This window comes from Butyricicoccus intestinisimiae (genome assembly GCF_018918345.1).
GTDB classification, from domain to species: Bacteria; Bacillota; Clostridia; order Oscillospirales; family Butyricicoccaceae; genus Butyricicoccus_A; species Butyricicoccus_A intestinisimiae.
The window spans coordinates 1-56,810 of the sequence record NZ_JAHLQI010000005.1 but is presented as its reverse complement, the minus strand read 5'-3'; the positions used below and the strand labels follow the sequence as shown (position 1 = coordinate 56,810).

Genomic DNA, 56,810 nt, shown 5'->3' with positions numbered 1-56,810 from the left:
GATGCTTGACGTGATTGATTTCCTGATATGTCTCATGACCCTTGCCCATCAGCACGATGGTGTCACCGGTCTGTGCGATGTCCAGCGCGTGCCAAATGGCTTCCGGACGATTGACAATCACATCATACGGGGTCTTGGTGTCCTTCATTCCCTCCAGAATATCCTCGATGATTGCCTCCGGCTTCTCCGTGCGCGGGTTATCCGAGGTGACGATACAATAATCGGACAGCTTTGCCGCAATGGCGCCCATCTTCGGCCGCTTGGTGCGGTCACGGTCGCCGCCGCAGCCAAACAGACCAATCACGCGACCCTTGGTGAATACGCGCGCTGCTTCCAGAACATTTTCTACGCCGTCCGGAGAATGGGCATAGTCAATGAGTACAGTATAATCGGTATTTGTCGGAACCACTTCCACACGACCCTTGACGCCGTGCGCTTTGTGCAGCGCATCTGCCGCATCGGCAACCGACACGCCGAGTGCCTTCGCACAGGACAGTGCACACAGCGCATTGTATACAGTGAACTGTCCCGGAATCCCCAGCTTCACCTCGGTTTTGCCCTCTGCGCTCTCGCACACAAAGCCGATGCTGTCTGCATGCAGCTGAATATCTGCGGCGCGCAGGTCACAGGCTTCATGCTCGCCATAAGACAGGAACGGACAAGCCTTCTGCTCCAGCATGAACTTACCTGCCGCATCGTCCAGATTGGTCACACCGGTCTTGCTCTGATGGAACAGCAGTGCCTTGGCATCCCGATAGGCTTCCATGGTCTTGTGGAAATCCAGATGATCCTGCGTCAGATTGGTGAACGCACCGACGGTAAATTCGATGCCGTATACGCGATCCAGCACCAGCGAATGCGAGGATACCTCCATGATGACATGCGTACAGCCCGCATCACGCATCTGTGCGAACAGCTTGTGCAGTTCAAAAGATTCCGGCGTGGTGCGCTCGGTCGGCAGAATCTCATCGCCAATCATGTTTTGGTTGGTGCCGATGAGGCCGACGGTGTGACCCTGCGCCTCAAGAATGGTCTTGAGCAAATACGTCGTTGTGGTCTTGCCGTTGGTGCCGGTGATGCCCACCATGGTCATGCTGTCCGCCGGATGGTCAAAATAATTGGCTGCCATCTGTGCCAGCGCGCGGCGAGACGAATCTACGCGGATGTACGGCACCGAAATGCCGCCCTCTGGCACATGTTCCAGCACAATTGCGCTTGCGCCCAGCTCAATCGCCTTGCCGATGTACTTGTGACCATCGGTTTCATAGCCGGTGATTGCCACAAAGACATCTCCGTTCTGTACCTGACGGGAATCATATTTCAGCTCGCCAATTTCCATTCCGGTGTCTGCGGTCTGTTCCGCAATGTCGACGCCCTTGAGAATCTTTTCCAGTTTCATGTCTGTCTCCTTATTATTCCTGACTCGTTACGTTGTTGCCAAAGGCTACCGTGACAACGGAGCCTCTTGCCGCTTCACTGCCTGCCGCCGGGCTTTGCTGCACCGCAGCGGATGCACCGGATGTTCTCCAGCTGGCAATGCCGTTTTGCTTCATATACAGTCCAGCCTGCGCCAGCTCGGCACGCGCAGTTTCCACGCTCATGCCGCTGACATCCGGAACCTTTACTTTATCTGTCGGCTTCTTTTCGCCGCAATACAGCACAATTTTATTGTCCGGCTGCACAGAGATGCCTGCCACCGGAAGCTGATCTGTGACCTTTTTGCCGTCACCCTTTACCGTGTAATCCACGCCCAAGTCGTCCAGCGCCTTCTTGGCATCATCTACAGACTGTCCCGTCAGAGTCGGCACGGTAATCTCCTGCCGGTCTGCTTCTTCATCCGAATAAACAGCCTCTACGCCGAGATACGGCAAAATATCTTCAAAGATACGCGCAACAACCGGAGCTGCCACAGCGCCGCCGCCCTTGTTGTCGGTCTGCGGTTCATCGACCATGACGAGCACCGCATACTGCGGGTCATCCATCGGTGCCAGACCGATAAACGAAGCAATACGCAGCTTTTTATTGCTCTTCGGCTGTTTCTCAGACGTTGCCGTCTTGCCGCCAACGCGGTAGCCCGCAACATACGCGTTCTGACCGGTGCCCTGCGAAACAACGTTTTCCAGATAGTTATTCATTTTGTCGCTGATCTGCTTGGAAATCACCTGCCGCTTGACCTGTGTATCCATCGTCTGCTGAATATTGCCGTCAGCATCGACAATTTCGCGAACCACATGCGGCGTGACCAGCTTTCCGTCGTTGGCAACGGCGGAAACCATACACAGCTCCTGCAGTGGCGTAACCTGAAAGTTCTGACCGAACGACGCCGTCGCCAAGTCCACTTCTCCCATGTTGTCAAAGAAAATGCCGGTCGCTTCACCCGGCAGGTCAATGCCAGCCTTATCCATGAAGCCGTATGCTTCAAAATACTTGCGGAACATATCGGTTCCGATCAGCGCACCGATGTCCATCATTGCCACGTTGCAGGAATTTGCCAGCGTATCCTTGAGCACCTGTGTGCCGTGACCGCCGTCCTTCCAGCATCGAATGGTTTTATCTTTGACTCTCTTGGAGCCGCCGCAGGTAAAGGTGCTGTCATCATTGACCAACCCTTCCTCCAGCGCGGTGGACACGGTAAATACCTTAAATGTCGAGCCCGGCTCATAGGTATCGTTGAGTGCTTTGTTTCGCCAAAGATTCAGCAAAATCTCACTGTACTTTTTATCGTAGTCATCGCCGCTGAGATTGTTCAGCTCATTGAGCAGCGAGGTGTATTCCTCCGGAATCACGCGCGGATTGTTTAAATCAAAATCCGGCTTGGTGGACATCGCCAAGATCTCGCCGGTCTTGATGTCCATGACAATGCCGCAGACGCCCTTTTTCGCGCTGGTCTGCGCCAGCACTTCTTCCAGATGTTTTTCCAGATAGTGCTGTACGCCCTCATCCAGCGTCGTCACAACGCCGTTGCCGTCTTTGGCAGCGACATATTTTTCATAGTCATACGGCATATCCGAGCCAAGCGCATTGGTCGCTTTGACCACGCGGCCGGCCACGCCCTTGAGCACATCATTATATTGCAGCTCCAAGCCGTACAGACCCTGTCCGTCATCGTTTGTAAATCCGATGACCTGCGAGGCAAAATTGCCGTATTTATAATAGCGCTTGGAATCCTCCGTCGTGTTGACGCCGGAGAGCTTTTCATCGCTGAGTTTTTGTACCAATTCATCCGCAATATCCGCATCGACATGCCGTGCGATGCGCACATAGGACTGATCTCTCTGTATCTTTTTTAAGGTTTCATCATAATCCAAATCTAGATACTTGGCAAGCAGCTTGGCAATGCGCTGCTGATACTTCAGGCACGCCGCTTCTTTCTCCTCATCGGTTGCCGGAATGGCTTTGCCCTTTTCGTCTCGTTTGATCTCAACCGACGCCAAGCCCTTTGTGCGAATATTCGTCGGAGAGACGCTGATTTCCTGCGTCGTCGCACTGACAGCAAGCTCCGTCATATTGCGGTCATAAATCGAACCGCGCATCGGCGTGATAATCAGGTCTTTGGTCTGATTTTCCGCCGCTTTGCTTTGATAAAAATTGGTGTTGATGACCTGCAAATACAGCAGGCGACCCGCCACGATGACAAAGCTCAGCACCGCAAAGATAAGAATCAAAACGCCAAGGCGAAAACGAATACCTTTATTTGTCTTGTTGGAATGTTTTCCAGCCATTCGTCCAATCTCCAATCAATCGTTCTGCGAAATACCCGCCTTTTAAGAATACCTTTGATTATATCACAACTGTGTATCAATTGCATCGTCAATATGACAAAAAACAGGGAGTCAGAAGGTTATTCACGCTTCTCACTCCCACCGTTTTATTATGTATATGATACATCAGCGTAAAAATGATAAAATCGCACTAAAGCTCTTTACAAAACTGGATGCCAGTTTTTCTACCCCGCTCGAGCCCTCGTTTACCTGTACCTGATCGTTTTTCTGCAGCTCAAGATATTCCTCCTGACTGCGGTCGAGCTTGACCAGCCCCAATACATTTTCCGCATAATTTTCTACTTGCGAAAGATCCACAGAGTTTTCCTTTTTCGCCTTGAGCGAAGTGCACTCGCTCTCCAGCTGTGCGAGCTGTGCCTGTTTATCCTCTACTTTCTTTGTCAGGTCCGTCACCTGTATGTATCCGACCACCGTGCCCACTGCGCCTGCCATGACAATGGCAATCATTGCCGCAATGGCCAGCTTTCGGATACGCTCGCGGCTGCGCCGGATGCGTGCACGCTCTTTTTTGCGCGCCATCTTGCGCTGTTCCGCGGAATCTATCGGAATTGGCGTCTGATTCCGCCGCGTTTCTTTTGTCATACGAGTTCGCTCTCCCTTTTACTTTCTTGGCATTTTTTCACATACTCTCAATTTTGCGCTTCTCGCGCGGGGGTTTCGAGCGATTTCCTCCATAGACGGCAGCAGCGGCTTGCGCGCTACCAGTTTTACCTTTGCCTGTTTGCCGCACACGCACACCGGAAAGTCCTTCGGACAGGTGCAACCCTGCGCTGCGCTGCGAAAGGCATTTTTTACAATGCGGTCTTCCAAGGAATGGAAGGTAATAACAGCCAATCTGCCACCCGGCGCCAGCAGGTCAATGGAACGCTCCATCGCTTCCTGCACCGCTTTGAGCTCATCATTGACGGCAATGCGGATTGCCTGAAAGCTGCGCTTGGCCGGATGCTGCTTTTCGCGGCGCGCCGCCGGCGGCATTGCCTCTCGGATGATATCCGCCAGCTCCAGCGTCGTTTCAATCGGCTTTTGTTCCCGCGCGCGCTGGATAGCCGCCGCAATCTGCGGCGCATACCGTTCCTCGCCGTATTCCCAAAGAATGCGGCGAATCTCATTGCGATCCCATTCGTTGACAACCTCGTATGCAGACAACGGCTGCTGCTGATCCATGCGCATGTCCAGCTTGGCGTCATGCATATACGAAAAGCCGCGCTCTGCAATGTCCAGCTGCGGAGAAGATACACCCAGATCAAACAGGATGCCATCTACCTGCTCCACGCCGCACGAAGCAACCGCCGTGTCAATGTTCCGGAAGTCACTTTTTACCAGCGTCACACGGTCGCGCACCTCTGCCAAGCGTTTTTCCGCGTTGGCGAGTGCCATATCATCGCGGTCAATGGAAATCAGGCGGCCGCCCTCGGTCAAACGCTGTGCAATGTGCAGCGAGTGTCCCGCTCCGCCCAGCGTCGCGTCTACGTACACGCCGTCCGGACGAATGTTCAAGCTGTCGAGACACTCGGACAGCAAAATTGAAATATGCTGAAATTCCATTTTTTCGTCAGTCCTCCGTCTCAAAATCCCAGTTCTTCCATCGCCTGCGCGATGCTTTCACAGTCCATATCATCGGTATAGGCGTTCCAACGCTGTGCATCCCAAAGTTCTGCCCGCTCTCCGACGCCGATGACAACAACATCGCGCTCCAAATTCGCATAGCTGCGAAGCGTGGTCGGAATAACGATGCGCCCCTGCCTGTCCACGGTCACATCCGCCGCCGAAGATAGGAAGAAGCGCTGCAGGCCTCGAGATTTTGACATAGGCAGCTGCCGGATTTTTTGCTCCAGCTCGTCCCATGCCTTCTGCGGATACAGAAACAAACATTCGTCAAGACCTTTTGTCACGACAAAACTGTCTCCGAGCTGCTCGCGCAGTTTAGCGGGGATAAACAAGCGACCCTTTGCGTCCAAGGTATGCTGATATTCACCCTTCACGCCGACGCCCTCCCGCTCCGCAGTTGTGGTTTTGCGTGGGCTTTTCTCCCACTCTCTCCCACTATGATTTTATTATACTTTCTGTAATCTTAAATTGCAAGGTTCTTCCGCATTTTTTTATAGGAATAGTGAGAGTTTTTTCTGTGATTTTGAACAGATTCTGAACTTTCGAACAAATGTTCGCTTTTCATTGGAAACTTCTTCACATAGAAGAAGAAAAAAGCAGAAAACGGGGCGTACCTGCCGTTTTCTGCTTCTCGTTTTCTATGCGATTTTTGCTGTTACTTCGGGCTTACCTGCTCGAACTGTGCGCGGCACTTGCGGATCTCCTCCAGCGACTGTACAGCACACGCTTCTGTCGCGTTGAGCTTCTCCGTGCAGTACTTGTTGACTGCCGCACGAACCTGCGCTGCCTGTTTCTCCGCGTTGGAAACAATCTCATTTGCCTGACGCTGTGCTTCTGCGATCATGGCGCTTTCGTTTACCGTCTTGCGGACGTAATCCTCCGCCTTGCGGCGCAGTTCCTCCGCTTCCCTTTTGCTGGATTCTACCATTTCATTGCGCTTTTCTACGAGTGCGCGCGCCATTTCCAAATCCTTCGGCATATTGGTGCGAATCTCGTCCAGAATATCCAGCGCCTTTTCCTGGTCGATCATACATTTGTCTGCGCTCAGCGGGACGCTGCGCGCTTCCTGAATCATATCATAGAGCGAATTGATGAGTTCTTCCAAAACAGCTACCATGCGAGTCCCTCCTGCTTGTCTTGATTGGCATTGTTATCCGTTGTTCTGATATGTGCGATCGAGTTTTTTCAAAATATCCTCCCGAACTTCTTCCGAAACAAACTCGCTGATGTCGCCGCCGTGGCGGGCAATATCACGCACAATGGTAGAGCTGAGAAACAGATACTTCTGATCGGTCATCAGAAACACTGTGTCAAGCTCTGTATTCAGCTTTTTATTGGCAAGCGCCATCTGAAATTCATATTCAAAGTCGGACACCGCGCGCAGTCCCTTGACGATTGCGCAGGCGTTTTTCTCGCGCACATAGTCCGCGAGCAGTCCGCTGAAGCATTCCACCTCTACATTCGGCAAATTCGCTGTCATGCGCTTGAGGAAATCTACTTTTTCCTCCATGGTGAAGGCGGAAGTTTTTTCTCCGTTAATCATCGCCGCAACAATCAGCTTATCAAATAATTTGGATGCGCGCTGAATAATGTCCAAGTGTCCGAGCGTGGCAGGGTCAAAGCTGCCAGGATATACTCCGATTCTCATACGTGTCCTTTCCGGCTGCTCTGTCAGAGTGCCTTAGCTGTTTTCTTCCTTCCGGCACATCGCCGTCAAGAAGATCGTGCCGTATTGATAAGTTTTCTGCACAGCAAAGGATTCTGGGCACTTGACGCTATCTTCCACGGAACTTTCACATATTATTATACCATCCGGCGACAAGATGTCAAACGATTCTACAGCTTTCAGCGCAGAATTTAACAGTTCTCCTCCGTATGGCGGATCCAGAAACAGCACGTCAAACTGCTGTCCCGCCAGACGCTGCAGCGCCTGCTGATAGGTCATGTGCAAAACCTCGGCGCGATCCTCCACGCGGGCGGCGGCGATATTTTTTTTGATGACGCCGATCGCCTTAGGCGCCTGATCGACAAACACGGCACGCGCCGCGCCGCGGCTCAGCGCCTCAATGCCCATCTGACCGGTTCCTGCAAACAAATCCAGCATCGCCGCGTCATACAGCCGAAACTGCAAAATATTAAACACCGATTCTTTTACTTTATCCGTTGTCGGGCGGGTGTTTTTTCCCGGCACGGCATCCAGCATTCTGCCGCGCGCGCTTCCGCTGATGACTCTCATGTCTGCTCCTCCTGTTTGCTGTGAAAATAGTCGTAGACCGCCTGCGCAGCTGTGTGCGGAACAGCAGCCTCTAATTCTTCTATCGTCGCCTCGCGCACGCACTTCAAACTCTTAAACGTCTGCAGCAGCGCCGTACGGCGTTTTTCTCCAATACCCGGAATCTGATCCAATTGCGAGCGCACCGCCTGCGACTGCCGCAGCGTGCGCTGATACGTGATGGCAAACCGGTGCACTTCCTCCTGCATTCTGCCGACCAGCGCAAAAACCGCCGGCGTCGTTGCAATGCTGAATTCCCGTCCGTCCGGCGCGACCAGACCGCGCGTCCGGTGGTGATCATCTTTGACCATGCCAAACACCGGCGTCTCGCACCCAAATCGCTCCAGCACGCCCTTGGCAATACGCACATGGCCAAGACCGCCGTCAATCATAAACACGCTGGGCAGCGGGGAAAACTTCTCATCTCCGTCCTTCCAGCGCTGCAGCCGCCGCGTCAGCATTTCTTCCATCGCCTTGTAGTCATCCTGCCCGTCTGCCACCGATTCAATACGGAATCGGCGGTATCGGCTGCGCTTGGGCTGTCCGTTTTCAAAGACAATCATGGAGCCGACGGTATTGGTTCCGGCAAGATTGGAAATATCATACGCTTCAAATGTCGTGGGCGTCTGCGGCAGTCCCATCATGCTGCCGAACAATTCCAGAGATTTTTGTCTGCGCTGTCCCGTGGTCTCCGAGCGAACGATTTCCTCCCGCGCATTTTTCCGCGCCAAATCCATCAGCTCGCGCCGTCTGCCGCGCTGTGGCACGGACAGTGTGACTTTCTTTCCCGCAATCGAGCGCAGAAATTCGCTGACCGCATCCAGCTCCTCAATCGGATGTGAAATCAGCACCAATCCCGGCACAACACCTCGCATCGCGTAATACTGCTTGAGATAATCACCCAGCAGCTCCGCGCCGTCCTGCTCCGCAGTACCATCCAGCATGGTGTATTCTTTGTCGTACAAATTTCCTGCAATATAATGCAGCACAACCAGACACCCCTTTGTCTCGCCCTGCACAAATGCCAAAATGTCCATATCCGAAAAGCCGCTCGCCACAACCATCTGATGCTGTCCGGCGCGCTGAATCGCCCGCATGCGGTCGCGCAGCTGTGCCGCCTGTTCAAAGCGCTCCTGCTCCGCCGCCTGCAGCATATCGCGCTCCAGCTGTGCCGCAAGCGCTTCGTAGTCCCCTTCCAAAACGCGAATCGCCTGCGCCACGCGCTGTGCATACTCCTGCTGTGACACCTTTCCGGCGCACGGCGCGCAGCACAAGCCCATCTGTGCATTCAAGCACGGCCGCCGCTTGCCGATATCGCGCGGCAAACTGCGGTGACAGTCGCGCAGACCCAGCGCACGATTTACGGTGTCAATCGCCTGCATGGCGGCGCCGCGTCCGGCATACGGTCCCAGATAGCGTGCCGCATCCGCCTTGGGTTTTCCCACGACTTGAAACGTCGGATACGGTTCGTCCGTTGAGATGCGAAGAAACGGATATCCCTTGTCATCCTTGAGAAGAATGTTGTACTTCGGCTGGTATTTTTTTATCATCTGATTTTCCAAAACCAGCGCTTCAAACTCGGAAGAACATACGATAATGTCAAAATTATAGATATTTTCCACCATTTTTCGCGTTTTCGGCGTATGTTTTGCCTCGTTTTGAAAGTACTGCGAGACGCGGTTTTTGAGTACCTTTGCCTTGCCGACATAGATAACCTGATCCTGCTTGTTTTTCATGATATACACGCCCGGTTCTTTCGGGAGCGTCAAAACCTTTTGATGCAGTTCTTCGCGGGTCATCGTCACATCTCCTTCCGAAAAGATAACGAAAAAAAGACACCGCAAACCAGCGGTGTCCTCTGTTCATTCGTGGGGTTGAAATCAGTCGCTGAAGTTCGAATCGCTGAAATTGGACTGAATCAGATCGGTCAGTGCGTTGACAGCCTCAACCTCGTCAACACCGTCTGCGATCAGCGTGATCGTTGTGCCCTTGGTGATACCCAGGGACAGAATGCCCAGCAGAGACTTTGCATTGACTCTGCGCTCTTCCTTTTCAACCAGAATTGTGCTCTTAAAACCATTTGCACACTGAATGAAGAATGTAGCCGGACGTGCGTACAGTCCAACCTGGTTCGTTACCTGAACTTCCTGTGAAAACATTTCAACATCGCTCCTATAAACAAAATTAAACTAAACCTATACAACACAATACATGAATATGCAGATTCATTTTCCTGAATCATATATTATTGTTTATAGCATACCTGTTTTTTCCGATTTCGTCAATATGTTTTTGTAACAAAAGAGAGTCTTTTCGCTCAAAAATTTGTAAAGGATTTTCAAATGCCGCAAATTGCAACAGGATAGATTCCAACATATTGGCGTTTTTGATGCCATAATTTTTGTATCTTGTCAGGTTTTACTTCAGTTCCAGAATCGTTACGCCCATGTCGCCTTCGCCGTATCGGCCGTTGCGAATGGACTTCACATGCTTGTCGTGCCGCAGGTGATCCTGAATGGCTGCACGCAGTGCACCAGTGCCCTTGCCGTGAATAATTGTCACAACATCCAGCCGCGCCATCAGGCAGTCGGAGATATATCTGTCGACCTCCATGAGCGCCTCCTCGACCATCATGCCGCGGACATCCAGCTCGCTTTTTGCCGCAGAACGGCGAACCTCCGGCGATGCGCCTGCTGTCCGGTACGCCTTGCGCGTCTTGGGCTGCTGCTTCTTTTTCGGCTGTTCGATGCGCAGCTCGTTGATGGGCACATTGACCTTCAAAATACCCGCCTGTACATACACCATGCCGTCCTTGTCTTCCGGCTTGAGAACCGTGCCCTGCACGCCGACATTGAGCAGATAAACGGTATCTCCCGCCTTGAGCGGGCGGATGCTGTCCGCTTCCACGGTCTTTTTCTCGCGATGTCCCGCCTTTTTCTCCGCCTGTCCCAGCGTGCTGCGCAGCGCGGCACGTGCAGCCGCCAGATTCTGATCCGCCGCATTGGTGTTCGCCTGCTTTTTCATCTCATCCAGCTGCGCAAGAACCGTATCCGATGCGATGCGGGCATCGCGCAAAATACGCGCCGCCTGTTCGCGTGCCTTTTCCAAAATGGCGTCGGTCTCGTCCTCGGCGCGTCCCTTCATCGTGACCGCCTTGTCCTTTTCCGACTGCGCCGTGCGGCGCAGTCTGTCCGCGTCCTCGCGCTGCTTTTGCAGCTGATGCCGTTCCTTTTCCAGTCTGCCCAAAACATCCTCAAAGCGGACATTTTCCTCGGAAATCTGCTTCTTTGCCTGCTCAATAATGGCTGGCTGCAAGCCCAATCGCTTGGAAATCGCAAACGCGTTGGACTTGCCCGGCACGCCGGTCAGCAGACGATACGTCGGCTGAAGGGTTCGTACATCAAACTCACACGAGGCATTTTCCACGCCTTCTGTCGTCAGCGCAAACACCTTGAGTTCGGAATAATGCGTTGTCGCCGCAACCAGCGAGCCCATTTTTCTTCCGTACTCGATAATTGCCACAGCCAGCGCTGCGCCTTCCTCCGGATCCGTGCCGGCGCCCAGCTCATCGAACAAGATTAAGTCGTCCGGCCCGCACTTTTCCATAATAGACACGGTGTTTTTCATGTGTGCAGAGAACGTAGACAGCGACTGTTCGATGCTCTGTTCATCGCCGATATCCGCATAAATATTCTGGAACAGGCATACTTCGCTCTCCTCATTTGCCGGAATGTGCAGACCGGAAGCCGCCATCAGGCTGAGCAGACCCAGTGTTTTCAGGCTGACCGTCTTGCCGCCCGTGTTCGGTCCGGTGATAACCAGCGTATCATAGTCACAGCCCAGCGCAATGTCAATGGCAACCGCCTTTTTCTGGTCGAGCAGCGGATGCCGCGCCTGAATCAGCTGTACCTGTGTTTTTTCGCTCAGCTTCGGGGAACAAGCATTGAGCTGGAACGAGTAATTCGCCTTGGCAAAGATAAAGTCCAGCTTGCACAGCACATCATAGTCCGCCGCAATCGCTTCGGAAAATCCCTCGACATCCGCGGTCAATTCGGCAAGAATGCGTTCAATCTCCGCCTTTTCCTTGCCCTGCAAAATTTTAATCTGGTTGTTTGCATTGACAACCTGCGTCGGCTCGATAAACAGCGTCGCACCGGAGGACGAAATATCATGTACCATGCCCGGCACATCGCCCTTGTGCTCGCTCTTGACCGGAATAACATATCTGCCGTCGCGCTGTGTGATAATGGTCTCCTGCAGGTACTTGGAATACGTTGCAGAAGATACATAATGGTTCAATGTCTCGCGCACGTGCACATTCTGCTGTCGAATCTGGCGGCGAATGTTTGCCAGCTCGGACGATGCCGCGTCGGCAATCTCCTCTTCGCTGATAATGGCGCGGTTGATTTTTTCCTCCAGATAGCGATTGCTGTTGATGCGCGCGAACATCGTATCCAACGACGTATGCACGCCGTTGTCCTGCTGCTCGTTGCCGTACTTGCGCACCTGATTGGCGGCGTGCAGCAGCGATGCAATGTCCAGCAATTCGCGCGTGGACAGAATGCCGCCCATCTTGGAGCGGCTGAGCGCCGCAGACACCTCACGAATGCCGCCGAACGCCGGTGTGCCGCCGGTCATGAGCAGACGCTTCGCGTCATCGGTCTGCGTCAGCAGCTCCTGTACATCCTCGATGTCGTGCAGCGGGCGCAGATTTCTTGCCGCCTGCTTTGCCTTTCGGCTGACGCATTTTTCTGCCAGCTGATCGAGAATCGTATAATATTCCAGTATTTTCAGACTTTTTTCAGAAAGTTTACTCATTTTTCTTGTCAAAACTCCTAAAAATATTCTATTTCTATGTAATTATTGTTGATTGATGTGATACGCCCGCACCGTCGCGCCGACCGTTGTTGCACCGAGCACAGCCAGAAAAATGACTACACTTGCTATCGCATATCGTGCGTCCTGCCGATAGCTCATAATTGTCATGTACAGCGTATACGCACCGATTTCCATTTGCAATACATGCAGCATGGTTATGATGGTTTGATAGACTTGCTCTTCGTTTTTCTTATTCATCTCAAACGGTACATTGAGCATATCCACCGGCACGAAATGTGCTACTAGGCTGACGATGCCGGACGCAATCGTGATGATAATCGGGAGAATGAGCAGCGAACCGGGAGAGCCATAGCCATCCGGTGTGCCGTCCAGTGCATAATGCGTTGCGATGGTCTTTGGCAAATGCCGCATGCCGTATATCGCAATGCCATAGCTTGCCAGCAGCAACAGCCACGCAAGCATTTCTAATACCGTATGCCGCTTGGTTCTCATAGCAGCCCCTCCTCACGTCATGTCAAACAGGGAATGATAAAAGCCTAAGGTCTCTTGGCACTGTACATCCATGTGATACAGCAGATATTTTTCGCAGATTTTGCCGAGCTGTTTGGCGGTCTGCTCACTGACAGCGAACGAAAACTCTTTTTTATCCGGACAATACGCGATATACCGCAGCGCGTGCAGCACACTCTGCGACACGGAAAAATACGTTCCGCCGACACGCTTGCGGCAGCTGTCGCAAATCAGAGCGCCATTCTCGAGCAAAAACGACCAATTGCCGCATTCCGTCTCGCCGCATGCGCCGCAGCCGTTCAGTTCCGGCTGAAAGCCGAGCAGGCAAGCCAGCCGCAGTTCAAACGCCGCTTTGACCGCCTGCGGCTGTCTGTGCTGCCGATCCAGCGCATACAGCGCGCGCAGCACAAGCCGCAAAATCTGTTTTGCCGTCTGCTCCTCCACCGCCGCAATGTTCGCCAAATCAGCAAAATAGCAGCACAGCGCATAGTATTCAATGTTGCCCGTGATACCGCTCCAAAACGCCGTATCTATCACGGCATCGTTGAGCTGATATTGTCTGCCGGCAAACAGCGTAAACTCGCTGTACTGAAACAGCGACGTCGCCGTGACCAGCCGTCCGCGTTTGCGCCGGATGCCGCGGCACAGCACTTCAATTTTGCCCAATTCCTCGGTCAAAAGCGTAATATACCGGTCGTGGTCTCCAAAATCCGTCTGCCGGATTACCAGCCCTTTGACCGCAACATGCTGCTGTGCCATGGATTACTCGTTTTCGTAACCGAAGTTGCGCATCTGATACTGGTTGTTGCGCCAACCCTCCTTGACCTTAACCCACAGCTGCAGATACACGCGGGTGTCAAGCAGTTCCTCGATGTCCTTGCGCGCCTCTGCGCCGATTTTGCGCAGCATCGCGCCCTGCTTGCCGATGATAATGCCCTTATGGCTGTTTTTCTCACAGTAAATCGTCGCAGCAATGTTCATCAGACCGTCATCGCGCTCACGCATCTGCTCCACGGCGACGGCGGTGCCGTGCGGCACTTCGCGCTCCAAGTTGCGCAGCATTTTTTCGCGGATAATCTCCGCGACGAGCTGCCGTTCCGGCTGATCGCACAGCATATCGTCCGGAAACAGCTGCGGACCTTCGATGGCAAATTTTTCAAATTCTTCAAACAGGATGTCGCAGTTTTCGCCGGTCTTTGCGGACAGCGGAACCACGGCGTCCCATGTATGTGCCTCAGAATATGCGGCGATGACAGCCAGCAAATCCTCATTTTTTACGGTGTCAATCTTATTGATGACGAGCACGGACGGCATCCGATACTGCTTCATGCGCTCCATCAGTTCCTGTTCTGCTGGACCGATGTGCGGCACCGGATCGACAACCATCGCAGCAATATCCACATCTGTTACGGTATCATTGACGACTTTTACCATGTAATCGCCCAGACGGGAACGCGGCTTGTGCAGACCCGGCGTGTCCTGAAAGACAAACTGACAGTCTCCCTTGGTCACAACACCGGTGATGCGCGTGCGCGTCGTCTGCGGCTTATTGGACACAATGGCAATCTTTGTGCCGACCAGCCGATTGAGCAGTGTCGATTTGCCGACATTCGGCTTGCCTACAATGGAAATGATGGCACTCTTTTTTACACTCATGCTTATTCTCCTTGTTTCTCCACTTACTTTTCAAACTGATCGGTATCGCGGCGCAGACCCAGCGATTCCAACACAGCTTCTTCCTGCTTGCGCTGGAGCTGACGTTCTTCCTCGCTGCGCTCATGGTCGTAGCCGAGCAGATGCATCATGGAGTGCACAGTCAAAAATCCGCACTCGCGCTCGACAGAATGTCCGTATTCCTTCGCCTGCTCAACCGCGCGGTCATAATTGAGAATCATATCGCCCAAAAACAGCGAATTGTCTCCCGGATCGCGCTCCATGTCTACATCCTCCGGCCACTCGCCGTTGTAAAATTCCAGCATCGGGAACGACAGCACATCGGTCACGGCGTCCTTGCCGCGGTTCTCCCGATTGAGCGTGCGAATCGTCTCATTGTCCACAATCGTGACATCTACAAAGCTGTGTTCCGGCGCGTTTTCCATCTCCAGCGCCTTTTGCGCACAGCGGGTAATCAGCTCGGAAACCTGTTCCAATTGGTCAATCTCCGCCTCCGGCGTAATGCGAATGCGATGCATGTTTTCCGCCTCACTTTCTATTCTGTGTCCGACGCTTTGCCGCACTTTCCTTGGCGCGCAGCTGCTTTTGCTGTTCATACTTCTCATACGCGCGGACAATGCGCTGTACCAGCTCATGACGCACGACGTCCTTATCTGTCAGCTGGCACTGAGCGATGTCCTCGACATTTTTGAGCACGCGGACAGCCTCCTTCAGACCGCTCACGCGGTCTCCCGGCAGGTCAATCTGCGTAATATCGCCCGTGACAACCGCCTTGGAGCCAAAGCCGATACGCGTCAGGAACATTTTCATCTGCTCCGGTGTCGTGTTCTGCGCTTCGTCCAAAATAATAAACGAATCATCCAGCGTGCGGCCGCGCATGTATGCGAGCGGCGCGACTTCAATGCTGCCGCGTTCGAGCAGCTTATTGAACGTCTCCGCGCCCATCATGTCAAACAGACCGTCATACAGCGGGCGCAGGTACGGATCTACCTTGCTCTGCAAGTCACCCGGCAAAAAACCGAGCTTTTCGCCCGCCTCAACTGCCGGACGGGTCAAAATAATGCGGCTGATCTGCTTGTCGCGGAACGCCGCCACGGCAGCAGCAACCGCCAGATACGTTTTGCCGGTACCCGCCGGACCAATGCCAATCGTGACGGTATGCGTGCGCATCGCGTCCATATATCGCTTTTGTCCGAGTGTCTTGGCTTTAATCGGCTTGCCCTTTGCCGTGATGCACACGACATCCTTGCCGATTTCAGAAATCTGGTTTTGTCTGCCGTCCTTGACCAGACCCAGCACATACTGCACGGTCTGCGTGCCGATGCTCTCGCCGCGCTCTGCGAGCTGCATCAGGGACTGGATGGTTTTCATCGCCAGTTCTACGTGATCCGGATCAGATCCGGTAACCTTGAGTTCGGTTTCTCTGCTGAGCACCGTGACATCCAGTGCTTTTTCCAGCACCTTCATATTTTCGTCAAACGCGCCAAAAATTCCCATGATTAAATCAATGGAATCAATATGCATGGTCGTTTCTGCCATATTTATTCTTCGCTCTCCTTGTTTTCCTCGGATTCCGGAAGCTCCGTTGTGCCGCTTTCCACACGTTCGGCAATCTGTTCATAACACCACACGACAGACCGCAGGACAGCGGCATGCGCTTCCGTATTCATATCTGCCTGCATGGATGTCAGGCAGCCTTCCTGCAGCTGCGCTTGTATCGACCGTTTTGTTCCGTATTCCAGCCGGCTTTGCATCGTTTCCGACCGGAGCAGCACAGGTTCTGTCTGATACGGAATGACCGTCTCGCAGCACAGGGAAACCGGCAGCACCAGATGTTCATTGATGCGCACCGTTTTCATCGTTATTATTCTATCACAAATCCCCTCTGTTAGACTACTGCTCCTATATAAATTTATCCGTGTTTTTCCGAAACACAGTGCATACCGATGCCGTTTCCTGCCTGTTTCGGTTTTTCGCACCGCTTCGAGCGGCAGTTTTCGCGTCACATAGTAGCGTACATCCGCCCATACCTGCGCATTGGCGTCTGTGAGACGGTCTGCGTCCAATTCTCCCTGCTTCCGCACCAGTGCATCTACAAGCACCTGCCCGCGCACGACGGCATCTCCCTGTTTGCACAGCTGTGTGCCGCGCCCGACAGAAATTTTTCGAATGACGCCGTCTTTGCGCGCAATGACATCGTGTATCCCCTGTTTGGTCTGGTTTTCTGGCGGAGATTTTGCGGCGGCAGCCTGCACCGTCAGCACATTTCCCTCAATATTGACGGAAAAATATTTGAGTTCATCCAATTGCATCATCATGTGCCGCTTGACGTCTTTCGCATCTATGGTACGGCTCTTTGTGCCCACGCCGATATGCAACGTCTCCAGCTCCTGCAAAATGGCCTGCCCGTTCACCCCTTGCTCCAGCCTGAGATCTATCATCCAAATGCGCGAGGACAGTTCCCAGCACAGCAGGCCCATGAGGACAAAGCCCAGCCACAGTCCATGCCGATGCCGGAGACGGTTCCAGACAAACGGAAATCCGCGCCGCCGGACAATGTGCACGCGGCAGCGCGACCGTTTGCGCACGCATGCCAGCCGATAAAAATCGCGCAAAGTCAGCTCCGCCCGCAGTTCATCCATCTGTGTCCGACGAATGCGATACAGCATAATGCGCTGCTGGGCGCAGAGATTGAGAAAGCGTTCCAGCTCTGCGCCGCGCACGCGGATGGTCAGCATCCCGCCTGCCAGTCGAATCCAGTCGGCAACCATGTGCGCTCACGCTCCCTCTGTCAAAAATCCCACTTGTGCAATCAGACCGGTGATGGATAGCTCTTGCTCATCCAACGTGCCCAATTCCAATTCGCTGCCGGTAATCTGCACAAGCAGCCTGCCGCATCGAATGCGCATCTCCTCTCTGCTGTACAGCGCGATGACGCACCGGCCGGTTATCACAATGCTGCGGTTTCCGTCCAGCTCGATGCACGGCGCACCGCCCAGCTCCGGAAAGCTTGCTCTCAAACCGTCCCCTCCTTCTCTGAAAATTTGTATGCGCGGGCGGTATGATTGTTGCCATGTCCCGATAAAATGAACCGAGAAAGGGGCTGATTTTTGTGCGCCATCGACTGTATCGCGCCGGTTGTCTGATTTTTTTGCTGCTGCTGTGTCAGCACGCATCCGCCTGCGCCGCTGCGGTCTCTGCGGCGCTGCAATTGTGTCTGACCTCCGTTATTCCGGCGCTGTTTCCATTTTTCGCCGCCAGCACGCTCGCCGTCTCATGCGGCATGGCGCAGACGATTGGTGCGCTGTGTGCAGTCCCGTTTCGCACGCTGTTTCACCTGCCCGCCTGCGGCGCGGCGGTTCTGTTTGTGAGTTTTCTGGGCGGCTATCCCGCCGGTGCACGCATGGCAGCGCAGCTATACCGCAACGGACAGTGCACGCGCGAACAGGCTGCCGATTTGGCGGCCGTTTGCAACAACACCGGTCCCGCCTTCCTCATCGGCATGTGCGGCAACGGCGTATTTCACTCGCTGTACGCCGGTATCTTTTTATATTGCGTGCATATCATTTCCGCTGTGCTGACGGCACTTGTTCTGCGTCCCAAAGACATGCCCGCACCGGCAAAGCCGGATGATTTCCCGCAGACGCTGCGCGCCGCGCCGCTGTTTGTGCAGGCGGTGCTGTCCGCCGGATGCGCGAGCCTGCATGTATCCGCCTTTGTGCTGGTTTTTTCCGTCATACTATCGCTTGCCAGACAGACCGGCTTGTTTTCTCTAGTCTTATCCGTCAGCGCACCGCTGTGCAGTGCGTTCGGACTGTCCGACGGCACCGGCGTGCTCATCGGTCTGTTGGAACTGACACAAGGGCTTGCCCATCTGACGCCGCACGCCGGCACGCTGGCGGCGCGGCTCACCACAGTCTCTTTTTTGTGTGCATTCGGCGGAGTATCCGTGCTGTTTCAGACTGCCGCCGTGACAGACGGCTTGGCGTTTCGCGCCTGTCTGCGCGGGAAGCTCGTACACGCGCTGCTCGCTGCGCTTGTCTGCGCAGCCGCCCTCCACGTTGTGCCGACAAGCTGGCTGGAAAGTTTGTAAATTTCGGCAATATTTTTGTTTCTCTGCGTCTGGAAACTGTGTATAAAATACGCTATAATATTGTGATAGTGTCTTATGACAGAAAAGGAGACTTTCTATGTTTAATCCGTTCCGAAGGAACTGCTTATATAACGAATCCATCGAGCCGCATTGTGCATACTGTGCGCACTGCAAGCCGGACAATGAATATCAAGGTGTCTGCGAATATCGCGGCATCGTGGCAATGGCAGGCAGCTGCCGCCGTTTCACCTATGACGCGCTGCGCCGCCGTCCGCCGAAGCCCGCCCGCATCCGCGGCCGCTTCAGCGATGCAGATTTCTTCTTTGAAGAAAAAGAGCCGGAAACACCACAGGCTTCCGCTGCGGACAAGCCGAAACAGCCGGAGGAAAAAATCTCGCTGCCGGTTCCGGAAGATCTGAGCCAGTTCGCCGATTTATGGGAAGACGATGACGAAACGCCAAAGGCATCCGCCCAGTCGGAAGCGGCTTCCGAATCGGAAACCGAACAGACAAAATCCGAGCCGGAACAAACCAAGGAGGAATCCCCAGATGAAGGTTAAAAAACAACTCGCTGCCTTCCTGTTGTCGCTCTCTCTGCTCACCGGCATGGCAGCGCCGGTGTTCGCCGTTGATTCCGCTTCCTCGGACACTGATACCACAACGTCCTCCGAGCAATCAGCCCAGACCGCGCAGACAAAAACCGAGCAGTCTGACGATGCCGGCTCGGAGAAAACGCAGACAAGCACAACGGACACGGCAACAACCGAGGAGCAGGACCCGAAAAATCCATCCATCACGATTGATGCAAAGGCTTCGATTCTCGTCAACGCAGAGACCGGCGAAATCATCGAGGCGCACAACGAGAAGGAAAAGGAATATCCGGCTTCTACAACCAAGATGATGACCGCCCTGCTCGCACTGGAAAATTGCAAGCTGAGCGATGTTGTCACGATTCAGCAGGATGACATCGCTGCGGCCGGTGCCGGTGCCAGCAACGCCGGACTCAAAGCAGGCGAACAGGTCACCGTGGAAAATCTGCTGTACTGCCTGATGCTGCCTTCCGCTTTTGAGGCAGCCAATGCACTCGCCCGCACCGCCGGCGGGTCTGTAGACAACTTCGTCAAGATGATGAACGACCGCGCCAGCGAATTGGGCTGTGTGAACACGCATTTCGTCAATCCGACCGGTATGCATGACACCAATCACTATTCCTGCGCGTATGATATGTATCTGATTGCCCGCGAGGCAATGAAAAATTCCACCTTCCAAACGGTTGTCAATACGGCGCAAAAAAAGCTGCCTGCGACGAACAAAAACTCCGAGCGCATCATTTATACGACCAACGAGCTGATTCGCAGCAGCTATTCCTCGGTTTACTATGACAATTGCTATGGCATCAAGACCGGTCACACGACACCGGCGGGCTACTGTCTGGTATCCTACGCCAAGCAGGGCGGCTATTCGTACTATTCCGTTGTGCTCGGTGCAAAGGCGGGTACGGAGTATGCGGGCAGCTTCACCGAGACCAAGCGGCTGTTTGAGTGGGCATTTGACAATTTCCGCATGCGAACTGCCACAGAAGGCGGCGCCGCAGTGACGGAATGCCCGGTTCGGCTGGGCAAGGGTGTCGATCATGTCACGCTCGTCACAGCCAAGGATATCTCTGTTCTGCTGCCAAAGGGCGCAGATGTTTCGGATTTAGAAACCCAATTGGACGTATCCGAGAGCTACGATGCACCGATTGCACAGGGACAGAAGCTCGGCACCGTTACCTATTCGTATAACGGAACGGCATGCGCAACCGCCGATCTGATTGCACTCAGTGAAGTCCAGCGCTCCCCGATTTTATTCGCACTGGATCAGGTATCGAAATTCTTCCACTGGCTGCCGATTCGCGTTCTCGTTTCGATTGTTGTCCTTTTGTTCGTGCTGTATCTGGTATTCTCCTTTATTGCCGGACGAAATCGCCGCATCAAAAAACAGCAGCGCCGCAAAGCGCAGCGCAAAAGACGCAAGTAATTTTATAAAAAGAACCTCTGTTTCGTGAAAAACAGAGGTTCTTTTGTCGTTTACGCTTCCGATTCCAGCCATTCGACATAGCGCATCATCATAACAGCTGCCTGTGCGCGCGTTGCATTGTCTGCCGGCCGAACCACTTTGTCCTCTCCGGAACGCTCGCCGGACAAAATGCCATTCTGATACGCCCAGAGCACGGCATCGTTCGCCCACGCGGCAACGGTGCCGCCGTCCGCAAATGCTTCGCGCACGGAACCGCTGACTTCCGGCTTTCCCGCACAGGAATACAGCATCACAGCAAATTCCTGCCGCGTAATCGCCCGATTCGGCCGGAACGTGCCGTCTGTATAGCCGCTGACGATGGATTGTTCCGCCGCCCAAGTAACTGCCCGATAATACCATGCGTTTTTCTTGACATCGGTAAACCGATCGCTTTCTTCGACTTCAGGATTTTCCGCTTGATTATACAAAATCTGTGCGACTTGTGCACGGGTCAGCGTGCCGTCGGGCTGAAACTGCGTCTCAGACACGCCGCTCATCAGCGCATGGTCATACACATACTGCACAAAATCACGATACCAGCTCGTTGCCGGAACGTCCGTGAAAATATCCTCTACGCGGCGCGTATCCGAAATAATTTGGTCAATATATGTTTTGCCGCCAAACGTACAGGAAGCCGTTCGCGTGCCATTTTCATTCACTGTGACGGTGCAGGCTTCCTGCTGTATATCATCGCCAAGCGTGCAAAAAAAACGTGCAATGCAAGAGAGTAGATCCGAGCTCCATTCAAATTCCGGCCGTTCATAGGTGTGCGTATGGGTTTTCTGCGTTTCCGCATAATCCTCGTCCCCCATCGGATAATTGCGGTAAAACGCATTGGTTTTATACTCCGAATCACGCACATGACCGGTAAAGTTTTCATTGCATTTCAAAAAATAAATCGGCTTTTCATTTCCCGCATCCCATGTTGCGTCCAGATTGTAATATTTCCCGCCCAGCTTGACAATGTTCCAGCTGTGATTTTCTCCATTTCCTGTGCCGGAAATGAAACGGCAGTCAATATTTTCCTCCAACAGCAACCGGTACAGCAAAACCGAATAGCCCTGACAAACGCAGGTGCCGTTTATGGCTGCCGCATACGCCGTATACTTGAGCTTGTACGAGTCATCCGCATCGTGTTCGCTGTCGTATGTCACATGGCTGCACACGTAGGAATAGATGGCTGAAATTTTCTCATAATCGCTCTTTCCGTCGAGTTTCAGCGACTGCAAGATTTTCTTCACCTTTGCATCCAGCACAGCTTCCTGCTTTTCCGTCGTGTACCACGTCATCGTGTATTTGATCGTCATATAATACGTGTTGCCTTCCACGTTTCCCGACTGTGTGGCCTCCCATCCGGCATACTGCCATTTGAGATAATCGCCCTCTGTCGGCTTTCCCGTGTGTGCAACCGCCTTTTTGAAAAAGTTCTCGGCATCCTGTTTGTCATAGGTATTCGACTGATAATGCAGCGTAATGGTGCTCTTTCGCTGCACCAAATCCTCACGCAGCTGGTCACACAGTTCGGTTTCCGAGGTCACATACTGGGTCGAACCCTCCGATGCATCTTCCTCCCGCGTTGTTTTCAGCTGCGCCGCTGTCATCTCATTGCGATACAGCGGATTGATATACGTGCTGGTAGAATAAATCCGTTCTGTGCGCTGCTCCGGCAAACGAACTGCCAGCGCGCTGCCGGACGGAACCAGCATGGAAACCGCCAGCAAAGCGGCTATCAATCGTTTTTTCATCGTATCTGCTCCTTTCCAACTGGGGTCTTAGGGGGCATTTACTCTGGAGATAAAACCTACTCTTCTGTTGTTAGTATACCATTCCTCGCAGACTTTGTAAACGATGCCAAAAATGTATCTTGTGTGTACATCGGATGAAGATAAAAAAATCGGCACAGACCGCGGTCTGTGCCGATGACATATTCTATTGCTATTAGTTTTTCGGATAATTGGTCGCATGCAGCAGCGTGATGCCAGAGCTGTTGCGGCTCGCCCATGCGCCGTACTTGACGTAACGCACGCTGACGGTGTTTGCCGCCGTCCAGTTTGCATCATATACGGTAAAGCCGTCTGCATCGCTGGATACGAAAATCATCGTGTGCATCTTCGGTTTGTTCATCTGAAGCACGTCACCCGGCTTTGCCTTGCTGATCACGCCCTTGATGCTGCTTGCGGCATACGAAGTGGAGGATGCCTTGATAGAATACATCTTGCCATCGCTCGCGGACTTCGGGCTGCCGTCATAATTCCAGCGTGCCTTCTGATCATACATGCGGTAGAAAACCTCTCTGCCGAATCCCATACACTGGCTTGCGCCCGCAAAGGAGTAGCTGCTGCCCAAGTTCTTTCCGTTCGGATGTACCGTCATAATAGAAGCCAGCTTTGCGGAAGCCGATGCGGTATCCTCCGAATTGTTGGACAGCTTCCACTGCTGGGATGCGCTGCCGGTATATGCCTGCAGCGACACGCCGGAGCCGGATGCGGTCAGCGTCATCGAGGGATTGTTCGCCAAGCGGAAAGAATATGCGTCGTTTGCCTCTCCGACTGCCACAAAATCCTGACAAATCGTGCCGTTCTGTGTCCACAGCAGAGCCGCTGCACCGCTCGTCGGGTTAGTGTCCATAACGAGGTCTTTGTTTGCCGTGCTGGCGATGCGGAAGCTGCCGTCGCTGTTCTTCACAAAGGTGAACTGCTGATCTGCGCCGTCTTTATCCGCTGCCAGAGAAATCATCGCCTGCTTGTTGGCGGATGCTGTCATGACGCTGTTGTTTGCCGCACTGTGCAGCTCATAGCTGCCGTCCGGCACATTGGTGCAGGTAATCGGAGACGCATTGTTCTGTTCCTGCTGTGCCTGATAGGCGGTGCCAAACGTCAAAGACTCCTGACGCGCCTGCTCTGTCGTAATCTTGCCCTTTGCAATCAGCTTATCGGTCAGCGTGCTGTTGCCGCCCTTGACCTTGGTGTTGAGCGCCAGATACGAGATTTCCATAATCTCCTGTCGGCGGAACTGTCCGTTTTTCCAAGCATCTGCCTGTGCGCGGGTGCACAGACCAATTTCTATCGCCTTGTCCAAAGAGCGATCCCATGTAAAATCCTCGCCGCACTTGTAATCCAGTGCCTTGAGCGTAAATGTCATGTACTGTTCTGGCGTCACCGTATTAAAGGAACCAAACTTTGTCGCGCTGATGCCGCTGGTATAGCTGCGGAATACACCGTAGCCTGCACACCAATGGAACCAATCCGGAATATCCGTAAACGGATACGAGTAATCGACAGCGCGCGCTTCGTCCTGCTCACCCTGCATGCTGATAAACAGCGTCAGTGCCTCTGCACGTGTGCCAACCTTATCCAGCATCAAATCTCCCTTGTCATTGCCTGCAACCAGACCCAAGCGCTTGAGCACATACGGGCTCTGCGACAGATCCGCACCGTTGCCTGCAGCGGCTGCCTGTTCAACAGCCATCTGGTTTTCCTCAAATACGCTGGATGCAATCGAGCTATCACTAAACGCGAACGCCGGCACGCTCGCAGAAAGCATCAGAGCGCCGCACAGCACCGCGGAAAATATCTTTTTCTTTGGCAAGTGAAAATCCACTGGAATTTCCTCCTATCATTTACCAGAATTTCTGTCATTTAGTATAGCATAAATTTCAGCGTTTGCGTAACCAAATTGTAATCTTTGTAATCTTTCTGTTATCTGAACAAAATCGCACCCGCTTTCTTGTGGAATATCCACAAAAAATTCCCGATTTTCGCGCGGTTTTCTTTGTCTATACAAGCTAATTTTTTATGAAATTCTCCTTTTTCCGAACTTCTGTCGAAAGAGGGCTTTTCCCGCGCGGCAGAATCCAGTATAATAAAAGAGTTGCATTGTTTGTATCTTTCGTTTTTATATAAAGGAGGAAAAAATGAACAGCATTGATGTCACCGGTCTGACCTGCGACTACGGGCACGGACACGGCATTTTCGATTTGACCTTTTCCGTCAATGCAGGCGAAGTATTCGGCTTTCTCGGCCCAAACGCATCCGGAAAAACAACGACCATCCGTCATCTCATGGGCTTTGCACGCCCCGCTTCCGGCTCTTGCCAGATTGAGGGACGAGATTGTTTCACCTCTGCATCCGTGATTCAGCAGACGCTCGGCTATCTTCCCGGAGATATTGCGCTATTTCCGGAAATGAGCGGCAAGGCGTTTGTCAGCTTTCTCGCCCGCTATCGCGGCATGAAAAACCGCGGCAGAGTCAAGGAGCTGACCGACCGCTTTGAATTGGATCTCAAACAGCCGATTCGCCGCATGTCCAAGGGCGACCGCCAAAAGCTCGCGCTGGTCTGCGCATTTATGCACGACCCGAGCATTGTTATTTTAGATGAACCGACGGCAAGTCTGGATCTTCTCATGCAGCACGCATTTATCGACTTGATTTTGGAGGAAAAGAAAAAAGGAAAGACCATTCTCATGTCCTCCCATCGGTTCAGCGAAGTAGAAAAGACCTGTGACCGCATCGGCATTCTCAAAAAGGGTCATCTGGCAACCGTCTCCTCTCTCGAAGATCTGCGCAAAACCGAACGCCGCGTATATCTCGTCACACTGGACAACGAAGAAGCAGCACAGGCACTGTGCCGTGAAAACATTACCGTGCTGGAACGAGAGGGCCGCATCGTCAAGATTGCCGTGTACCGCGACTTGCGCAGTCTGCTCTCCATCCTCACCAATTATCCGGTATCCACGCTGGACAATGTCGGTCAGACACTGGAAGAAGTCTTTTTGCACTATTACGGAGGTGAAAACAAATGAATTTCCCCTTGTTTCGGTACAGCGTCAAGCGTTCCTGTCTGTTATGGCTGGTATGCACTGCACTGATGTGTCTCTATGCCTTTTCCGTTGTTCGCATGTACGATCCGGATGCCGGAAAGGCCATGATGCATTTCGTCCAGTCCCAGCCGCACGCGATGGAATTGCTCGGCATGACGCAGTTTGACAACACATTTACCGCATTTATTGTGAATTATCTGTATGGCATGCTGCTGCTCGCTCTGCCGATGCTGTTCACCATTCTGCTTTCTGTGCAGCTCATTGCGCACTATGTCTCCAACGGCACGATGTCGTATCTGCTGGCATCTCCCAATTCCCGCAAATGCATTGTAAGCACCCAGCGCAACGTGCTGATTGCATCGCTGCTCACCATGTTTGCAGTGGTCTGCCTCGCAACCATTGTTCTGTGTGAGTATTATTATCCGGGACAGCTCGCAGTCAAGCATTTTTTGCTGCTGACTGCCTGCGTTCTGGCGCTTCAGCTGACTTTTGCCGGTCTGTGCTTCTTGGTGTCCTGCCGCTGCAACAGCGTCGGAAAAGCACTGCTTCTCAACGCCGCTCTATGTATTCTGTTTTACATGCTGCGTTTGGCGGCAAATATTGGCGGTTCGCTGTCGTATCTGCGCTACATCACGCCGTATACCTTGCTCAACCCAACCGGCATTTTGCAGACCAATATGCAGGCCTGCTTACAGCCGCTTGCCCTTCTGGTGCTTGCCGTTGTTCTGTTTGCACTGGCAAGCCGCAGTTTTTCCAAAAAGACCATGCCGTTTTAACAGTGGCACAGCAAACGGGCTTCATCGCACGATGAAGCCCGTTGTTTTATGCCTTTTTCGCCAAAATAAAGACGGTTGCCAAAATAAATGCAAAGCCAATCAAATCCATACCGGCAAATGCCGTGTGCATGAACAGCGCCGTTGTCAGGGTGGCAGTCAGCGGCTCCACGCAGCCCAGCATATTGCCGCGCGCCGGTCCCACAATTGCCGTGCCCTGCAAAAACGCGGTAAACGCCAGCGCTGTGCCGATGAGCACGACAAAGATCGTCATGACAATTGACTGGGCAGAAAACGAAACCGGAATCGTCCAGATGCGCATGAGCAGTACACACGCAATGCCGCCCGACAGCATGCCCATGCCGACCGGCAAAATGCTGCCCCATTTGCGCATCAGGCGCTGCGGAATGATGATGTACGCCGCGGCTGCGACTGCGGAAATAAAGCCCCAAATTAAGCCGTCCCGCGAAATATACAAGCTGGTCACACTGCCGTGTGTGGCAACCAAAAACGTTCCAAACAGACAGGAACCCATCGCCAGCCACTCGCACCGCACCGGCAGCCGACGCATGGTAATGCACTCCACAAACAGCACAATGACAACGGATAGATACTGTAACACGGTTGCTGTGCCGGAATTGCTTTTGGTTATGGATGTGATATATGTAAACTGCGTGAACAGCAGGCCGCAAACGCCGAACACCACGCAGTACAACACTGCGCGTTTATCACGCAGCAGCTTTTGAAGCTGTTCTCGTTGCTGCACCGCCGCAAGCAGCAGCAAAACAACACCCGCACCGAGCAGCCGCAGCGCCGTCACCCACCGCGTATCCATTCCCTGTACGGAGCACAAATATTGACTGCACGTGCCTGACAAGCCCCAGCACACACCGCCCAGCAGCGTGATGAGCACCCCCTTCGTATACTTCGACATCGCAAACATCCTTCCGAACACTGTTTTGCTGTATTGTACCGAATTTTTCCGAACAGCACAAGCCTTTCCTCTTGTCCTCCGATATACGGCAAAAAAATAAGAGAGACAGCAAAAACTGTCTCTCCTGTATCCGATCAGAAAATTAGAGCGGCTTTACGTTTACTGCACGCAGCTTGCCCTTTCTCTCGTCCATTTCTTCCTCGAACTCAACCTTCTGGCCTTCCTCCAGCGTTCTGTAGCCATCGGTCTGGATTGCAGAGAAATGTACGAATACATCCTCGCCGCCTTCGTCGTTCGACAGGAATCCATAGCCCTTTTCTGCATTAAACCACTTTACTGTACCCTTTTTCATTACAGGTACCTCCATTCAAAAAATATGCTCTGCGGGTTCAGATAAAAAAAATCACATATGCCTGCAAATCATCCGTCCTAAATACGTCATGACTTACAACATATGCGAGATCAATGTACTGCTCCGGAAGCCTGTTCAGTATACCATTCTCATCTCCAAAAGTCAAGATATTCCATCTGAAAACCGTTCGACAAATACCAACCCGCTTCTTTTTTGACAAAAAAACAGCAGAGATACTCCCTGCCGTTTTTCTATCTATTCCGTTACAGCAGCATAGCAAACAGCGATGCTGTAAATGCGGTCAAAATGCCCGCAACGGCGACTGCCAGAGAGCTCATTGCGCCCTCAATCGGTCCCATTTCCAACGCACGTGCAGTACCAATCGCATGCGCTGCGGTACCAATCGCAAGCCCCTTTGCAATCGGCTCCTCAATACGAAATACCTTGCACACCGTCGAGGCAATGACATTGCCGATGATGCCGGTCAAAATGATAATTGCCACTGTAATGGTCACAATGCCGCCCAATTCTTCGGATACGCCCATGCCGATGGCCGTTGTGATAGACTTCGGCAGGAAGGTAACGTATTCCTCATGCGACAGATGAAACAGTGCGGCAATGACAAAAATGCCACCCATGCTGGCAACAACGCCGGAACACACACCGAGCAAAATGGCTGTGGCATGCTGCTTGAGCAGCTCCAGCTGACGATACAGCGGAATTGCCAAACACACGGTTGCCGGTGTCAGCAGATAACTGATGTATTTTGCACCCTCATAATAGGTGTCGTACTGTACATGGAATCCAAGAAGCAGGGCAATCACAACAATGACTGCGATGAGCAGCGGATTACAAATCGGAAGTTTCCATTTTCTTTTGCACCACTGACCAAAGAGATAGGCTGCAATTGTCAGAACCGCTCCAAAATAGGTACATTGCAAAAACAAATTATTCATGCTTTCCCTTCTTTCGACGAATCAAAACCTGTGTTACTCTGCCGGTCACAACAATGACCAATACCGTGACAACGACCAGCATAACGACCGACGGAAGCAGCAGCGCTTTCATCGTTCCCCAGCTGTCCATCAGTCCCACTGCCGCCGGAACAAACAAAATCGGCATAATTTCAATGAGAAAGTCACCGACGTCCTGTACATCTTCCAATCTCAAAAGTCCACTGACCAGTCCGACCAGCATGATGACCATGCCGTAAATGCTCGCCGGAATCGGCAGCGGAAGCAGTGCCTTGAGCACTTCACCTGCAAAGGTGATTGCGAGAATCAATCCGAATTGCCGTAATATTTTCATAAGATGCGCCTCCACAATATCTTATCCTACTACTATCATCAGAAAACGTCAATGTTTTTTATTGCACACATTCTCTGCAATATATACAAAAAAATCGGAGCAACTGCCTAAACAATTGCTCCGATCTGGTGCCGCTGACCGGGCTTGAACCGGTACGCTGTAAACCAGCGAGGGATTTTAAGTCCCTTGCGTCTGCCAATTCCGCCACAGCGGCAAATCAGCTTATATAGTATAACAAACTTTACCGGACATTGTCAAGCCCTTCACCATTTGCAAACGCGCAAAAATCGGCTGCCCAGCGCCGTCAGCACGATTTCTCCCGCATACAGGCGAACGCTGCGCTCTTTGTACTGCGGATGCTGCTGCACAATTTGCTGCCTTGTGCGCTCGACAACCTGCTCAAACAGCAAATAGATATCCTCATAGATATTATTGGCGACATCCGCCGGCGCTTTGCTCTCTGTCTGCATACGCACGGCAATCAGGTTCATGCGCTGCAAATTGTCCAGCGCCGCCTGTACGTGCTCATAATCGCCGTCCTGCGGCATGATCATCGTCATATGCGAAACGAGCGGGATTTCGGTACCGTGCTCGGCTTCTTTTCGTCCGGCAAATGTCTTGTCGCGCGTCATGCGGCTGAGGCAGCAATCCAGCACCGCTATGCGCTGTTCCCGCAGCTGATCCAACAGCACACGGTCTATTTCATCCAGTTCCACAGCCATAGACGCAAATGCCGGATGTACCTGCTCTCCGCTGCGCGCCGCTTCCATCAGGCTGTTCAGACTCGCCTGATGTGCTTCCTGTGCCCACGGCGTGTTCATCCATTCTTTTACCATATAAAATCAACCTCTTTCTGAAAAAAGTCCCGTCTCCCTCTGTCAGCAGAGAGAAACGGGACTTCATTGTTCCAAGCAAGAAAAATTGTTTGATTATTCCTGAATGCCTTCGATGTGCGGAATGGTTGCAAAGCCCTTTTCCAAGTCGGCATCGGTCGGAATATAGTCGTTCATGGTCTTTTCGTTGTATGCCTTGTATGCAGCCAAATCGAAATATCCGGTACCGGTCAGGTTGAACAGAATGGTCTTTTCCTCACCGGATTCCTTGCACTTGAGTGCTTCATCAATGGCAACGCGAATGGCATGAGAGGACTCCGGTGCCGGCAGAATGCCTTCAACCTTTGCGAACATCTCTGCCGCCTCAAAGACGGAAGTCTGCTCAACAGCGCGCGCCTCATCCAGATAGCCGTCATGATACAGCTGAGACAGAATCGGGCTCATGCCATGGTAGCGCAGACCGCCTGCATGGTTTGCGGACGGGATAAAGCCGCAGCCCAGTGTGTACATCTTTGCCAGCGGGGTTACCATGCCGGTGTCGCAGAAGTCGTATGCGAACTTGCCGCGGGTCAGCGTCGGGCAGGATGCCGGTTCTACGGCGATAAAGTGCGGGTTTGCCTTGCCGGTCAGCTTATCACCCATGAACGGGGACATGATGCCGCCCAGATTCGAGCCGCCGCCTGCGCAGCCAATGACGATGTCCGGATATTCACCGACCTTCTCCAAGGCAGCCTTTGCTTCCAGACCAATGATGCTCTGATGCAGCAGAACCTGATTGAGCACGCTGCCCAGTACATAGCGGTAGCCCTCGTGCGTGGTTGCATATTCTACTGCTTCGGAAATTGCCGTGCCCAGAGAGCCGGTGCTGCCCGGGAAACGCTCGTTAATCTCACAACCTATCTTTGTGGTCATGGACGGAGACGGGATAATATCTGCACCATAGGTGTGAATGACTTCCTTGCGGTACGGCTTCTGCTCATACGAGCACTTTACCATGTAAACCTTGCAGTCCAAGCCGAAATACTGGCAAGCCATTGCCAGCGCGGTGCCCCACTGACCTGCACCGGTCTCCGTCGTCACACCCTTGAGACCCTGTGCCTTGGCATAATATGCCTGTGCAATGGAGGAATTGAGCTTGTGGCTGCCGCTCGTGTTGCCGCCCTCAAATTTGTAATAAATTTTTGCCGGCGTATCCAGTGCTTTTTCCAGATAGTATGCACGCATCAGCGGAGACGGACGGAACATCCGATAGTGCTCGCGCACTTCTTCCGGAATGTCAATATAGCGGTCGGTCTCGTTGAGTTCCTGCTTTGCCAGTTCGGTGCAGAACACCGGTTCCAGATCTGCCAGCTGTACCGGCTTGTGTGTTGCCGGATTGAGCATCGGGCGATGCTGTGTTTTCATATCCGCGCGAACATTGTACCACTGCTTCGGGATTTCATCTTCGCCGAGATAAATTTTATATGGAATCTTTGCCATAACTACCGTCTCCCAATCTTCAAATCTTCGTATCACTGCAGCAACCTGCAGTATTAAACTACTTTAAATTATACGGAGCTTATCTGGCAATGTCAAGACCATAAAAAATCCGGCAGGCGTTTTTGCCTGCCGGAACATCATATTTGATGAGATTGTACGAACTTACTGCGCAGTATTGCGGGACGGATCACGCAAAACAACGTCATGTGCGCCGCCTTCAACCAGCGAGGTTGCGGAAACCAGCGTAATCTTTGCCTTCTGCTGCAGCTCCGGAATGCTCATGGCACCGCAGTTGCACATGGTAGAGCGAACCTTTGCCAGCGTCATGCCAACATTGTCCTTCAGTGCGCCTGCATACGGAACGTAGGAGTCAACGCCTTCCTCAAACGACAGCTTCTTGTCACCGCCCATGTCGTAACGCTGCCAGTTTCTTGCACGAGCAGAGCCTTCGCCCCAGTACTCCTTCATGTAGGAGCCGCCGACAACAACGCGGTTCGTCGGGGACTCATCAAAGCGGGAGAAGTAGCGGCCGAGCATCAAGAAGTCTGCGCCCATAGCCAGTGCCAGCGTCATGTGGTAGTCGTATACCAGACCGCCGTCCGAGCAAATCGGGATATAAATACCGGTCTGCTCAAAGTACTCGTCACGCGCCTGAACCACGTCGATCAGAGCGGTAGCCTGACCGCGGCCAATGCCCTTCTGCTCACGCGTGATGCAGATAGAACCGCCGCCGATGCCGACCTTTACGAAGTCTGCGCCGCACTTTGCCAGATACAGGAAGCCTTCCTTGTCAACAACGTTGCCCATGCCGACCTTTACGGTGTCACCATAGTTCTCGCGAATCCAGTCAATGGTCAGCTTCTGCCACTCGGAGAAGCCTTCGGAGGAGTCGATACACAGAACATCTGCACCAGCCTCAATCAGTGCCGGAACACGCTGTGCATAGTCGCGGGTGTTGATGCCGGCGCCTACCATGTAGCGCTTGTGTGCATCCAGCAGCTCCAGCGTGTTTTCCTTATGGGAGTCATAGTCCTTGCGGAATACCATGTAAACAAGGTTCTGGTTCTCGTCGATAATCGGCAGCGCATTGAGCTTGTGATCCCAGATGATGTTGTTTGCTTCCTTGAGGGAAGTATCCTTCGGTGCAGTAATCAGTTTCTCGAACGGAGTCATAAATTCTTCCACGCGCAGAGACGGTTCCATGCGGCTTACACGGTAATCTCTGCCGGTTACGATGCCGAGCAGCTTGCCGTTCGGGGTGCCGTCTGCGGTAACAGCCATAGTGGAATGGCCGGTAGCTTCCTTCAGTGCCAGTACGTCACCGAGGGTCTGATCCGGCTTGATGTTGGAATCGCTGACAACAAAGCCAGCCTTGTAGCTCTTGACGCGGGCAACCATCGCAGCCTCAGACTCAATGCTCTGAGAGCCATAGATGAAGGACATGCCGCCCTCGCGTGCCAGAGCGATTGCCATGGTATCGTTGGATACCGCCTGCATGATAGCGGAAACCATCGGGATATTGATGGAGATCGGACACTCCTCAACACCCTTGCGATACTTTACAATCGGGGTTTTCAGGTCTACGTTCGCCGGAATGCACTTACTGGAAGAATATCCCGGTACCAGCAGGTATTCGCTGAAGGTATGGGACGGTTCAGAAAAATAATATGCCATGATAGTTCGACTCCCTTCACGTTCTTCAATCTGAAATTTACTGTAATTGCTTATAATTATACTCGCATCTAAAAACAAAGTAAATCCCCCAGCTGTCGAAATTTCTCCCAAAAATTGCGCAGCTCATGTTCATTTTCATGTGAGAAAAGAGGAAACCCGCCGGCATGCGCCGACGGGTTTGTATCCTGCAAACAAGATTTACTTTTGTGTCACTGCGCGCAGGAAAGCCTGTGTGCGTTCCATCTTCGGGTGGTCGAAGATTTCCTCCGGTGTGCCCTCCTCGGTGATGTAGCCGTCCGACATGAAAATCACGCGGTCAGCCACCTCGCGGGCGAAGCCCATCTCGTGGGTTACGACAACCATCGTCATGCCCTGCTTTGCCAGCTCCTTCATGGTATCAAGAACTTCTCCTACCATTTCCGGATCCAGCGCGGAGGTCGGCTCGTCGAACAAAATCGCCTTCGGGTCCATCATGAGCGAGCGGACGATTGCCACACGCTGTTTCTGACCGCCGGAAAGCTGTGCCGGATAATTTTCCGCCTTTTCCTCCAGCCCGACGCGCTTGAGCAGCTCTACTGCCTTTTTCTTGGCATCTGCCTCGCTCATCAGCTTCTGCTTGACCGGTGCCAGCGTCAGGTTGTCCATGACATTCAAATGATTAAACAGATTGAAGTGCTGGAACACCATGCCCAGCTTCTGGCGAATCTTGTTGATGTCGGTGCCCTTGTCCAAAATATCCGTGCCGTCAAAAATAATCTGACCGCCGGTCGGCTCTTCCAGACGGTTCAAGCAGCGCAAAAACGTACTCTTACCGGAACCGGACGGGCCAATGACAACAATGCACTCGCCCTTGTTGATCTCGCAGTCGATTTTCTTGAGAACTTCCAGTTCGCCGAAGCTTTTCTTTAAATTCTTAACGGTTATCACTCTGACGCAGTCTCCTTTCGATGGCAGCCAGACCAAAGGTCATCAGCTTAACCAGAATATAGTAAATAATGGCAACCGCAATCAGCGGAAGGAATGCCTGATAGGTACGCGATACAATAAAGTCGCCTGCCTTGGTCAAATCGACAATCGCAACGTAACCGACGATGGAGGTCTCCTTGACCAGCGTAATCATTTCATTGCCCAGTGCCGGAATGACATTCTTGATTGCCTGCGGCAGAATGATGTACCGCATGGTCTCACCATAGGTGAAGCCCAGCGAACGGCCGCCTTCCATCTGGCCGTTATCCACTGCCAGAATGCCTGCACGAATGTTCTCTGCGACATATGCGCCGCTGTTGATGCCGAATGCCAAGATAGCTGCAACAACTGCATAGCGGCTGCGGAAGATAACCATGAACATAATCAGCAGCTGTACCATCGACGGCGTACCGCGCAGAATGTCAATATACACGCCCGCGATGCGTGACCAAATGGTCTTTTTCTTTCTGCGCACTTCGGTCAGCTTCATCAGTGCGATAATAAAGCCGAGTACGATGCCGATAATGCCCGCACAGAGCGAAATGCCAATCGTGACGCCGAGGCCCTTGACCATCAGCATATAACCGTTGGTATCTACAAATACATACTTGAGATTTTCTACAAAGCCCTTATTTGCCGCAGCATCATCCTGATTTTCGGTGTCTACGGTTGCGGCACTGCCGTTGATGTACTGGTCAACCAGCTGGTCAAATGTGCCGTCTTCCTTGATTTTCTTCAGGCCATCGTTAATCATCTGCAGGGTTTCCGTGTCACCCTTCTTGACTGCAATGGCATACTGCTCGGTGGATGTGTTATCCTCCATCATCTTGAGCGCGTCCTTGTTGTTGGCAACAAAGTTCTGCGCTGGATTCTGGTCAATGACAACGGCATCTACACCGCCGTTTTTCAGTGCAACGACAGCGTCTGTGCCCTTCTTAAAGCGCTGCACATCGGTCTTGCTGTCCGTGATAACCTCATTATCTTCGCCCGGCGTACACAGCAGGTCACCGGTCGTGCCTTCCTGTACACCGATTTTCTTGCCGTTCAAATCCGCCAGCTTGGTAATCGTGCTGTCCTTCTTGACGACAATGCACTGGGTTGCGGTATAGTAGCTGTCCGAGAAATCGACAGACTGGCGGCGATCCGGCGTGTCCGTCATACCTGCAATGACAGCGTCCAGACTGCCGGTAGCCAGCGAAGCCACCAGAGACTTAAACTCCATGTTGGTAATCTTGACGTTGAAGCCCTCTGCCTTGCCAATTGCCTTGATGACGGCCATGTCAAAGCCTTCCGGCTCGCCATCGTTGCCGATGTACTCAAACGGCGGGAACTCGGCATTGGTGCCGATATTCAGCGTCTTGCCGGTATTGTTCGCCGTCTCTTGTGTATCGCTGCCGCCGATATACTGGGCTACCAGCTTATCGAACGTGCCGTTTTCCTTGATTTTTTTGAGACCATCGTTGATTTTGTTCAGGGTTTCCGTGTCGCCCTTCTGCACAGCGATGGCATACTGCTCGGTAGACGTATCATCCTGCATCAATTTCAGGGTATCCGGATTCTTGGATACAAAGTTCTCTGCCGGATTCTGGTCAATGACGACGGCGTCGACACCGCCATTGTTCAGAGCTACCACTGCGTCCGTGCCCTTCTTGAAGCGCTGCACATCGGTCTTGCTGTCCGTGATAACCTCATTATCTTCGCCCGGCGTACACAGCAGGTCACCGGTCGTGCCCTCCTGTACGCCGATTTTCTTGCCATTCAAGTCCGCCAGCTTGGTGACATCGCTGTCCTTTTTGACAATGATGCACTGGGTCGCGGTATAATAGCTGTCCGAGAAATCGACAGACTTCTGACGGTCTTCTGTCACGGTCATGCCCGCGATAACGGCATCCAAGCTGCCTGTAGACAGCGAGGCTACCAGAGACTTGAACTCCATATTGGAGATCTTGACCTCAAATCCCTCTTCCTTGCCAATCGCCTTGATAACGGCCATGTCAAAGCCGTCCGGCTGTCCGTCATTGCCAATGTACTCGAACGGCGGGAACTCTGCGTTGGTGCCAACCGTCAGAACATCCGTTGCCTGTGCTTTGGACGCAGTCGGGAAGAATACGCCGCCAGCCACGAGCAGGCACGCCAGACACATTGCCAGCAAACGCTTTACGCTCTTTTTCATGCTCTGCTGTTTCCTTTCTGATTCATATTTTTACTTCAAATAAATATAAAGAGGATGAGGCGAACGAATCGACAATCGTTTGTCCCATCCTCTCTAATGCATGGTGAATTATTCCACCGGAACGGTCCAGCCCATGTCATCCGGCTTGGTGCCCCACTGGATACCAGTCAGTGTATCATACAGTCTCTGGGTAACGTCACCGATTTTGCCGTCGTTAATCTTGCAGACGTCATCCTCATACCGCAGCTCGCCTACCGGAGAGATAACCGCTGCAGTACCGGTGCCGAATACTTCCTCCAGCTTGCCTTCCTTAGAAGCCTTTACGATGTCAACGATCGGCAGACGCTCCTCGGATACGGTGTAGCCCCACTTCTCCAGCAGCGCAATGCAGGAACGGCGGGTAACGCCCGGCAGTACCGTGCCTACGCACGGAGCAGTATAGATGGTTCCATCAATCTTGAAGAAGCAGTTCATGGAACCAACTTCCTCTACATATTTATGCTCTACGCCATCCAGCCACAGGCTCTGTTCGTAGCCCAGCTCATGACCCTTAACCTGAGAAATCAGGGATGCAGCGTAGTTGCCGCCGCACTTGGTGAAGCCGGTGCCGCCCGGGCAAGCACGCGTGTACTCGTCCTCAACGAAGATTTTAACCGGATTGATGCCGGTGGAGTAGTATGCGCCGACCGGAGAGCAGATAATCATAAACTGATGGGTCTTAGAGGTACGAACACCCAGATGCGGCTCATCAGCAAAGATGAACGGACGGATGTACAGAGAGGTACCCGGCAGAGACGGAACCCAGTCCTCTTCTACCTTGACCAGCGCCTTGACTGCCTGAACAAAGTCCTCAACCGGCAGCTGCGGCAGGCACATGCGGGCATTGGTGTTCCACATACGCTCTGCGTTGCAGTCCGGACGGAACAGCTGAACCTTGCCTTCCGGCGTGCGGTATGCCTTCATGCCCTCGAAAGACTCCATGGCATAGTGCAGAACCATGGCAGCCGGATCCAACTGAATCGGCTGATACGGCACGATGCGCGCGTCATGCCAGCCGATGCCCTCGGTGTGGTCAATAATCAGCATATGATCGGTATAGTAATTACCAAATCCCAGATTGTGCTGATCCGGCTTCGGCTTTTTGTTCGTCGTCGGAGTAAATTTGATGTCTAACATAGTGTATTCACTCTTTTCCCGCCATACTAGCGAATTGTTTTGGAAATCGTATGAGCTTATTTTATATAACTTGTGTGCGTATTGCAAGAGCCTGACGCTATTTTTTTGCGTGAAACTCGATTTTTTCGCATGTTATGCAGGTTTCCTGTCCGTTTTTGCATCAATCCATGCATCATCTTGTTTGTATGGGCAAGCTGATTCTCCGTTTGGCATAAAAAGGCTGCATCCGAAGATGCAGCCTTTCGATTCAGGTTTCACAAAAGCCAAAGAATTAAGCCTTGCCATCGCAGCCCAGAACGTTAACGATCTTATGAGCTACCATGTCCTTAACAGCCTGACGAGCCGGCTTCAGGTACTGGCGCGGATCGAAGTGATCCGGATGCTCAGCCATGTGCTTACGGATAGAAGCAGTCATAGCCAGACGGATGTCAGAGTCAATGTTGATCTTGCATACAGCCAGCTTAGCAGCCTTACGCAGCTGATCTTCCGGAATGCCGATAGCATCCGGCATCTTGCCGCCGTAGGTGTTTACGATCTTTACGAACTCCTGCGGAACGGAGGAAGAACCGTGCAGAACGATCGGGAAGCCCGGCAGACGCTTGATGCACTCTTCCAGTACGTCGAAACGCAGCGGAGGCGGAACCAGAATGCCGTCCTCGTTGCGAGTGCACTGCTCCGGAGTGAACTTGTATGCGCCATGGGAAGTACCGATAGCGATTGCCAGAGAGTCACAACCGGTGCGGGAAACGAATTCCTCTACTTCTTCCGGATGGGTGTAGCTCTCGTTGCCAGACTCAACAACAACTTCGTCCTCGACGCCAGCCAGAGTGCCCAGCTCAGCCTCGACAACTACGCCGTGGTCATGTGCGTACTCAACAACCTGCTTGGTCAGAGCGATGTTTTCCTCGAAAGACTTGGAGGAAGCGTCGATCATAACGGAGGTGAAGCCGCCGTCGATGCAGGACTTACAAACCTCGAAAGAGTCGCCGTGATCCAGATGCAGAGCGATCGGGATATCCGGGTTGTTGATAACTGCAGCCTCAACCATCTTTACCAGATAGGTGTGGTTTGCGTAAGCGCGAGCGCCCTTGGATACCTGCAGGATAACCGGAGCCTTCAGCTCGCCGGCAGCCTCCGTGATACCCTGAACGATCTCCATGTTGTTAACATTGAAAGCGCCAACTGCGTAACCGCCGTCATATGCCTTCTTGAACATCTCAGTAGTAGTTACAAGTGCCATTATTCATCTTCCTTTCAGAAATTTTCCGTGTGTAAACAGCCATAAACACACGAATTCCGTATAACGGTATTTTACCAGCCTTTTGCGCTAAAATCAAGTCGATTGTGTAAGTTTCGCAAATTTTATCCAAATCCTACCCAAAATGTATGCGCAGGTACTTTTGTCCGGCCACATGTAAAAAGAATTGATTTTCCTTGGAAAATATGGTATATTCAAATTACCATAAGAAACTGCGGCAAAACTGGGCTTTTTTTGTCCGGCGGAAACGAGACGCCGCCGTGTTTCTCTCGTGACAATTTAGGAGGTTTTTGAATTATGAGTGAACTGAAGGGTGCTATGATCATCGGCCAGTCCGGTGGTCCGACTTCTGTTATCAACGCAAGCGCATACGGCGCAATCAAGGCTGGTCTGGATTCTGATTCCATCACCACCGTTTACGGCGCTGCAAACGGCATTGTCGGCGTTCTGAACGACAAGCTGTATATCATGGACAAGGAAGATCCGGCTGAGCTGGAGCTGCTGAAGTACACCCCGTCTTCCGCACTGGGTTCCTGCCGCTACAAGATCGCTGATCCGGACGTAGACGACACCGATTACAAGCGCATCCTTGAGATCTTCAAGAAGTATGACGTTCGTTACTTCTTCTACAACGGCGGCAACGACTCCATGGATACCTGCAACAAGATCTCTAAGTACATGAAGAAGGTTGGCTACGACTGCCGCGTAATGGGCATTCCGAAGACCATCGACAACGACCTGTTCGGCACCGACCATTGCCCGGGCTTCGCTTCCGCTGCTAAGTACATCGCTACTTCCATCGCAGAAGTTTACCAGGATTCCCACGTATATGACAAGGGTCAGGTCTCCATCATCGAGATCATGGGCCGTCACGCAGGCTGGCTGGCAGGCGCTGCTTCCCTGGCTTCCGTTGCTGGCTATCCGGCTGATCTGGTTTACCTGCCGGAAGTTGACTTCAACATGGACGAGTTCTTGGAAGACGTTTCCGCACTGTGGGAGAAGAACCACAATGTTATCGTAGCTGTATCTGAGGGTATCCACTACGCTGACGGTTCCTTCGTATCCGAGGCTAAGACCTCTGCTACCGACGGCTTCGGTCATGCTCAGCTGGGCGGCTTGGCTGCTATGCTGGCAGACGCTGTCAAGGAAAAGCTGGGCGTAAAGGTTCGCGGCATCGAGCTGTCCCTGCTGCAGCGCTGCGCTGCTCATTGCGCTTCCCAGACCGACATCGACGAGTCCTTCCTGGCTGGTCAGACTGCTGTTAACTCCGCAGTTGCTGGCGAGACCGACAAGATGGTTGCTTTCGAGTGCTCCCGTGAGAACGGCTACACCTGCAAGACCAAGCTGCTGAACCTGTCCGACGTAGCAAACTACGAGAAGAAGGTTCCGGTAGAGTGGATCAACGAGCGTGGCAACAACGTATCCGACGAGTTCGTCAAGTACGCTCTGCCGCTGATTCAGGGCGAGACCCAGATGAAGAAGGAAAATGGCCTGCCGCGCTTCGCAAAGCTGGCTAAGATCGTAGCTGAGTAAATTTCTCTCATCTAGTATTGAATATATAGCTGCACCGGCAGATGCTTCGGCATCTGCCGGTTTTTTCATTGTGTTATTTCGACCACTTATTGCGTCTGCGCAACCACTTACGGTGTTTTTCGAGACGCCGCAGCTCCCATCTGATATACTATAGCCAGCAACATAAGAAAGGAGGACACATGTATGAAAATCACTTTGCAGCCATCCGACAGCGAAGCGTTGGAGGTTATCATCCGCGGAAATCTCAGCGATCCGCAAATCCCGCAAATCATCGCCGCTCTGCATGCTGCCAAGGCAACCTCCTGCCTGTTTTTATATCAGGAAGACAAAGAATATCTGTGTCCTGTCAAAGATATTTTGTATTTCGAAGCTATGGACGGAAAAATCATTGCCTTTACCAAGCAGGGCTGTATGGAGGCACGCAACAAATTATATGAGCTGGCGCAAACGCTGTATCACAGCGGGTTTGTTCAAATCAACAAAGGAACACTGCTCAATGTTCGGCAGGCGCAATCCGTGCAGTCAGAATTTTCCGGAAATTATATTGTCACCCTGCAAGACGGCAAGACGCGCCTGACGATTTCCCGCAAGTATTTCAAAGCCTTTCGTACTTATGTAGAAAAGGAGTTGTGACCTATGAAAAAATGGAATCCTATGAATGTATTCAGCTATTGTATGATCGGCGTTGGCTTTGCCGCCATCTCTGTGGCAATCGGAATGTACATCAATCTCGGCATGACCGAAATCCTGAAAAACTTCGTCGTTTGGATGATTGGCGGCGCCATCATTGGGCTGTTGTCTTTGATTTATGAAACAGAACAGTTATCCAATGTGAAAGCGACGTTGATTCACGCCCCGCTCACCTGCCTAACCGCGCTGATTTGTGGCTGGATTTGCGGCTACGGAGAGCACTCGATTTCTCTGCTCATCGTCCGCATGCTTCCGACCATCGCAATCATTTACGTGGTCATCCATGCGATTTTATACCTGCTGCACTGTGCATCCGTGCGCAGCATCAATCAAAAACTCAACAAATAAATTTTTCTCAGGACAGACACCAACTGTGCGTTTTCCGCTTATACTGCGGACAGAGGTGAGGTGTATGGTCTGCTGCTGGAGAGTCTTTGGTCTGGCTGCGGCGGCATTCGGGCTGGGCTTGCTGCTCGCACAGCTGCTTCCCGCCTGCCTGCTGCTGCCCATCGCAACGGTTTTGCTCATTGCTGCCGGCATTGTCGTACATTGGAACGCATGAAAGGAGTCTGTCTGATGAAAGTCGTTGTTATCAAAAGTCCCAAACTGCTCGCCGGTATTTTGCGCGGAATTTTCGGCATAAAAAACACATCTGCCGTGTAAGATGCTCTTGACTTTTTGACCTGTCATTTGATAAAATAAGCATACCGAGTAGCGAAAAGCGTAAATCCAGGTTTCTGGGTTTACGCTTTTTTTGCGTTTTATTTTTTTAAGTGAGGTTTATCCGATGGAACAACACAAAAATATCAACAAAATGGGCACGATACCGGTTCAGCGCTTGATGCTGTCCATGGGAGTGCCGATGATTTTCTCCATGATGCTGCAGGCGTTTTATAATATCGTCGACAGCGCATTTGTCTCAAACATGGCACAGCACGGAGAAGCGGCATTGACCGCGCTCACGCTTGCCTTTCCAGTTCAAATGCTTCTGGTTGCCTTCAGTGTTGGCACCGGCGTCGGTGCCAATGCCCTGTTATCGCGCACCTTGGGGGAAGGAAATCGTGAAAAAGTCAACCGCGTTGCCGGAAATGCCGAGTTTCTCTCGCTGGTCATCTGTATCATATCTATTGCATTCGGTCTTGTCGGCGTGCGTGCCTATGTGCAGTCCCAGAGCAACAACACGCTCGTCATCGACATGGCAATCTCTTATCTGCGCATCTGCTGCTGTATCCCCTTCGGCATGGTCTTTTTTTCCTGCTTTGAAAAGCTGCTGCAGGCAACCGGAAAGTCTCTTTTTTCCACCATTGCGCAGGTTTCCGGTGCCGTGGCCAATATTATTCTGGATCCTATTCTGATTTACGGTCTGTTTGGCTGTCCGGCGTTGGGCGTCCGCGGCGCCGCCTATGCAACAGTCATTGGCCAAATCGTCTCCTGTATTGTCGCGCTGTTTTTCCATCTCACCATCAACAAAGAGATTACAAACAGTCTGCGCTATATCAAGCCGTCCAAGCGCCTGATTCGACAGATTTACACAATCGGATTGCCTGCCATTATCGCGCAGGCGCTCATGTCCGTCATGACCTACGGACTCAACCTGATTTTCGGCACAGTGAGCGAAAACGCGGTAACCGCCTACGGTCTGTACTACAAAATTCAGCAGTTCTTGTTATTTGCCGCCTTCGGTCTGCGCGATGCGATTACACCGATTGTCTCGTTCAATTATGGTATGCGCGATAAACAGCGCGTCAATCTCAGCATCAAATGCGGTATGCTGTATACCCTTGTGATTATGCTATCCGGCACCGTGCTGTTGGAGTTGTTCGCCTCTCCTCTCGCCCATGTATTTGGCTTATCCGGCGAGACAGAGCAGTTGTGTGTCAGTGCCATTCGAATCATCTCCCTCAGCTTAGTTTTTTCCGGAGTCAATGTTGCCGGTCAGGGTGTTTTCCAAGCCCTGCGCAGCGGCATGGAATCCCTGATTATTTCGCTGTGCCGACAGCTGATTTTCGTTTTGCCCGTCGCATGGCTGTTCGCCCGCATCGGCCTGCGCATTCACATGCCCTCTCTGATTTGGTGGACATTTCTCCTCGCGGAGACCATTTCCGCCGCACTTTTCTGCGTTCTGATGCGCCGCATTCGCCGCTCAAAAATCGCCTGTATCTGACAAAAAAGACGAATCTCACGAGAGATTCGTCTTTTTTTCCTGCATTCGCTGGCACAGCATCTCATACAGCTGTTCATGCTCCTGAATGACACAATCGACCTGTTCTCCGACCCAAATCAGGCCGGAATCTTCCGGATCAATGATCACAATATATCCAATGCCCGCGCCGCGCGCCGCATAGGCACCCGCCACGGCATCCTCAATCACAATACAATTCTCCGGATTCATATGCAGAGCCTTCGCCGCCGCACAATAAATATCCGGTGCCGGTTTTCCGCGAAAACTGCCGTCCGTACAGACGATATCTTCTCGACGGAACCAACGATTCAGCTCGAGCTTTTCATAATAAAAATCCACACTCGCCGGATTGGATGACGTCGCAATGGTAAAGGGAATGTTGTGCTTTTTGAGCAAATCCAAAACCTCCGGAATGCCGTCCGCCAGATGAAACAGCTCCGGATGCGTCAGACACAGACGCTTATACGCTTGTCTCTTGTCCAAAATCAATGCTTGCTTCTCATCTGTCGTCAGAGAATTGCCCCAAAAAATATCTACGGTTTCTGCACTGGATCTTCCGTTTGCTGTGCGCAAAAACCGGTCAATGCCAATGCTTCGCCCCAAGGTCTTTTCCGCCAGCATATTCCACGCCTGATATTGCAGAGGTGTATCAAATAACATTGTTCCATTGAAGTCAAAAATCACTGCAAATCGCTGCATCACGGACGCCTCCTCTCAAATACACGCCTTCTGGTCTCAGTATACTACACCCTTCGACTCCCCGCAATTGATTTTCTTGTCATACTTTTTTCCGCTTCGCCATAACACTATATCAACAGCATCATCCAGGAACACTTGACATAGGAGGAAGGCATATGGAACCGAAAAAAAGCACATTTGATATCAGCCGTCTGCTGCTGGACACCGTAAATACCTATGAAGAAACGGCGGATGCAATTGTTCCGGACACGTTTCCCGATCTTATGCGCATCGCCGCCGTGTTCGGAACCCCGCAGCTCAAAGACGATGTGCCGCAGTCTGGGCGCGTTTTTTTATCCGGCAGCATTCGCATGACGGTCTTTTATGTTCCGGAGGGCGGCGGCTTGCGAAAGCTGGACATCCCAGTCAGCTTTGCGCACATCGAAGAAGCGCAGGACATCAACGAGCACTGTCAATTGTTTGCCTCCTGTCAGGTTGTGTCCGCTGATGCACGCATTATGAATTCGCGCAAATTGTCAGTGACGGCAACGCTGTGCATCTCCTGTCAGGTCTTTTGTCCGGAATCACTGACATTGACAACCGCATTTGATGATGCAGACGAATGTTTAGAAATCTTGTCTGCATCGCACCTCGTGACGCTTCCGGTCTGCGCCTGCCGCAAAGAGTTTACCCTGATGGATGATGTCAATCTTGCGGATTTTTCTCGATACAGCAGCATCGCCGTTCCGCGCGCCGAGCTGCGACTTTCCGATTGCCGGCTGATGAACGAGAAGGCAATCATCAAGGGAGATGCCGTCCTACATCTGCTTGCGGAGACAACCGATGGTTTATTGGAAAACGCAGACTGCGTGCTGTCATTCACACAGATTGTAGAGGCAGAGGGCATGAAAGACGACGCACAGCTCTCGGTGCGCTTTGCCGTGCGCCATCTGGACGCAGAACTGCGCGATGACGGTCTCATTAGCGTCGGTCTCGGCGTCTCGGTGCTGCTCACGGCCTTTGAAACGCTGACCTTGCAGACCATCGAAGATGTCTATCATTTGCAGCATCCGGTGCAGATAGAAAGCCGTTCCATTCCGCTTTCCTCCTGCCAGCTGCTGCCAGAGCTGGGGTGTGAAGCCTCCGAAACGCTTTCGGTCGGCATGAAAATAGCGCAAATAGCCGATGTCACAGCGGTCACCGACCGCCTGATGCAGGAATCTTCTCCGCTCTGTCTGCGCATGATGGTATGTGTGCTGTACCGCGCCGAAGATGGCTGTTATTATTCGATTCACCGCGCGGTGCAAATGCCGCTAGATGTGCCGGCAGCACCGGAAACCGTGCGCCTGCAAGCACTGCAATGCCGCGCTTCCGCCGCTGTCAGCGGGGAGGATTCCATCGTATTGTCTCTGAGCGGCCGCTGTTCTGTCTTGGCTCAGGAATCTCTGACCATCCGCGATTTGACCACGCTGACCGTTGACACAGAAGTATGCAGCCCGACCGTGCCAGTGTCTGTGATTTTGCGTTATATGGATGCCGGAGAACGGCTCTGGGACATCGCCAAGAGCTACCGCACAACCGTAGATGCCATCCGGCAAGCCAATCAGCTGACCGAGGATGTCACGAACACACAGGCACAAATGCTGCTCATTCCGGTCCGATAACCACGCGGAGGTGCTTATGGAACGTCAAAAACTATACGAAGATATCAGCCGCCGTACCGGCGGCACCATTTATATCGGCGTCGTCGGGCCGGTTCGAGCCGGAAAATCCACCCTTATCAAGCGATTTATGGAAACGCTGGTCTTGCCCGGCATCGACAACGTGTATCGGCGCGAACGCGCCAAAGATGAATTGCCGCAATCAGGTTCCGGCCGAACCATCATGACCGCGGAGCCGAAATTTGTGCCGGAAGAAGCCGCAGAAATTGCGCTGGACGATGATGGGACATGCAAGATTCGACTGGTGGACTGCGTCGGCTATCTCATTGACGGCGCACTCGGGCAGACTGAAGAGGACACGCCGCGCATGGTCTCGACACCATGGAGCGACACCCCCATTCCCATGGCGCAGGCTGCCGAGTTGGGCACGCGAAAGGTCATTGCCGACCACTCCACCATTGGTCTTGTCGTGACAACCGACGGTACTGTAACGGATTTTCCGCGCGAAGCGTATCTGGACGCGGAGGATCGCGTGATTCGCGAGCTGAAAAGCCTGCACAAACCATTTCTCGTTCTGGTCAATTCGATGCAGCCGCAGGGCGCGGAAGCGCAGCATATTTGTCAGCAAATTTCCGATTCCTACGACGTCACCGCCATTGCCGCGGACTGCATGAACATCGATGCCGAGGAAATGGGCGCCGTGCTCAAGGCTGTGCTGTACGAATTTCCCGTGCGGGAGGTTGGCATTGTGCTGCCGCCGTGGGTCAACACGCTCCCAGCCGGTCATCGCGTCAAAGAGTCCGTTTACGACGGCATCCGCACGCAGGCACAGCGCATCGGCCGCATGCGGGACATGAAAGCGTGTGCACAGGCACTCGCGCAGACAGACTATGTGTCCGATGCGCAGGTTGTCTCGATGGAGCTGGGTACCGGCAGCGTCCAGCTGGAAATGCGCATCCCGCAGGAAATTTTTTATCAAATCGCAGGTGAACAGTCGGGACTGCCCATCCGTGGAGAGGCGGATCTCATTCCCCTGCTCACCAAGCTTGCCGCCATCCAAAAGGAATATCAGCGATTTGACGGCGCGCTGCAGCAGGTGCAGCAGACCGGTTACGGCATCGTCATGCCGACCATCGACGAACTCAAGCTGGATGAGCCGGAAATTGTGCGGCAGGGCGGCCGATACGGCGTGCGCTTAACCGCTTCCGCGCCCTCCATTCACATGATTCGCGCAGACATTCAAACCGAGGTTTCTCCCATTGTCGGTTCGGAAAAACAGTCCGCGGATCTTGTCGCTTATCTGATGTCAGAGTTTAACGGAGAGCCGGAACGCATTTGGCAGACCAATATTTTTGGCAAATCACTCAATGAGCTGGTCAGCGAAGGCATGAACACCAAGCTCGCCCGCATGCCGGAGGACGCCCGCAGCAAGCTGCAGGAAACACTGGAGCGCATCATCAACGAGGGCTCCGGCGGCTTAATTTGTATTATTCTATAGGATAAGATTTTCATTCTATCGGAGTATTTTTCTACTCAAATATTTCTAAATATGATAAAATCTTTGTAAATATTCAAGTTTTTTTGCACTTTTGATTGACAATTCCACAAAAATCCCGTATACTAAGCACATGCTAACAAGGGCGTTGCAGACATCATTCTGCAACGCTCTTTTTCTTTCAGCATACCGGAGTATGAGACGGAGCCACATGCCGCATCTCCTTTTTTGCTGTATCGTCACACACAGCGAAAGACCTTCGTATCACAAAGCAAACGCTATTCCTCTATACACATCTTCAACCATCTTCACATTTGCGGAATGTTTGCTGTCTCATCTCTCTCAAAACAAAAAAAGCGCAGATCCGCAGATCTGCGCTTTTTTGTTGTATCTATCATTCCAAAATAGACGGAATATCCGACTGCGACTGCACATACCCGTACAATCGCTGAACATCCAAGACGGCAATCGTTTTTTCAAAATGAGAAATTATCTGCATCTGTTCCAGCTCTGCCATCGAGCGATACAGCGTCGCACGGCTGATATTGAGTCTGCGGGCAAGTCCCGCAAAGCCGTCTGTCAGCCGTACCAGTCCCTCTGTCTCATGCTGCAGCAAATACATGCCAAGTGCAATGCTCGGCGTCGGTGCCGTAAACTGCTGCAGCCGATTGAGCGAATGGTGCACCTGATTTGCCAGCATCGTCAGATAATTTTCTCGAATCTGTCTGTTTTCTTGGAGCAGTTCCCGCATCTGCTGGTGTGTCAGGAAGGTCAGCATGCTGTTTGTCTTTGCGCGAACACAGCACTCCACGACAGGTGTAACTTCCGAAAACAAATCTTCCATGCCAACGCACTCGCCGGGGCATATATTGTAATACAGGACACCGTACAAATTGCAGATTTCAAGTTTTCCGGACAGCAAAAAGCCTACCGCCTCTTGTTCCCGCGTCACGCGGAGCACCTCGCCCTTGAACAAACTGTGCGGCATTACAATCTGCGCCAGCCCACGAAGGCTGTCTTTCTCACAGCCGACAAACAAGCTGGATTCCAAAAATTTGCTCTCCTGTTTTGCCGTCAGCGCCATATTCTGCCTCCTTGCCGTTTGTTCATCCCATACAAACTACTGCTAAAAAAATTATACCGCGTATCCCAGACATCGTCAACCAGATTTTTACAATCCGCAACACATCCGACCTCAAACCACCGCTTGACCGCGTCTCAAAAACGCAGTATGATGAATACATCGCATAGAATACGGGAGTCTTTTTTATGAAAATTATCGACGCACACATGCATTTCAGCAAGGCAATTCCGAGCTTTGCACCGATGGCCGAACGAGTCGGTCATTTGTACACGGAGGAGCATTTACAGGCAGAATTTGCCCGTTTAAATATCGAACGCGCCGTTGTCATGGGCAACGGCAGCATTCGTCCGGAATGCCATCAGTATCCGGACTTTCTGCGCTACTGCATTGGATTGGACAACAAAGTGATGGAAGCCCTGCCGGACGCACACATTCTTGACCTGCTGGAACAGAATCTACAACGCGAAAGCTGTGTCGGCATCAAGCTGTATCCCGGTTACAACCACGTATATGTCGGAGATGCGCGCTTTTTCCCGTTGTATGAGTTGGCGGCGCAATATGACAAACCGGTTGCCATCCACACCGGCTCGACCGCCAACGGCATGGGATTTTTAAAGTACTGTCATCCGCTCACTGTCGATGAAGCCGCCGCACAGTTTCCCAAGACGCGGTTTGTCATGTGCCACTTCGGCAATCCATGGCTGCCGGACGCCGCCGCTGTGCTGGAGAAAAATGCCAATGTCTTTGCCGATTTGTCCGGTTTGCTTGAAGGATTGTTTGATTTGGATGAACTGTTTGAAGAAAACAGCGGATATTTTTCTCTGCTCCGCACGTGGCTGGGCTATGCAGGTGGATATGAAAAGGTCATATACGGCACTGACTGGCCGCTCGTCAACATGGAACAGTATATTCACTTCATGCAGTGCTTGATTCCAGAAAAGCATCATGAGAAGGTCTTTTATCAGACCGCCAAACACGTATATCACCTGTAAACAAGTTTCACATCGCACCGCCGAAAGGCGGTGTTTTTTTTATTTTCCACAGGCTTGCAAGAAATTGATATTTACAAAAAATCTCTCCGTCGTATTATAGGGACATCTGAACACGAATGGAGGTGAAACAATGCCGGAAACCCACGGAACACCTTGTCAGGAGCTGAAAAAGCTGATGGAAATTGTCGAGAAGCATGAACAGCGTCTTGGACGCGGAAACATTGAATTTGCCGTGATTTCCACCAAGCTCAACATTATCATGGCGATTCTTGCCGCCGTCGGTGTCGCTGTCTGCGGTGCGGTCATATCTATAATACTATAAAGGAGGCGATCTCTGTGCGCAAACAGACCATCAGCTCGGATACCATCGCCCGCACGATTGTTCTTGTGCTGGCACTTGTCAATCAAATTTTAGCCATTGAGGGAAAATCCGCGATTTCTTTCGCAAATAGTGATATTTATCAGCTTGTCTCTCTTTGCTGGACCATCGGTGCGTCTATCGCCGCTTGGTGGAAAAACAACAGTTTCACCTGTCTTGCCTGTGAAGCGGACGAATGGCGCAAATGCCGGCAGCAAGACCGAAATCAACAGGCAGATGACGCGGAAAAGAAAGGGTGAACAGCATGTACGATGTCACATTTCAAACGGAAGTGCGGTATAAATCCGTCAAATACGGACAAGGAACGATTTATTCGTCCGCCTGCGGCCCTGCGAGCCTGTGCAACGCACTCAAAGTATTAGGCATCGCGTCAGTCAGTTTACCGACCATGTGCAAACTGGCGGTCAGCTGCGGTGCCCGTGTGACCGGCGGCACAGATATGCATCAATTGCTTCGCGCTGCCTCCAAAAAGTATGCGTTTGCTTATCGTACCACAAGCAAAAATGCAGAGCTGCTCGCGCATTTGAAATCCGGCGGCACAGCAATTTTACACGCCGGAACCGAATACAAGCTGTTCTCAACCAGCGGGCATTTTGTCTGTGCAGCCGCCGCCAAGGGCAGTACCATCACCGTACTCGACAGCTATTGGTACAGCAGCAAATACACGTCGAGCGCCATCCGCCGCAATTACGTTCACGTTGTAAACAAGGGCGTTGTGCAGACCAGCCTGACCCAGTGCGGCAAAGCGACGATTGACCGTGCACCCAGCTACTATTTGCTCTCCAACCCAAAGCAAGACGCTCACCCATCCGAACAGGAGGAACCGGATATGACGTATTACAAAGAGTTCAAAGATATTCCGCTTTACTACCAAGACGCCGTGAAAAAGCTGCTGGACGCCGGCGCCATCGCGGGCACCGGCAAAGGCTTGGAGCTAAGCGAAGATCTCTGCCGCGCCTTTACCATTCTCGACAAAGCAGGGCTTCTCAAGCTCTGACACACAAGAGCACGGCTTTGCGCCGTGCTCTCTTTTTTGCGTTCTTCTATTGTTTTCCGTCTGTCGGGTGTGCTATAATAGGCAAAGATGAACAGCAGAGAAAGGAAAACGGAATCTTATGAAGCGTGTTATTACCTACGGAACCTTCGATCTGCTCCACTACGGACATATCAATCTGCTCCGCCGTGCCAAGGCGCTGGGCGATTATCTGATTGTGGCAGTATCCACGGATGAGTTTAACTGGAATGAAAAGGGAAAAAAATGCTATTTTTCCTATGAAGAACGCAAACAGCTGGTAGAAGCCATTCGCTATGTCGATTTGGTTATTCCGGAAGAAAACTGGGATCAGAAGCGGTCTGACGTTCACGAATACCATGTCGATACCTTTGTCATCGGCGATGACTGGAAGGGTAAATTTGATTTTCTCGAGGAAGAAGGCTGCGAGGTCGTTTATCTGCCGAGAACGCCGGAAATTTCCAGCACAAAAATCAAAACCGAACTCAACAAGAAGTAAAGATAAAAGAACGGGCTGCTCAGCTCGTTCTTTTTATTTCTGTAAAAAATGTGCCAGCAGCGCGCTTCCCGTGGGAAAGTATCTGCCGTATTGTGCCTGCGCTTCGTTGTATTGCTGCCGCGCATGCTGTTCTGTTCTTGTGCTGTCGTACAGCAAATACGGAACCGGCGTGCGCGTGTGCGTGCGGCACCGCACCGGTGTCGCGTGATCCGGCAAGACAAGCAGGCGAAACGCCTCTCCCGCCGCATCCAGCTCGCGAAAAACCGTTGCAATCACTTGCTGGTCAATGGACGAGATTGCCTGCATTTTGCGCTGTGCGTCACCTTGATGTCCCATCTCGTCCGGTGCTTCCAGATGCACAAACGCAAAATCTGCCCCCTCCTGCAGTGCCTGTACAGCCGCCATCGCTTTTCCGGTAAAATTGGTGTGCAGCGATCCATCCGCACCGGAAACAGGTACCGATTCCAGACCAATGCCGGCGGCGATGCCGTGCAGCAGATCTGTCGCAGAGACCATCACACCGCGTTTTCCGGTCTGCTCTCGAAACGGCGGCAGCTGCACCGGTGTGCCGGCGCCCCAAAACCAAAGACCGTTCGCCTTATGTAAGCCGCGTGCCTGCCGCGCTTGATTGACAGGGTGTCTGTCCAAAATCACATGACTTTTGTACATCAGCTCGCGCAGCAACGGCTGCTGCGGCAAATACGCCCCGATTGGTTCTCCCAAATGATCATGCGGCTGTGCAAGCACAGGCAGCACTCCGTTGTGCCAGCACAGCAAATGCCGATATCCCGTTCCGGTATGGAACGAAATATCAGAATTTTCAAATTCGCCCCGGATAACATCCATCAAAATTGCTGCCTCGTCTGTCGAGATTTCATTCGCACTGTGATCCAGCAGAACACACTGCGAAAACGCCGCTGCTTCCGTCCTCAGCGTCACCAGATTTGCGCGCAGCACAATATCATTTTTATTCATATGCACGCCCAATCCCAGCGCTTCCAGCGGGGCTCTCCCTGTATAATAGCGTTCCGGCGGATAGCCCAAAATAGAAAGATTGGCTGTATCACTGCCAACCGGCACGCCGTTCGGCACTGTCTGCACGGTTCCAATTTCTGATTTTCGTGCCAAGGCATCCAGCATCGGTGTGTGTGCAGCGGCAAGCGGTGTCTTTCCGCGCAGGCGTTCCAGCGGTTCATCCGCCATGCCATCTCCGAGAACAATCAGGTATTTCAACGACTCTCTCCTTTCTGTCGCATTTCTCACGTTCTTGTGTAGGCAAGCTGCGACGGTTTCGCATGATATGATGCAAGAATTCCTTTATTTTTCGTAAAATATGCAATTCTTTCGTGTTTATTTTTTGGAATTTTATTCTTGTATTTTTTCGCGTTGTCTGCACATTCGCATATAAAAAACAAAAATACCGGAACGGCAAGCCGTTCCGGTATCGCGTTTCAGATTCAAATCAATTACTTAGAATCAGCCGGTGTTTCGTAGAAACGAACCCAGTCAAAATCCAGTGCTTCTGCGATGCGCATCGCCGTGCCAACCGGCAGACGATAATCGCCCAGCTCGATGCGAGTATAATAGCTACGAGCAATATGTGCCTTCTGAGCCGTTACTTCCTGAGTCAGGCCCTTGCTTTTTCTAAGTTCAACTAACCAGTCACGCATAGTAATTCACCTCAAATGAAATATCGAAAACTCTTTTGAAACCAGAGTATCTGTTTCTTAACGATGTTCATTATAACATCAATCTTCTGGCTTGTATATGTGTTTTCTGCCAGATTTTACGGGAATTTTGCTTGTTCTTGCTGTCATGATGTTACAAATTTGAGTAGAATCGACGCGGACAGATTGTGTGTTAAATTTCTGTTTGCGAATGGGATTACTTGACCAGCTTGGAAATCGTTTTGAACACCGGACCGGATGCATTCTTTTGCAGCTCAAACAAAACAGCCTCCGCCGTTGTCATTAGAACGCCTTCCTGCTGCGCGCGAATCAAACCGATTTCCATATCATGCGCCGTGCGGGAGCCAACGCAGTCCTCCACGATGACAACCTTCTTGCCCATGTCAATCAAATCCATTGCCGTCTGCAGCACGCAGATGTGCAGCTCTGCGCCGCACAGCAGCACGGTATCACAAGCAGCTGCTTCCACAGCGGCGTGCAGACCGGCATCATCCATGCAGCTGAATGTGGTCTTTGGCAGATACGGCACGGTGCCCAGCACTTCCTTGATTTCCGGCACTGTCGAGCCCAATCCCTTCGGATACTGCTCCGAGGCAATCATCGGAATGTCCAGTGCTTTTAATCCCTTGAGCAGCAGACAGGTGCGCGGAATAAAGGCATCTTTGTTGTGCATAGCCGGCATCAGTTTTTCCTGATAGTCGACAGCGAGAACCATCGTTGTTTCTTTTTTCAGTCTCATCATTGATCTCCTGTTCCAGTACGTGTACAATCTCTTTTCATTATACCGTACTCCTCGTCAAACGACAAGAAAAAATCCGGCTTCTTATGAAACCGGATGATTATTTCCCATACAATGGTACAATTTTACTGTGATTCCTGCGCTGTTTGCTCTGCTTCCAGCTGATCAGCAGGAATATCTTTTTCTGCATAGTATTTCCCGTCAATCCACCAGCCGACAACAAAGCCGGCCACTGCACCAATCAGCTCCAAAATTCGGTTGTCCCAGTGCAGAGCACCGGTCAAAAACATACCAATGGCAAATCCCAAGACAACGCCCAGATACTCTGACCGCGGAATCGTATTGAATGCTTTGCTCTGCGTGCTATGATATCCTTTTTTCATTCTCGTTTCCTCCTGTCAGAAAATACCCAAAAACTTTTTTCTCGGCTGCGGCATACCGTCTCGTGTCAGGCACTCCATAACCGCTTTGCCCATCCCGTTGTAATAATAGCTGTCAGATTGTTCTTCCCGCACGCAAACGCGCAGGCTGCTCCATTCCTGACTGCCGGAATAGTTGCGTTCATCACGCAGACGGCGAATCTTTTTCTTCACCTCTGCCTCGATATGATTGGTCTCAATGACAAAACTGACCAACGTGAACACATGTGCCGGATCTTCCGTCGGCACTGTGCGGTCATGTATGGTTTGAAAAATTGCACACAGTTCCTGCCAAACGTCCGGTGTCAGCGTCTCCCTGCACAAAAAATAGCAGGTCTCGCCGCACATGCCATCCTGCGACAAATTGCTCTGAATACCGAGAAAATGCCGTCCATCCCGCTTGATATATCCCGCCGTCATTGGAAACTCAATGCCGCAGCAGGTGACATTTTTTTGAATTTCAAATGGTGCGCCGTACTGCCGTTCCGCCTTTTCCAGAAACTGTTGGGACAGTTGCGCAAATGTCTGTTCCATCGGTTTCATCTCCTCTCTCTATTGGTAAGTGTAGCACGAAATCGACTGAACAGCAAGCGCGTCAGAACTGTAATCTGCGAAATTCCGACGGCGTAATGCCGGTTGCGCCGCGAAAAGCACGCGTAAAATGCGACGCACTGTTAAATCCGCACAGCTCCGCAATCTGTTCCACCGTGTTTTGCGAACCAATCAGCATCTGTTTGGACTGTTTGAGTCGATACGACAGCAAATATTCGTGCGGGGTACAGTTTAAATATTTCTTAAAACAACGAATCAAATGCGGCTTGCTGATGCTGCACAAATCAGCGAGATCATCCAAGCTAATCGGATGGGTATATTTCGTGCGGATATGCTCCAAAGCAGGAAGCAGCAAATCATTCATCGCACTGACCTGCTGTTTGCTGTCCGCCATGCGGCACAGAATCTGATTGACGTACAGCGAAATGCGGTGCTCATTGCCGACATTGGACTGCGCTTCGGAAATAATGCGCAAAAACACCTGCTTGAGCCGCCAAAAGTCCTCGCCCACATACACCATGCCATTTTGATTGATTAGATACTTGACATACGATGCACAGCTGCTGCCGTTAAAGTGAAACCACAAAAATTCCGTGTCTCCATTGCAATAATATCGATGCTTCTGATAACAGTCAATGAGCACAATCTGATTGCTGCCCGCTGTCACGCTTTTGCCATTCACTTCTATCGTCATGGTTCCGCTGCAAATATACATGAGCAGATAAAGTTCTAAATATTCTCTTTGTATATCATACCCTTGCTTGCAATAAAAATGTCCAAACTGCGGACAATAATACAGTGCGGAGCGTGCAAATTCCGATGGTGTGGAAAAGTCCATAAACGAGGCATCTAATACGCCCTTATCAACAATTTTCATAGCATCTTTTCTCTTTCTTTTCCCTTAACTGAAAAGCGCCCTCGCCCCAAGGAGCGAAGGCGCTATATCCAGAAGAGAAACTATGTGCTTATTTTACTTTGCCTTTGCAGCAGCTTCCTTGCGGCGAGCCTTAACAGCCATAGACTCACGGGTGACATCAAGGAGAACTGCGCCGATGATAACGAGACCGAGCACCATGTTCTGTACTGCGGAGTCGATAGACAGCAGGGTGAAGCCGTTGCGCAGGGTTGCGATAATCAGCGCGCCGATCATGGTGCCGATCATCGTGCCCTTGCCGCCCATGAACGATGCGCCGCCGATAACACACGCTGCGATTGCGTCGGTATCATACGGCTGAATGGCATTGGCACCGTTGCAGATACCGGAACGGCCGATGGATACGATGCCTGCCAGAGCTGCCATAAAACCGGACAGCGCATAGCAGAAGGTCAGCACGTTCGGTGCATTGATGCCGGACAAACGGGTTGCTTCCATGTTGCCGCCTGCACAGTAAATGGAACGGCCCAGAGAAGTGCGGGTCAGCAGGATGTGCATGATGACGTAAATAACTACAACAATGATAAAGCTGACTGGGAAACCGCCAATTGTCGCAGAACCCAGTGCCATGACACCGTCCGGGAAGCCGGATACCATCTGAGAAGATACAACCAGAAGCGATGCGCCCCACAGGAAGTTCTTCATGCCCAACGTAGATACGAACGGATGCGGCAGGTGCAGACGTGTCAGCAGCAAGCCGTTAATCAGACCGATCAGGGTGCCGGCTACAATCGCAATGACGATGAGGACGAGCGAGTTGGTCATGCCGCCCTTGACGAGCATGCCACAGATACAAGCACAGAATGTCGCATTTGCACCAACCGACAGGTCAATACCTGCGGTAATCAAGCACAGCAGCATACCGGTGGACAGCAGCGCGGTAAACGTCGTCTGCTTTAAAACTGACATTAAGTTATTATACGTCAAAAACTTATCACTGACAATGGTTAATACCACACACAGAATAATCAGCGCCGCCAGTGTACCAAGGAACGAATTGCCATTGGATTTTTTCTTTGTCTTAGTCATCTAAAGTACCTCCCCATGCTGCTTTCATGAGACTTTCCTGATTGAAATGCTTGCTGTCACGGTCTACCGTCGCCATGACTCTGCCGCCGCGCATGACAATTACGCGATCCGACATACCCAAGATTTCCGGCATTTCCGACGAAATCATAATAACGCATTTGCCTTCTTTGACGAGACGGTTCATAACGTTATACACTTCAATCTTTGCGCCAACGTCAATGCCTCGCGTCGGCTCGTCAAAGATAAAGATATCTGCATCGGTATTGACCCATTTGCCAATAACCACCTTCTGCTGGTTGCCGCCGGAAAGCTGTCCGACAATTTCGTTCGCAGACGGTGTCTTGATGCGCAGGTCGCGAATGTTGGCTTCGGTTGCCTCGCTGATTTTCTTGTCGTTGAGGAACAAACCGCTCGTAAAGCCCTTCATGTTGGCAAGAATAACATTGTTTCGAATGCTCTCCTGCAGCACTAGACCCTGACCCTTTCGATCCTCCGTCAGGAACGCAATGCCGTTCTGAATTGCATGACGCGGTGTTTTAATTTTTACTTCTTTGCCGTGAATGAAAATCTTGCCGCTGTCCAGCGGATCTGCGCCAAAGATGGCGCGCATGGTTTCGGTACGTCCCGCGCCGACCAATCCGGCGAAGCCGAGCACCTGACCGTT

The 56,810-nt window shown here is 52.0% G+C and carries 59 protein-coding genes and 1 tRNA gene (1 of these 60 running past the window's edge); 18 read left to right on the top strand and 42 right to left on the bottom strand.

The genetic code is table 11. The features are described from left to right. From KQI75_RS09890 to KQI75_RS09805, 18 genes are all read right to left on the bottom strand, one after another. Positions 1–1,399, bottom strand: partial view of a UDP-N-acetylmuramoyl-L-alanyl-D-glutamate--2,6-diaminopimelate ligase gene (locus tag KQI75_RS09890; RefSeq protein WP_216470638.1) — the 5' portion only. It extends 56 nt beyond the left edge of the window; only the first 1,399 of its 1,455 coding nucleotides appear in the window; the start codon lies at positions 1,397–1,399; the stop codon falls past the left edge of the window. Positions 1,400–1,412: 13 nt separating this feature from the next. Next, positions 1,413–3,722 (bottom strand): penicillin-binding transpeptidase domain-containing protein, encoded by a 2,310-nt coding sequence (locus KQI75_RS09885; RefSeq protein ID WP_216470637.1) that lies wholly within the window; start codon positions 3,720–3,722, stop codon positions 1,413–1,415. Positions 3,723–3,887: 165 nt separating this feature from the next. Continuing rightward, positions 3,888–4,364, bottom strand: coding sequence for a hypothetical protein (locus KQI75_RS09880; protein ID WP_216470636.1), 477 nt, complete (start codon positions 4,362–4,364; stop codon positions 3,888–3,890). An 18-nt stretch (positions 4,365–4,382) separates the two neighbouring features. Next, positions 4,383–5,327, bottom strand: a complete 945-nt coding sequence (rsmH, locus tag KQI75_RS09875; RefSeq protein ID WP_216470635.1) for a 16S rRNA (cytosine(1402)-N(4))-methyltransferase RsmH — start codon at positions 5,325–5,327, stop codon at positions 4,383–4,385. Between the two features lie 20 nt (positions 5,328–5,347). Further along, positions 5,348–5,764, bottom strand: coding sequence for a division/cell wall cluster transcriptional repressor MraZ (gene mraZ, locus KQI75_RS09870; RefSeq protein ID WP_216470634.1), 417 nt, complete (start codon positions 5,762–5,764; stop codon positions 5,348–5,350). A 281-nt stretch (positions 5,765–6,045) separates the two neighbouring features. Next, on the bottom strand, positions 6,046–6,507 hold the full coding sequence (locus KQI75_RS09865; RefSeq protein ID WP_216470633.1) for a F0F1 ATP synthase subunit B family protein: 462 nt from the start codon (positions 6,505–6,507) through the stop codon (positions 6,046–6,048). Positions 6,508–6,540: 33 nt separating this feature from the next. Then, positions 6,541–7,038: a pantetheine-phosphate adenylyltransferase gene (gene coaD / locus KQI75_RS09860; protein WP_216470632.1), complete on the bottom strand. Its 498-nt coding sequence runs from the start codon at positions 7,036–7,038 to the stop codon at positions 6,541–6,543. Between the two features lie 33 nt (positions 7,039–7,071). Beyond that, entirely contained in the window at positions 7,072–7,626 is a 555-nt protein-coding gene (rsmD, locus tag KQI75_RS09855) for a 16S rRNA (guanine(966)-N(2))-methyltransferase RsmD (RefSeq protein ID WP_216470631.1), read from the bottom strand. Then, positions 7,623–9,461, bottom strand: a complete 1,839-nt coding sequence (uvrC, locus tag KQI75_RS09850; protein ID WP_216470630.1) for an excinuclease ABC subunit UvrC — start codon at positions 9,459–9,461, stop codon at positions 7,623–7,625. The genes rsmD and uvrC overlap by 4 nt, the downstream gene beginning before the upstream one ends. Positions 9,462–9,542: 81 nt before the next feature. After that, entirely contained in the window at positions 9,543–9,821 is a 279-nt protein-coding gene (locus tag KQI75_RS09845; RefSeq protein ID WP_087018525.1) for an HPr family phosphocarrier protein, read from the bottom strand. A gap of 259 nt (positions 9,822–10,080) precedes the next feature. After that, the gene (locus KQI75_RS09840) at positions 10,081–12,480 is read right to left on the bottom strand and encodes an endonuclease MutS2 (RefSeq protein ID WP_216470629.1); all 2,400 of its coding nucleotides are present in this window, start codon (positions 12,478–12,480) and stop codon (positions 10,081–10,083) included. A 42-nt stretch (positions 12,481–12,522) separates the two neighbouring features. Continuing rightward, positions 12,523–12,993 carry a DUF1648 domain-containing protein gene (locus KQI75_RS09835; RefSeq protein ID WP_216470628.1) on the bottom strand — a complete coding sequence of 157 codons (471 nt, stop codon included), beginning with the start codon at positions 12,991–12,993 and terminating at the stop codon, positions 12,523–12,525. Between the two features lie 12 nt (positions 12,994–13,005). Continuing rightward, positions 13,006–13,770 (bottom strand): DNA repair protein RecO, encoded by a 765-nt coding sequence (gene recO, locus KQI75_RS09830; protein ID WP_216470626.1) that lies wholly within the window; start codon positions 13,768–13,770, stop codon positions 13,006–13,008. A gap of 3 nt (positions 13,771–13,773) precedes the next feature. Continuing rightward, the gene (gene era / locus KQI75_RS09825) at positions 13,774–14,667 is read right to left on the bottom strand and encodes a GTPase Era (RefSeq protein ID WP_216470624.1); all 894 of its coding nucleotides are present in this window, start codon (positions 14,665–14,667) and stop codon (positions 13,774–13,776) included. A 23-nt stretch (positions 14,668–14,690) separates the two neighbouring features. Next, the gene (ybeY, locus tag KQI75_RS09820; protein ID WP_216470622.1) at positions 14,691–15,203 is read right to left on the bottom strand and encodes an rRNA maturation RNase YbeY; all 513 of its coding nucleotides are present in this window, start codon (positions 15,201–15,203) and stop codon (positions 14,691–14,693) included. Positions 15,204–15,213: 10 nt separating this feature from the next. Continuing rightward, positions 15,214–16,224 carry a PhoH family protein gene (locus KQI75_RS09815; RefSeq protein ID WP_216470620.1) on the bottom strand — a complete coding sequence of 337 codons (1,011 nt, stop codon included), beginning with the start codon at positions 16,222–16,224 and terminating at the stop codon, positions 15,214–15,216. Positions 16,225–16,226: 2 nt separating this feature from the next. After that, entirely contained in the window at positions 16,227–17,456 is a 1,230-nt protein-coding gene (locus KQI75_RS09810; RefSeq protein WP_216470618.1) for a sporulation protein YqfD, read from the bottom strand. A gap of 6 nt (positions 17,457–17,462) precedes the next feature. Next, a complete protein-coding gene (locus KQI75_RS09805) occupies positions 17,463–17,705 on the bottom strand; it encodes a YabP/YqfC family sporulation protein (protein ID WP_216470616.1) in 243 nt (80 codons plus the stop codon). Between the two features lie 92 nt (positions 17,706–17,797). Between KQI75_RS09805 and KQI75_RS09800 the strand changes: the two genes are divergently transcribed. The 3 genes from KQI75_RS09800 to KQI75_RS09790 all read left to right on the top strand — a co-directional run bounded on the left by KQI75_RS09800 (position 17,798) and on the right by KQI75_RS09790 (position 20,796). Then, positions 17,798–18,778 (top strand): hypothetical protein, encoded by a 981-nt coding sequence (locus tag KQI75_RS09800; protein WP_216470615.1) that lies wholly within the window; start codon positions 17,798–17,800, stop codon positions 18,776–18,778. 97 nt (positions 18,779–18,875) lie between these two features. Next, positions 18,876–19,337 (top strand): hypothetical protein, encoded by a 462-nt coding sequence (locus KQI75_RS09795; protein ID WP_216470613.1) that lies wholly within the window; start codon positions 18,876–18,878, stop codon positions 19,335–19,337. After that, a complete protein-coding gene (locus KQI75_RS09790; RefSeq protein WP_216470611.1) occupies positions 19,327–20,796 on the top strand; it encodes a D-alanyl-D-alanine carboxypeptidase family protein in 1,470 nt (489 codons plus the stop codon). Before KQI75_RS09795 ends, KQI75_RS09790 begins: the two co-directional genes overlap by 11 nt. A gap of 50 nt (positions 20,797–20,846) precedes the next feature. Here KQI75_RS09790 and KQI75_RS09785 read toward each other — a convergent pair whose 3' ends face one another. Together KQI75_RS09785 and KQI75_RS13795 are read right to left on the bottom strand one after the other, a co-directional pair. Then, complete coding sequence (locus KQI75_RS09785) at positions 20,847–22,580, bottom strand: S-layer homology domain-containing protein (protein ID WP_216470609.1); 1,734 nt, start codon at positions 22,578–22,580, stop codon at positions 20,847–20,849. Positions 22,581–22,773: 193 nt separating this feature from the next. Further along, a complete protein-coding gene (locus KQI75_RS13795) occupies positions 22,774–24,435 on the bottom strand; it encodes an RICIN domain-containing protein (RefSeq protein WP_216470607.1) in 1,662 nt (553 codons plus the stop codon). Positions 24,436–24,748: 313 nt separating this feature from the next. Between KQI75_RS13795 and KQI75_RS09775 the strand changes: the two genes are divergently transcribed. After that, on the top strand, positions 24,749–25,636 hold the full coding sequence (locus KQI75_RS09775; RefSeq protein ID WP_216470605.1) for an ABC transporter ATP-binding protein: 888 nt from the start codon (positions 24,749–24,751) through the stop codon (positions 25,634–25,636). Then, positions 25,633–26,430, top strand: coding sequence for an ABC transporter permease (locus KQI75_RS09770; RefSeq protein WP_216470603.1), 798 nt, complete (start codon positions 25,633–25,635; stop codon positions 26,428–26,430). The genes KQI75_RS09775 and KQI75_RS09770 overlap by 4 nt, the downstream gene beginning before the upstream one ends. Before the next feature lie 46 nt (positions 26,431–26,476). Here the strand turns inward: KQI75_RS09770 and KQI75_RS09765 are convergent, their stop codons facing one another. From KQI75_RS09765 to fba, 12 genes are all read right to left on the bottom strand, one after another. Continuing rightward, on the bottom strand, positions 26,477–27,361 hold the full coding sequence (locus tag KQI75_RS09765) for a DMT family transporter (protein ID WP_216470601.1): 885 nt from the start codon (positions 27,359–27,361) through the stop codon (positions 26,477–26,479). Positions 27,362–27,503: 142 nt separating this feature from the next. Next, complete coding sequence (locus KQI75_RS09760; protein WP_216470599.1) at positions 27,504–27,713, bottom strand: cold-shock protein; 210 nt, start codon at positions 27,711–27,713, stop codon at positions 27,504–27,506. Between the two features lie 263 nt (positions 27,714–27,976). Beyond that, complete coding sequence (locus tag KQI75_RS09755) at positions 27,977–28,669, bottom strand: LrgB family protein (RefSeq protein WP_216470598.1); 693 nt, start codon at positions 28,667–28,669, stop codon at positions 27,977–27,979. After that, entirely contained in the window at positions 28,662–29,021 is a 360-nt protein-coding gene (locus KQI75_RS09750) for a CidA/LrgA family protein (protein WP_216470597.1), read from the bottom strand. The genes KQI75_RS09755 and KQI75_RS09750 overlap by 8 nt, the downstream gene beginning before the upstream one ends. A gap of 126 nt (positions 29,022–29,147) precedes the next feature. Then, positions 29,148–29,235, bottom strand: a tRNA-Leu gene (locus KQI75_RS09745). Between the two features lie 49 nt (positions 29,236–29,284). Next, positions 29,285–29,857, bottom strand: a complete 573-nt coding sequence (locus tag KQI75_RS09740; protein ID WP_216470596.1) for an Abi-alpha family protein — start codon at positions 29,855–29,857, stop codon at positions 29,285–29,287. Between the two features lie 93 nt (positions 29,858–29,950). Further along, the gene (locus KQI75_RS09735; RefSeq protein WP_216470595.1) at positions 29,951–31,333 is read right to left on the bottom strand and encodes a TrpB-like pyridoxal phosphate-dependent enzyme; all 1,383 of its coding nucleotides are present in this window, start codon (positions 31,331–31,333) and stop codon (positions 29,951–29,953) included. 162 nt (positions 31,334–31,495) lie between these two features. Continuing rightward, the gene (locus KQI75_RS09730; RefSeq protein WP_216470594.1) at positions 31,496–33,007 is read right to left on the bottom strand and encodes an IMP dehydrogenase; all 1,512 of its coding nucleotides are present in this window, start codon (positions 33,005–33,007) and stop codon (positions 31,496–31,498) included. 198 nt (positions 33,008–33,205) lie between these two features. Then, a complete protein-coding gene (locus KQI75_RS09725; protein ID WP_216470593.1) occupies positions 33,206–33,934 on the bottom strand; it encodes an amino acid ABC transporter ATP-binding protein in 729 nt (242 codons plus the stop codon). Beyond that, complete coding sequence (locus tag KQI75_RS13790) at positions 33,921–36,146, bottom strand: ABC transporter permease subunit (protein ID WP_216470592.1); 2,226 nt, start codon at positions 36,144–36,146, stop codon at positions 33,921–33,923. The genes KQI75_RS09725 and KQI75_RS13790 overlap by 14 nt, the downstream gene beginning before the upstream one ends. Positions 36,147–36,254: 108 nt before the next feature. Further along, positions 36,255–37,322, bottom strand: coding sequence for a branched-chain amino acid aminotransferase (locus tag KQI75_RS09715; RefSeq protein ID WP_216470591.1), 1,068 nt, complete (start codon positions 37,320–37,322; stop codon positions 36,255–36,257). A 271-nt stretch (positions 37,323–37,593) separates the two neighbouring features. After that, positions 37,594–38,562 carry a class II fructose-1,6-bisphosphate aldolase gene (gene fba / locus KQI75_RS09710; RefSeq protein ID WP_216470590.1) on the bottom strand — a complete coding sequence of 323 codons (969 nt, stop codon included), beginning with the start codon at positions 38,560–38,562 and terminating at the stop codon, positions 37,594–37,596. Between the two features lie 315 nt (positions 38,563–38,877). Between fba and KQI75_RS09705 the strand changes: the two genes are divergently transcribed. From KQI75_RS09705 to KQI75_RS09680, 6 genes are all read left to right on the top strand, one after another. After that, positions 38,878–40,113, top strand: coding sequence for a 6-phosphofructokinase (locus KQI75_RS09705; protein ID WP_216470589.1), 1,236 nt, complete (start codon positions 38,878–38,880; stop codon positions 40,111–40,113). 183 nt (positions 40,114–40,296) lie between these two features. Next, entirely contained in the window at positions 40,297–40,746 is a 450-nt protein-coding gene (locus KQI75_RS09700) for a LytTR family DNA-binding domain-containing protein (RefSeq protein WP_216470588.1), read from the top strand. Between the two features lie 3 nt (positions 40,747–40,749). Next, positions 40,750–41,151 carry a DUF3021 domain-containing protein gene (locus tag KQI75_RS09695; protein ID WP_216470587.1) on the top strand — a complete coding sequence of 134 codons (402 nt, stop codon included), beginning with the start codon at positions 40,750–40,752 and terminating at the stop codon, positions 41,149–41,151. Between the two features lie 64 nt (positions 41,152–41,215). Then, a complete protein-coding gene (locus tag KQI75_RS09690) occupies positions 41,216–41,365 on the top strand; it encodes a hypothetical protein (RefSeq protein WP_216470586.1) in 150 nt (49 codons plus the stop codon). After that, positions 41,362–41,466, top strand: coding sequence for a stage V sporulation protein SpoVM (gene spoVM, locus KQI75_RS13840; protein ID WP_216470585.1), 105 nt, complete (start codon positions 41,362–41,364; stop codon positions 41,464–41,466). The genes KQI75_RS09690 and spoVM overlap by 4 nt, the downstream gene beginning before the upstream one ends. A gap of 124 nt (positions 41,467–41,590) precedes the next feature. Next, positions 41,591–42,967, top strand: coding sequence for an MATE family efflux transporter (locus KQI75_RS09680; protein WP_216470584.1), 1,377 nt, complete (start codon positions 41,591–41,593; stop codon positions 42,965–42,967). Between the two features lie 15 nt (positions 42,968–42,982). Here the strand turns inward: KQI75_RS09680 and KQI75_RS09675 are convergent, their stop codons facing one another. After that, positions 42,983–43,684 (bottom strand): HAD family hydrolase, encoded by a 702-nt coding sequence (locus tag KQI75_RS09675; RefSeq protein ID WP_216470583.1) that lies wholly within the window; start codon positions 43,682–43,684, stop codon positions 42,983–42,985. Between the two features lie 155 nt (positions 43,685–43,839). Between KQI75_RS09675 and KQI75_RS09670 the strand changes: the two genes are divergently transcribed. Beyond that, entirely contained in the window at positions 43,840–45,327 is a 1,488-nt protein-coding gene (locus KQI75_RS09670; protein WP_216470582.1) for an SPOCS domain-containing protein, read from the top strand. A gap of 16 nt (positions 45,328–45,343) precedes the next feature. Beyond that, positions 45,344–46,822, top strand: a complete 1,479-nt coding sequence (gene spoIVA, locus KQI75_RS09665; RefSeq protein ID WP_216470581.1) for a stage IV sporulation protein A — start codon at positions 45,344–45,346, stop codon at positions 46,820–46,822. 391 nt (positions 46,823–47,213) lie between these two features. On the opposite strand, the gene KQI75_RS09660 is transcribed toward spoIVA, so the two are convergent. Continuing rightward, positions 47,214–47,903: a Crp/Fnr family transcriptional regulator gene (locus tag KQI75_RS09660; RefSeq protein WP_216470580.1), complete on the bottom strand. Its 690-nt coding sequence runs from the start codon at positions 47,901–47,903 to the stop codon at positions 47,214–47,216. 185 nt (positions 47,904–48,088) lie between these two features. Here KQI75_RS09660 and KQI75_RS09655 point away from each other — a divergent pair, with 185 nt between their 5' ends. The 5 genes from KQI75_RS09655 to tagD all read left to right on the top strand — a co-directional run bounded on the left by KQI75_RS09655 (position 48,089) and on the right by tagD (position 50,785). Next, entirely contained in the window at positions 48,089–48,895 is an 807-nt protein-coding gene (locus KQI75_RS09655) for an amidohydrolase family protein (RefSeq protein ID WP_216470579.1), read from the top strand. A gap of 130 nt (positions 48,896–49,025) precedes the next feature. Next, entirely contained in the window at positions 49,026–49,217 is a 192-nt protein-coding gene (locus KQI75_RS09650) for a hypothetical protein (RefSeq protein WP_216470578.1), read from the top strand. A gap of 14 nt (positions 49,218–49,231) precedes the next feature. Continuing rightward, the gene (locus KQI75_RS09645; protein ID WP_216470577.1) at positions 49,232–49,513 is read left to right on the top strand and encodes a phage holin; all 282 of its coding nucleotides are present in this window, start codon (positions 49,232–49,234) and stop codon (positions 49,511–49,513) included. Positions 49,514–49,518: 5 nt separating this feature from the next. Beyond that, positions 49,519–50,271 carry a hypothetical protein gene (locus KQI75_RS09640; RefSeq protein WP_216470576.1) on the top strand — a complete coding sequence of 251 codons (753 nt, stop codon included), beginning with the start codon at positions 49,519–49,521 and terminating at the stop codon, positions 50,269–50,271. A 118-nt stretch (positions 50,272–50,389) separates the two neighbouring features. After that, the gene (gene tagD / locus KQI75_RS09635; protein WP_216470575.1) at positions 50,390–50,785 is read left to right on the top strand and encodes a glycerol-3-phosphate cytidylyltransferase; all 396 of its coding nucleotides are present in this window, start codon (positions 50,390–50,392) and stop codon (positions 50,783–50,785) included. 33 nt (positions 50,786–50,818) lie between these two features. On the opposite strand, the gene KQI75_RS09630 is transcribed toward tagD, so the two are convergent. The 8 genes from KQI75_RS09630 to KQI75_RS09595 all read right to left on the bottom strand — a co-directional run. Beyond that, a complete protein-coding gene (locus KQI75_RS09630) occupies positions 50,819–52,018 on the bottom strand; it encodes a cofactor-independent phosphoglycerate mutase (RefSeq protein ID WP_216470574.1) in 1,200 nt (399 codons plus the stop codon). A gap of 233 nt (positions 52,019–52,251) precedes the next feature. Next, positions 52,252–52,455 carry a helix-turn-helix transcriptional regulator gene (locus KQI75_RS09625; RefSeq protein WP_087018589.1) on the bottom strand — a complete coding sequence of 68 codons (204 nt, stop codon included), beginning with the start codon at positions 52,453–52,455 and terminating at the stop codon, positions 52,252–52,254. A 214-nt stretch (positions 52,456–52,669) separates the two neighbouring features. Beyond that, entirely contained in the window at positions 52,670–53,212 is a 543-nt protein-coding gene (locus KQI75_RS09620) for a hydrolase (protein ID WP_216470573.1), read from the bottom strand. A gap of 125 nt (positions 53,213–53,337) precedes the next feature. Then, a complete protein-coding gene (locus KQI75_RS09615; protein WP_216470572.1) occupies positions 53,338–53,595 on the bottom strand; it encodes a hypothetical protein in 258 nt (85 codons plus the stop codon). A gap of 15 nt (positions 53,596–53,610) precedes the next feature. Beyond that, the gene (locus KQI75_RS09610; protein ID WP_216470571.1) at positions 53,611–54,165 is read right to left on the bottom strand and encodes a hypothetical protein; all 555 of its coding nucleotides are present in this window, start codon (positions 54,163–54,165) and stop codon (positions 53,611–53,613) included. 61 nt (positions 54,166–54,226) lie between these two features. Further along, the gene (locus KQI75_RS09605; protein ID WP_216470570.1) at positions 54,227–55,060 is read right to left on the bottom strand and encodes an AraC family transcriptional regulator; all 834 of its coding nucleotides are present in this window, start codon (positions 55,058–55,060) and stop codon (positions 54,227–54,229) included. 93 nt (positions 55,061–55,153) lie between these two features. Further along, the gene (locus KQI75_RS09600) at positions 55,154–56,146 is read right to left on the bottom strand and encodes an ABC transporter permease (protein WP_216470569.1); all 993 of its coding nucleotides are present in this window, start codon (positions 56,144–56,146) and stop codon (positions 55,154–55,156) included. Further along, positions 56,139–56,810 (bottom strand): ATP-binding cassette domain-containing protein (locus KQI75_RS09595; RefSeq protein WP_216470568.1); only part of this gene is annotated, 672 nt, incomplete at its 5' end. The genes KQI75_RS09600 and KQI75_RS09595, both read right to left, overlap by 8 nt.

What these genes read in the sequence shown, in the direction of transcription:
- KQI75_RS09885 (WP_216470637.1), bottom strand. Translation starts at nt 3,722, where the DNA reads ATGGCTGGAAAACATTCCAACAAGACAAATAAAGGTATTCGTTTTCGC.
- KQI75_RS09880 (WP_216470636.1), bottom strand. Translation starts at nt 4,364, where the DNA reads ATGACAAAAGAAACGCGGCGGAATCAGACGCCAATTCCGATAGATTCC.
- rsmH (WP_216470635.1), bottom strand. Translation starts at nt 5,327, where the DNA reads ATGGAATTTCAGCATATTTCAATTTTGCTGTCCGAGTGTCTCGACAGC.
- KQI75_RS09865 (WP_216470633.1), bottom strand. Translation starts at nt 6,507, where the DNA reads ATGGTAGCTGTTTTGGAAGAACTCATCAATTCGCTCTATGATATGATT.
- coaD (WP_216470632.1), bottom strand. Translation starts at nt 7,038, where the DNA reads ATGAGAATCGGAGTATATCCTGGCAGCTTTGACCCTGCCACGCTCGGA.
- rsmD (WP_216470631.1), bottom strand. Translation starts at nt 7,626, where the DNA reads ATGAGAGTCATCAGCGGAAGCGCGCGCGGCAGAATGCTGGATGCCGTG.
- uvrC (WP_216470630.1), bottom strand. Translation starts at nt 9,461, where the DNA reads ATGACCCGCGAAGAACTGCATCAAAAGGTTTTGACGCTCCCGAAAGAA.
- KQI75_RS09845 (WP_087018525.1), bottom strand. Translation starts at nt 9,821, where the DNA reads ATGTTTTCACAGGAAGTTCAGGTAACGAACCAGGTTGGACTGTACGCA.
- KQI75_RS09840 (WP_216470629.1), bottom strand. Translation starts at nt 12,480, where the DNA reads ATGAGTAAACTTTCTGAAAAAAGTCTGAAAATACTGGAATATTATACG.
- KQI75_RS09835 (WP_216470628.1), bottom strand. Translation starts at nt 12,993, where the DNA reads ATGAGAACCAAGCGGCATACGGTATTAGAAATGCTTGCGTGGCTGTTG.
- recO (WP_216470626.1), bottom strand. Translation starts at nt 13,770, where the DNA reads ATGGCACAGCAGCATGTTGCGGTCAAAGGGCTGGTAATCCGGCAGACG.
- era (WP_216470624.1), bottom strand. Translation starts at nt 14,667, where the DNA reads ATGAGTGTAAAAAAGAGTGCCATCATTTCCATTGTAGGCAAGCCGAAT.
- ybeY (WP_216470622.1), bottom strand. Translation starts at nt 15,203, where the DNA reads ATGCATCGCATTCGCATTACGCCGGAGGCGGAGATTGACCAATTGGAA.
- KQI75_RS09815 (WP_216470620.1), bottom strand. Translation starts at nt 16,224, where the DNA reads ATGGCAGAAACGACCATGCATATTGATTCCATTGATTTAATCATGGGA.
- KQI75_RS09810 (WP_216470618.1), bottom strand. Translation starts at nt 17,456, where the DNA reads ATGGTTGCCGACTGGATTCGACTGGCAGGCGGGATGCTGACCATCCGC.
- KQI75_RS09795 (WP_216470613.1), top strand. Translation starts at nt 18,876, where the DNA reads ATGTTTAATCCGTTCCGAAGGAACTGCTTATATAACGAATCCATCGAG.
- KQI75_RS09790 (WP_216470611.1), top strand. Translation starts at nt 19,327, where the DNA reads ATGAAGGTTAAAAAACAACTCGCTGCCTTCCTGTTGTCGCTCTCTCTG.
- KQI75_RS09785 (WP_216470609.1), bottom strand. Translation starts at nt 22,580, where the DNA reads ATGAAAAAACGATTGATAGCCGCTTTGCTGGCGGTTTCCATGCTGGTT.
- KQI75_RS09775 (WP_216470605.1), top strand. Translation starts at nt 24,749, where the DNA reads ATGAACAGCATTGATGTCACCGGTCTGACCTGCGACTACGGGCACGGA.
- KQI75_RS09770 (WP_216470603.1), top strand. Translation starts at nt 25,633, where the DNA reads ATGAATTTCCCCTTGTTTCGGTACAGCGTCAAGCGTTCCTGTCTGTTA.
- KQI75_RS09765 (WP_216470601.1), bottom strand. Translation starts at nt 27,361, where the DNA reads ATGTCGAAGTATACGAAGGGGGTGCTCATCACGCTGCTGGGCGGTGTG.
- KQI75_RS09760 (WP_216470599.1), bottom strand. Translation starts at nt 27,713, where the DNA reads ATGAAAAAGGGTACAGTAAAGTGGTTTAATGCAGAAAAGGGCTATGGA.
- KQI75_RS09755 (WP_216470598.1), bottom strand. Translation starts at nt 28,669, where the DNA reads ATGAATAATTTGTTTTTGCAATGTACCTATTTTGGAGCGGTTCTGACA.
- KQI75_RS09750 (WP_216470597.1), bottom strand. Translation starts at nt 29,021, where the DNA reads ATGAAAATATTACGGCAATTCGGATTGATTCTCGCAATCACCTTTGCA.
- KQI75_RS09740 (WP_216470596.1), bottom strand. Translation starts at nt 29,857, where the DNA reads ATGGTAAAAGAATGGATGAACACGCCGTGGGCACAGGAAGCACATCAG.
- KQI75_RS09735 (WP_216470595.1), bottom strand. Translation starts at nt 31,333, where the DNA reads ATGGCAAAGATTCCATATAAAATTTATCTCGGCGAAGATGAAATCCCG.
- KQI75_RS09730 (WP_216470594.1), bottom strand. Translation starts at nt 33,007, where the DNA reads ATGGCATATTATTTTTCTGAACCGTCCCATACCTTCAGCGAATACCTG.
- KQI75_RS13790 (WP_216470592.1), bottom strand. Translation starts at nt 36,146, where the DNA reads ATGAAAAAGAGCGTAAAGCGTTTGCTGGCAATGTGTCTGGCGTGCCTG.
- KQI75_RS09715 (WP_216470591.1), bottom strand. Translation starts at nt 37,322, where the DNA reads ATGTTAGACATCAAATTTACTCCGACGACGAACAAAAAGCCGAAGCCG.
- fba (WP_216470590.1), bottom strand. Translation starts at nt 38,562, where the DNA reads ATGGCACTTGTAACTACTACTGAGATGTTCAAGAAGGCATATGACGGC.
- KQI75_RS09705 (WP_216470589.1), top strand. Translation starts at nt 38,878, where the DNA reads ATGAGTGAACTGAAGGGTGCTATGATCATCGGCCAGTCCGGTGGTCCG.
- KQI75_RS09700 (WP_216470588.1), top strand. Translation starts at nt 40,297, where the DNA reads ATGAAAATCACTTTGCAGCCATCCGACAGCGAAGCGTTGGAGGTTATC.
- KQI75_RS09695 (WP_216470587.1), top strand. Translation starts at nt 40,750, where the DNA reads ATGAAAAAATGGAATCCTATGAATGTATTCAGCTATTGTATGATCGGC.
- KQI75_RS09690 (WP_216470586.1), top strand. Translation starts at nt 41,216, where the DNA reads ATGGTCTGCTGCTGGAGAGTCTTTGGTCTGGCTGCGGCGGCATTCGGG.
- spoVM (WP_216470585.1), top strand. Translation starts at nt 41,362, where the DNA reads ATGAAAGGAGTCTGTCTGATGAAAGTCGTTGTTATCAAAAGTCCCAAA.
- KQI75_RS09680 (WP_216470584.1), top strand. Translation starts at nt 41,591, where the DNA reads ATGGAACAACACAAAAATATCAACAAAATGGGCACGATACCGGTTCAG.
- KQI75_RS09675 (WP_216470583.1), bottom strand. Translation starts at nt 43,684, where the DNA reads ATGCAGCGATTTGCAGTGATTTTTGACTTCAATGGAACAATGTTATTT.
- KQI75_RS09670 (WP_216470582.1), top strand. Translation starts at nt 43,840, where the DNA reads ATGGAACCGAAAAAAAGCACATTTGATATCAGCCGTCTGCTGCTGGAC.
- spoIVA (WP_216470581.1), top strand. Translation starts at nt 45,344, where the DNA reads ATGGAACGTCAAAAACTATACGAAGATATCAGCCGCCGTACCGGCGGC.
- KQI75_RS09660 (WP_216470580.1), bottom strand. Translation starts at nt 47,903, where the DNA reads ATGGCGCTGACGGCAAAACAGGAGAGCAAATTTTTGGAATCCAGCTTG.
- KQI75_RS09655 (WP_216470579.1), top strand. Translation starts at nt 48,089, where the DNA reads ATGAAAATTATCGACGCACACATGCATTTCAGCAAGGCAATTCCGAGC.
- KQI75_RS09650 (WP_216470578.1), top strand. Translation starts at nt 49,026, where the DNA reads ATGCCGGAAACCCACGGAACACCTTGTCAGGAGCTGAAAAAGCTGATG.
- KQI75_RS09640 (WP_216470576.1), top strand. Translation starts at nt 49,519, where the DNA reads ATGTACGATGTCACATTTCAAACGGAAGTGCGGTATAAATCCGTCAAA.
- tagD (WP_216470575.1), top strand. Translation starts at nt 50,390, where the DNA reads ATGAAGCGTGTTATTACCTACGGAACCTTCGATCTGCTCCACTACGGA.
- KQI75_RS09625 (WP_087018589.1), bottom strand. Translation starts at nt 52,455, where the DNA reads ATGCGTGACTGGTTAGTTGAACTTAGAAAAAGCAAGGGCCTGACTCAG.
- KQI75_RS09620 (WP_216470573.1), bottom strand. Translation starts at nt 53,212, where the DNA reads ATGAGACTGAAAAAAGAAACAACGATGGTTCTCGCTGTCGACTATCAG.
- KQI75_RS09615 (WP_216470572.1), bottom strand. Translation starts at nt 53,595, where the DNA reads ATGAAAAAAGGATATCATAGCACGCAGAGCAAAGCATTCAATACGATT.
- KQI75_RS09610 (WP_216470571.1), bottom strand. Translation starts at nt 54,165, where the DNA reads ATGGAACAGACATTTGCGCAACTGTCCCAACAGTTTCTGGAAAAGGCG.
- KQI75_RS09605 (WP_216470570.1), bottom strand. Translation starts at nt 55,060, where the DNA reads ATGAAAATTGTTGATAAGGGCGTATTAGATGCCTCGTTTATGGACTTT.
- KQI75_RS09600 (WP_216470569.1), bottom strand. Translation starts at nt 56,146, where the DNA reads ATGACTAAGACAAAGAAAAAATCCAATGGCAATTCGTTCCTTGGTACA.